The 49851-nt window shown below is 58.2% G+C and carries 52 protein-coding genes (1 of these 52 cut by a window edge); 35 read left to right on the plus strand and 17 right to left on the minus strand.

The features are described 5' to 3' along the window. The 4 genes from rpoH to ftsY form a co-directional block, all read right to left on the minus strand. Positions 1-521, minus strand: the 5' portion of a protein-coding gene (gene rpoH / locus IPZ49_RS09230; protein WP_000159624.1) for an RNA polymerase sigma factor RpoH. The gene continues 337 nt to the left of window position 1, outside the view; the window shows 521 of its 858 coding nt (coding positions 1-521); the start codon lies at positions 519-521; its stop codon lies beyond the left edge, outside the window. A 250-nt stretch (positions 522-771) separates the two neighbouring features. Next, a complete protein-coding gene (ftsX, locus tag IPZ49_RS09235; protein ID WP_022649667.1) occupies positions 772-1827 on the minus strand; it encodes a permease-like cell division protein FtsX in 1056 nt (351 codons plus the stop codon). Then, positions 1820-2485, minus strand: a complete 666-nt coding sequence (gene ftsE, locus IPZ49_RS09240; protein WP_006812284.1) for a cell division ATP-binding protein FtsE — start codon at positions 2483-2485, stop codon at positions 1820-1822. The genes ftsX and ftsE overlap by 8 nt, the downstream gene beginning before the upstream one ends. Positions 2486-2487: 2 nt before the next feature. Then, the gene (gene ftsY, locus IPZ49_RS09245) at positions 2488-3948 is read right to left on the minus strand and encodes a signal recognition particle-docking protein FtsY (RefSeq protein ID WP_063146798.1); all 1461 of its coding nucleotides are present in this window, start codon (positions 3946-3948) and stop codon (positions 2488-2490) included. A 126-nt stretch (positions 3949-4074) separates the two neighbouring features. On the opposite strand from ftsY, the gene rsmD reads away from it, so the two are divergent. Continuing rightward, positions 4075-4677 carry a 16S rRNA (guanine(966)-N(2))-methyltransferase gene (rsmD, locus tag IPZ49_RS09250; RefSeq protein WP_022649669.1) on the plus strand — a complete coding sequence of 201 codons (603 nt, stop codon included), beginning with the start codon at positions 4075-4077 and terminating at the stop codon, positions 4675-4677. Continuing rightward, on the plus strand, positions 4661-4942 hold the full coding sequence (locus tag IPZ49_RS09255) for a DUF1145 family protein (protein WP_022649670.1): 282 nt from the start codon (positions 4661-4663) through the stop codon (positions 4940-4942). The genes rsmD and IPZ49_RS09255 overlap by 17 nt, the downstream gene beginning before the upstream one ends. 87 nt (positions 4943-5029) lie before the next feature. Here the strand turns inward: IPZ49_RS09255 and IPZ49_RS09260 are convergent, their stop codons facing one another. Then, positions 5030-5389: a DUF2500 domain-containing protein gene (locus IPZ49_RS09260; protein ID WP_022649671.1), complete on the minus strand. Its 360-nt coding sequence runs from the start codon at positions 5387-5389 to the stop codon at positions 5030-5032. Between the two features lie 129 nt (positions 5390-5518). On the opposite strand from IPZ49_RS09260, the gene IPZ49_RS09265 reads away from it, so the two are divergent. Continuing rightward, complete coding sequence (locus IPZ49_RS09265; protein WP_022649672.1) at positions 5519-6145, plus strand: lysoplasmalogenase; 627 nt, start codon at positions 5519-5521, stop codon at positions 6143-6145. Between the two features lie 76 nt (positions 6146-6221). Beyond that, positions 6222-8393, plus strand: a complete 2172-nt coding sequence (gene zntA / locus IPZ49_RS09270; RefSeq protein ID WP_063146799.1) for a Zn(II)/Cd(II)/Pb(II) translocating P-type ATPase ZntA — start codon at positions 6222-6224, stop codon at positions 8391-8393. An 89-nt stretch (positions 8394-8482) separates the two neighbouring features. On the opposite strand, the gene IPZ49_RS09275 is transcribed toward zntA, so the two are convergent. From IPZ49_RS09275 to tusA, 4 genes are all read right to left on the minus strand, one after another. Next, positions 8483-9769 carry a TRAP transporter large permease gene (locus IPZ49_RS09275; protein WP_022649674.1) on the minus strand — a complete coding sequence of 429 codons (1287 nt, stop codon included), beginning with the start codon at positions 9767-9769 and terminating at the stop codon, positions 8483-8485. A 10-nt stretch (positions 9770-9779) separates the two neighbouring features. Continuing rightward, the gene (locus IPZ49_RS09280; RefSeq protein ID WP_063146800.1) at positions 9780-10289 is read right to left on the minus strand and encodes a TRAP transporter small permease; all 510 of its coding nucleotides are present in this window, start codon (positions 10287-10289) and stop codon (positions 9780-9782) included. 12 nt (positions 10290-10301) lie between these two features. Then, positions 10302-11273 carry a TRAP transporter substrate-binding protein gene (locus IPZ49_RS09285; protein WP_063146801.1) on the minus strand — a complete coding sequence of 324 codons (972 nt, stop codon included), beginning with the start codon at positions 11271-11273 and terminating at the stop codon, positions 10302-10304. A gap of 234 nt (positions 11274-11507) precedes the next feature. Beyond that, a complete protein-coding gene (gene tusA, locus IPZ49_RS09290) occupies positions 11508-11750 on the minus strand; it encodes a sulfurtransferase TusA (protein ID WP_000130627.1) in 243 nt (80 codons plus the stop codon). A 169-nt stretch (positions 11751-11919) separates the two neighbouring features. Between tusA and IPZ49_RS09295 the strand changes: the two genes are divergently transcribed. The 20 genes from IPZ49_RS09295 (at position 11920) to acpT (ending at position 28571) form a co-directional block, all read left to right on the plus strand. Further along, on the plus strand, positions 11920-12585 hold the full coding sequence (locus tag IPZ49_RS09295) for a 7-cyano-7-deazaguanine/7-aminomethyl-7-deazaguanine transporter (protein WP_022649676.1): 666 nt from the start codon (positions 11920-11922) through the stop codon (positions 12583-12585). Between the two features lie 72 nt (positions 12586-12657). Next, complete coding sequence (locus tag IPZ49_RS09300) at positions 12658-13215, plus strand: DcrB family lipoprotein (protein ID WP_022649677.1); 558 nt, start codon at positions 12658-12660, stop codon at positions 13213-13215. 135 nt (positions 13216-13350) lie between these two features. Next, on the plus strand, positions 13351-14400 hold the full coding sequence (locus IPZ49_RS09305; protein ID WP_003861270.1) for an AI-2E family transporter: 1050 nt from the start codon (positions 13351-13353) through the stop codon (positions 14398-14400). Positions 14401-14525: 125 nt separating this feature from the next. Continuing rightward, positions 14526-15248 carry a beta-ketoacyl synthase chain length factor gene (locus tag IPZ49_RS09310; RefSeq protein ID WP_023307137.1) on the plus strand — a complete coding sequence of 241 codons (723 nt, stop codon included), beginning with the start codon at positions 14526-14528 and terminating at the stop codon, positions 15246-15248. After that, positions 15245-16060, plus strand: coding sequence for a 1-acyl-sn-glycerol-3-phosphate acyltransferase (locus tag IPZ49_RS09315; protein WP_058677289.1), 816 nt, complete (start codon positions 15245-15247; stop codon positions 16058-16060). Before IPZ49_RS09310 ends, IPZ49_RS09315 begins: the two co-directional genes overlap by 4 nt. After that, positions 16041-16298: a phosphopantetheine-binding protein gene (locus IPZ49_RS09320; protein WP_003861263.1), complete on the plus strand. Its 258-nt coding sequence runs from the start codon at positions 16041-16043 to the stop codon at positions 16296-16298. The genes IPZ49_RS09315 and IPZ49_RS09320 overlap by 20 nt, the downstream gene beginning before the upstream one ends. Positions 16299-16309: 11 nt before the next feature. Further along, positions 16310-16561, plus strand: coding sequence for an acyl carrier protein (locus tag IPZ49_RS09325; protein WP_003861262.1), 252 nt, complete (start codon positions 16310-16312; stop codon positions 16559-16561). Beyond that, positions 16533-17132: a hypothetical protein gene (locus IPZ49_RS09330; protein ID WP_058645921.1), complete on the plus strand. Its 600-nt coding sequence runs from the start codon at positions 16533-16535 to the stop codon at positions 17130-17132. The genes IPZ49_RS09325 and IPZ49_RS09330 overlap by 29 nt, the downstream gene beginning before the upstream one ends. After that, positions 17125-18471, plus strand: coding sequence for an AMP-binding protein (locus IPZ49_RS09335; protein WP_063146802.1), 1347 nt, complete (start codon positions 17125-17127; stop codon positions 18469-18471). Before IPZ49_RS09330 ends, IPZ49_RS09335 begins: the two co-directional genes overlap by 8 nt. Then, positions 18458-18808: a (3R)-hydroxymyristoyl-ACP dehydratase gene (locus IPZ49_RS09340; RefSeq protein ID WP_022649683.1), complete on the plus strand. Its 351-nt coding sequence runs from the start codon at positions 18458-18460 to the stop codon at positions 18806-18808. Before IPZ49_RS09335 ends, IPZ49_RS09340 begins: the two co-directional genes overlap by 14 nt. Further along, positions 18799-20490 (plus strand): glycosyltransferase, encoded by a 1692-nt coding sequence (locus tag IPZ49_RS09345; RefSeq protein ID WP_022649684.1) that lies wholly within the window; start codon positions 18799-18801, stop codon positions 20488-20490. The genes IPZ49_RS09340 and IPZ49_RS09345 overlap by 10 nt, the downstream gene beginning before the upstream one ends. A gap of 3 nt (positions 20491-20493) precedes the next feature. Continuing rightward, positions 20494-20916 (plus strand): thioesterase family protein, encoded by a 423-nt coding sequence (locus IPZ49_RS09350; RefSeq protein ID WP_006812302.1) that lies wholly within the window; start codon positions 20494-20496, stop codon positions 20914-20916. Beyond that, the gene (locus tag IPZ49_RS09355; RefSeq protein WP_023307141.1) at positions 20913-21518 is read left to right on the plus strand and encodes an outer membrane lipoprotein carrier protein LolA; all 606 of its coding nucleotides are present in this window, start codon (positions 20913-20915) and stop codon (positions 21516-21518) included. The genes IPZ49_RS09350 and IPZ49_RS09355 overlap by 4 nt, the downstream gene beginning before the upstream one ends. Next, a complete protein-coding gene (locus IPZ49_RS09360; protein WP_063146803.1) occupies positions 21487-23808 on the plus strand; it encodes an MMPL family transporter in 2322 nt (773 codons plus the stop codon). The genes IPZ49_RS09355 and IPZ49_RS09360 overlap by 32 nt, the downstream gene beginning before the upstream one ends. Further along, entirely contained in the window at positions 23805-24383 is a 579-nt protein-coding gene (locus tag IPZ49_RS09365; RefSeq protein ID WP_063146804.1) for a DUF3261 domain-containing protein, read from the plus strand. Before IPZ49_RS09360 ends, IPZ49_RS09365 begins: the two co-directional genes overlap by 4 nt. Before the next feature lies 1 nt (position 24384). After that, positions 24385-25551 carry a beta-ketoacyl-[acyl-carrier-protein] synthase family protein gene (locus IPZ49_RS09370; RefSeq protein ID WP_063146805.1) on the plus strand — a complete coding sequence of 389 codons (1167 nt, stop codon included), beginning with the start codon at positions 24385-24387 and terminating at the stop codon, positions 25549-25551. Next, complete coding sequence (locus IPZ49_RS09375) at positions 25551-26024, plus strand: dehydratase (protein ID WP_022649690.1); 474 nt, start codon at positions 25551-25553, stop codon at positions 26022-26024. Before IPZ49_RS09370 ends, IPZ49_RS09375 begins: the two co-directional genes overlap by 1 nt. Next, positions 26018-26749: a 3-ketoacyl-ACP reductase FabG2 gene (locus IPZ49_RS09380; protein WP_032626847.1), complete on the plus strand. Its 732-nt coding sequence runs from the start codon at positions 26018-26020 to the stop codon at positions 26747-26749. The genes IPZ49_RS09375 and IPZ49_RS09380 overlap by 7 nt, the downstream gene beginning before the upstream one ends. Then, on the plus strand, positions 26746-27975 hold the full coding sequence (locus IPZ49_RS09385; RefSeq protein ID WP_063146806.1) for a beta-ketoacyl-ACP synthase: 1230 nt from the start codon (positions 26746-26748) through the stop codon (positions 27973-27975). Before IPZ49_RS09380 ends, IPZ49_RS09385 begins: the two co-directional genes overlap by 4 nt. 2 nt (positions 27976-27977) lie before the next feature. Continuing rightward, a complete protein-coding gene (acpT, locus tag IPZ49_RS09390) occupies positions 27978-28571 on the plus strand; it encodes a 4'-phosphopantetheinyl transferase AcpT (RefSeq protein ID WP_022649693.1) in 594 nt (197 codons plus the stop codon). 59 nt (positions 28572-28630) lie between these two features. On the opposite strand, the gene IPZ49_RS09395 is transcribed toward acpT, so the two are convergent. Further along, positions 28631-29137 (minus strand): phenolic acid decarboxylase, encoded by a 507-nt coding sequence (locus IPZ49_RS09395; protein ID WP_063146807.1) that lies wholly within the window; start codon positions 29135-29137, stop codon positions 28631-28633. A gap of 99 nt (positions 29138-29236) precedes the next feature. On the opposite strand from IPZ49_RS09395, the gene IPZ49_RS09400 reads away from it, so the two are divergent. From IPZ49_RS09400 to IPZ49_RS09410, 3 genes are all read left to right on the plus strand, one after another. Next, positions 29237-30118 carry a LysR family transcriptional regulator gene (locus tag IPZ49_RS09400; RefSeq protein ID WP_023298821.1) on the plus strand — a complete coding sequence of 294 codons (882 nt, stop codon included), beginning with the start codon at positions 29237-29239 and terminating at the stop codon, positions 30116-30118. Between the two features lie 32 nt (positions 30119-30150). Beyond that, positions 30151-30945, plus strand: a complete 795-nt coding sequence (locus tag IPZ49_RS09405; RefSeq protein ID WP_022649696.1) for an SDR family NAD(P)-dependent oxidoreductase — start codon at positions 30151-30153, stop codon at positions 30943-30945. A gap of 106 nt (positions 30946-31051) precedes the next feature. Further along, on the plus strand, positions 31052-31714 hold the full coding sequence (locus IPZ49_RS09410; protein WP_022649697.1) for an HAD family hydrolase: 663 nt from the start codon (positions 31052-31054) through the stop codon (positions 31712-31714). A 60-nt stretch (positions 31715-31774) separates the two neighbouring features. Here the strand turns inward: IPZ49_RS09410 and IPZ49_RS09415 are convergent, their stop codons facing one another. Continuing rightward, on the minus strand, positions 31775-32800 hold the full coding sequence (locus IPZ49_RS09415; RefSeq protein WP_023298822.1) for a TerC/Alx family metal homeostasis membrane protein: 1026 nt from the start codon (positions 32798-32800) through the stop codon (positions 31775-31777). Between the two features lie 328 nt (positions 32801-33128). Here IPZ49_RS09415 and IPZ49_RS09420 point away from each other — a divergent pair, with 328 nt between their 5' ends. Then, the gene (locus IPZ49_RS09420; RefSeq protein ID WP_063146808.1) at positions 33129-34463 is read left to right on the plus strand and encodes an MFS transporter; all 1335 of its coding nucleotides are present in this window, start codon (positions 33129-33131) and stop codon (positions 34461-34463) included. A 36-nt stretch (positions 34464-34499) separates the two neighbouring features. Here the strand turns inward: IPZ49_RS09420 and IPZ49_RS09425 are convergent, their stop codons facing one another. Beyond that, entirely contained in the window at positions 34500-35237 is a 738-nt protein-coding gene (locus IPZ49_RS09425; protein WP_032674096.1) for an IclR family transcriptional regulator, read from the minus strand. A 169-nt stretch (positions 35238-35406) separates the two neighbouring features. Between IPZ49_RS09425 and IPZ49_RS09430 the strand changes: the two genes are divergently transcribed. Further along, a complete protein-coding gene (locus IPZ49_RS09430) occupies positions 35407-36099 on the plus strand; it encodes an RraA family protein (RefSeq protein ID WP_063146809.1) in 693 nt (230 codons plus the stop codon). Further along, entirely contained in the window at positions 36099-37043 is a 945-nt protein-coding gene (locus IPZ49_RS09435) for a hydroxyacid dehydrogenase (protein WP_063146810.1), read from the plus strand. The genes IPZ49_RS09430 and IPZ49_RS09435 overlap by 1 nt, the downstream gene beginning before the upstream one ends. Before the next feature lie 30 nt (positions 37044-37073). On the opposite strand, the gene IPZ49_RS09440 is transcribed toward IPZ49_RS09435, so the two are convergent. Beyond that, complete coding sequence (locus tag IPZ49_RS09440; RefSeq protein WP_063146811.1) at positions 37074-38270, minus strand: NAD(P)/FAD-dependent oxidoreductase; 1197 nt, start codon at positions 38268-38270, stop codon at positions 37074-37076. 228 nt (positions 38271-38498) lie between these two features. On the opposite strand from IPZ49_RS09440, the gene pitA reads away from it, so the two are divergent. After that, on the plus strand, positions 38499-39998 hold the full coding sequence (gene pitA / locus IPZ49_RS09445) for an inorganic phosphate transporter PitA (RefSeq protein WP_022649706.1): 1500 nt from the start codon (positions 38499-38501) through the stop codon (positions 39996-39998). Between the two features lie 54 nt (positions 39999-40052). Here pitA and uspB read toward each other — a convergent pair whose 3' ends face one another. Further along, positions 40053-40388, minus strand: a complete 336-nt coding sequence (uspB, locus tag IPZ49_RS09450) for a universal stress protein UspB (protein ID WP_003861224.1) — start codon at positions 40386-40388, stop codon at positions 40053-40055. 283 nt (positions 40389-40671) lie between these two features. Between uspB and uspA the strand changes: the two genes are divergently transcribed. Beyond that, on the plus strand, positions 40672-41109 hold the full coding sequence (gene uspA / locus IPZ49_RS09455; protein ID WP_003861223.1) for a universal stress protein UspA: 438 nt from the start codon (positions 40672-40674) through the stop codon (positions 41107-41109). A gap of 92 nt (positions 41110-41201) precedes the next feature. Here uspA and rsmJ read toward each other — a convergent pair whose 3' ends face one another. Then, positions 41202-41954, minus strand: a complete 753-nt coding sequence (gene rsmJ, locus IPZ49_RS09460; protein WP_032677156.1) for a 16S rRNA (guanine(1516)-N(2))-methyltransferase RsmJ — start codon at positions 41952-41954, stop codon at positions 41202-41204. A 7-nt stretch (positions 41955-41961) separates the two neighbouring features. Further along, complete coding sequence (gene prlC, locus IPZ49_RS09465; protein WP_045622204.1) at positions 41962-44004, minus strand: oligopeptidase A; 2043 nt, start codon at positions 44002-44004, stop codon at positions 41962-41964. Between the two features lie 208 nt (positions 44005-44212). Between prlC and IPZ49_RS09470 the strand changes: the two genes are divergently transcribed. The 3 genes from IPZ49_RS09470 to IPZ49_RS09480 all read left to right on the plus strand — a co-directional run bounded on the left by IPZ49_RS09470 (position 44213) and on the right by IPZ49_RS09480 (position 48311). After that, positions 44213-45055: a 23S rRNA (adenine(2030)-N(6))-methyltransferase RlmJ gene (locus tag IPZ49_RS09470; protein ID WP_023298830.1), complete on the plus strand. Its 843-nt coding sequence runs from the start codon at positions 44213-44215 to the stop codon at positions 45053-45055. Positions 45056-45126: 71 nt separating this feature from the next. Further along, a complete protein-coding gene (gene gorA / locus IPZ49_RS09475) occupies positions 45127-46479 on the plus strand; it encodes a glutathione-disulfide reductase (protein WP_022649710.1) in 1353 nt (450 codons plus the stop codon). Between the two features lie 182 nt (positions 46480-46661). After that, a complete protein-coding gene (locus tag IPZ49_RS09480) occupies positions 46662-48311 on the plus strand; it encodes an alpha,alpha-trehalase (RefSeq protein WP_022649711.1) in 1650 nt (549 codons plus the stop codon). A gap of 47 nt (positions 48312-48358) precedes the next feature. Here the strand turns inward: IPZ49_RS09480 and IPZ49_RS09485 are convergent. Further along, positions 48359-49851, minus strand: a 1493-nt coding sequence (locus IPZ49_RS09485) for an STY4199 family HEPN domain-containing protein (RefSeq protein WP_193762840.1), incomplete at its 5' end; no start/stop codon positions are given.

Here is a 49851-nt window from a genome sequence, read left to right on the forward strand (position 1 = left end):
CGGGATTCCATCTCGCGGACGTCTTTGCTGGAAACGCCCAGCTCGCGCGCCACCATTTCCACTTCATCCTGATTGAACCAGCCCAGACGCTGCTTGGTTTTACGCAGGTTGAAGAACAGTTTGCGCTGCGCTTTCGTCGTAGCGACTTTCACAATACGCCAGTTACGCAGGACGTATTCGTGAATTTCCGCTTTGATCCAGTGCACGGCGAAGGAGACGAGTCGCACACCCACTTCCGGGTTGAAGCGACGTACCGCCTTCATCAGGCCAATGTTACCTTCCTGAATCAGGTCCGCCTGCGGCAGGCCGTAGCCCGCATAATTACGAGCAACGTGAACAACAAAGCGCAGGTGAGACAGGATCAGCGTTTTAGCTGCTTCCAGATCGCCCTGGTAATGCAGCTTTTCAGCAAGCTCCTTTTCTTCCTCAGCCGTTAACATCGGCCAGGTGTTCGCAGCCCGGATGTAAGATTCCAGGTTACCAACAGGGGCTAAAGCTAAAGTTTGCATTTCTTTGGTCATTCATTCCTCTCAATGTTTCTTCTGGTCCAGGTTGTCCCCGTCAGGCAACAACCATGCCAAAGCGTTTGAGCAACGAGATTAGCATTCACTCTTTTATCAGACAGTGATTTTATCCACAAGTTCCAGGTGCAACAGTGAATAAATTACGCACAAAATGTGACATGAAGTTGATTACAGGGGAAGAGACAACAGGGACGCTTTCCCTGCAAGCGAACATCTCGGTGCAGGGAAAGATTATATCACGCTTTTATTAGTCGGGAGTAAAGTGGCGTAAATGTTGAACCGTTGCCAGCCATGCCGCCACCCAGCCGATCATGGAGCAGACCAGCAGCAACAGCAGGCACTCATCGAACCCTAAGCCACTGATATCAAACTTCGTTCCGAAAACCTGCGCCACCTCGGTGACGGCAGAGGACAGCCGCATCACCAAAATTTCTGACAAAATCAATGAAAGAAATGCACCAGAAAAACCTAATAACGCGCCGCCATAGAGGAACGGGCGGAGGATGAAACCATCCGTTGCGCCAATCAGTTTCTGCACGTTGATGGTATCGCGACGGGCGAAGATGCTCAGGCGCACGCTGTTACCGATGACGAGGAACACCGCCGCCACCATCAGCACGCCGATCATCGCCGATACGCGCCCCACCAGCCCGGTCAGGGCGGCAAGACGGGCAAACCAGCTGTCGTCCATGCGCACTTCATCAATCCCATTGATGCGGGTAATGCGGTCGCGCAGGGTGTTGAGCGAATCGGTGCCCTGGAAATCGAGCTTCGGGATCACCACCGCCACGGCGGGCAGCGGGTTCTCTTCCAGCATATCCAGCGCGCCGCCGAACCCGGACCAGTTGCGGAATTCGCCCAGCGCTTCATCGCGGGAAAGATAGTTCACCTTCTCCACGCCCTGCTCGGCCTGAATCTGCCCCACTACCTGAGCCGCCGCGTTATCGTCGAGGGCTTTATCCAGATAAACGGTAATCTGCGGCGACGGATAGTACTGGGACGCCGCCTGGTTCACGTTTTTGTAAACCATGTAGCAGACGCTGGGCAGCGTCAGGGAGATGGCAATCACCATCACCGTCAGGAACGTCGCCAGCGGTTTGCTTTTTAGATCCTGCAACGCGCCCTGGAAGGCGTAGCGCACCTGTTCGTTGAAGACGTTGGTTTTACGGGAGTTCGGTTTCGGTGTCGCTTTGGCACGCTTAGGCGCATGGCGATTGCCGTCCCCGCCGCCCTGAGGCTTGCGGAAACGGTCAAACCGGTTGCTGAACTGCCGAATCTGGTTCATTGCATCACGCTTATTCACCGTGGCCTCCGTGCAAATGCCCGTCGCTCAGGGTCAGCATGCGGTACGAACGGCGTGAGATAAGCCCCATGTCGTGCGTCGCCATCAGTACCGTGACCCCCACGCGGTTAAATTCCTCAAACAGACGCAGGATCCCTTCAGAGAGGGCATCGTCCAGGTTACCGGTCGGTTCATCCGCCAGCAAGACGGCAGGTTTGTTCACCACCGCACGGGCGATGCCCACGCGCTGCTGCTCACCGCCGGAGAGCTGGATCGGGAAGTTCTTCGCTTTGTCCAGCAGCCCGACCTTATCCAGTGCCGCCGAAACGCGACGGCGGATATCATCGTAACTGGCGCCGGCAATAATCAGCGGGATCGCGACGTTATCGAAAACCGTGCGATCCATCAGCAGGTGGTGATCCTGGAAAATCATGCCAATCTGACGACGCAGGAACGGCACTTCACGGTTCTTAAGACGGCTAATTTCATGGCCGCTGAACCAGATTTTCCCGGCACTTGGCCGCTCGATCCCACAGATCAGCTTGAGCAGGGTACTTTTCCCCGCGCCGGAATGGCCGGTCAGGAATGCCATCTCGCCTGGCTGGAGGTGGAATGTTACCCCCTGCAGCGCTTGTCTCCCGCCGAGATAGGCCTTGCTGACGTGTTCAAAGCGAATCATTGTTAGTCCTCTCGGGCAAATAGTGCCTCAATAAAGTCGTCCGCTTTAAACGGACGTAAATCCTCAATACGCTCGCCCACACCGATATAACGGATAGGAATGCCGAACTGGTCGGCCACGGAGAAGATCACCCCGCCTTTCGCGGTGCCGTCCAGCTTGGTCAGCGTGATCCCGGTCAGTCCTACCGCTTCATTGAACAGCTTCGCCTGACTGATGGCGTTCTGTCCGGTGCTGGCGTCGATAGTCAGCATAATTTCATGCGGTGCATCTTCGTCCAGCTTCTTCATGACGCGAACGATTTTCTTCAGCTCTTCCATCAGGTGCGATTTGTTCTGCAAACGCCCTGCGGTATCTGCAATCAGCACGTCCACGTTACGCGACTTCGCCGCCTGGATGGCATCGAAAATCACGGACGCGGAATCCGCGCCGGTGTGCTGGGCAATGACCGGAATATTGTTGCGCTGGCCCCACACCTGGAGCTGTTCCACCGCTGCCGCACGGAAGGTATCGCCCGCCGCCAGCATCACCGATTTGCCCTGCTGCTCAAACTGGCGCGCCAGCTTGCCGATGGTGGTGGTTTTACCCACGCCGTTGACGCCAACCATCAGAATAACAAAGGGCATTTTGCCTTCAATATTAAGCGGTTCGTCAACTTTTGCGAGAATTTCACCCATCTCGTCTTTCAGCAGGCCGTACAGCGCCTCGGCGTCACGCAGCTGTTTGCGGTTCGCTCCTTCGGTCAGGTTGGCGATGATTTTCCGGGTGGTTTCCACGCCCACGTCCGCAATCAGCAGTTGCTCTTCCAGCTCCTCAAACAGATCGTCGTCGATCTTCTTGCCGCGGAACAGACTGATAAATCCGGAACCTAAGTTTTCTTTGGTTTTGAGCAGGCTGCGCTTCAGGCGCGCGAAGAAACCTTCTTTGGTCGGTTTTTCCTGCTCCTGAACGATCTCTTCTTCGGCCTGCTCTTCCACCGGCACGACGATGACCGCTTCTTCAGCCGCTTCCGCCGCCAGCGCCTGGGCCTCCAGCTCTTCGTCGGTCAGCTCTGGCTCAAGGGCCGCTTCTTCTTCCACCGCCTCAACAATTTCAACGGTTTCCGCTTCGGCCTGCCACTCTTCGGCAGAAACTTCTTCAGCTTTCACCTCTTCCGGCAGCGGCAGCGCTTCGTGTTCGATAGCGGCCTGCGGCGCTTCGGTAAGGGTTTCAACGATAACCGGCTCTGGTTTTTCGCTCTCCTGAACCTGTTCGGTAACCTCAACCACCTCTTCGGCAAAGGATTTAATCTCTTCTTTGCTGTGGGCTGGCTCTTCCGCTTCGACAACCGCAGCGGTTTCGACAGGCGTTTCAGGCTGTGACTGCTCTTCTACAACCTGCTGTTCTTCGGTTTTCTGTTCTGTTTCTTGCTCTTTTTCACCGAAACCCAACCAGGAAAAGAAGCCACGTTTTTTTTGTTTTGCCATCTGCGACTACACTCCTCGCGGCGCTATATACAGGGAAGCTAAAAAAATGATGAAATAGTCTAACACTTTACTTAATTGACATCACCGCCCGCAATCGCAGGGCATTGTTAACAGAGCTTTCCTGAGATGAAGAAACCCACCCGCGCCCCGGCCGGTCAAATTCGCATTATCGGCGGTCAGTGGCGAGGCCGGAAATTACCGGTGCCGGACAGCCCCGGTTTACGCCCTACCACGGACCGCGTTCGCGAGACGCTGTTTAACTGGCTCGCCCCGTCAATGGTAGACGCCCATTGCCTGGACTGCTTCGCCGGAAGCGGTGCATTAGGGCTGGAAGCGCTGTCGCGCTATGCTGCGAGCGCCACGCTGCTGGAGATGGAGCGCGGCGTCGCGCAGACGTTGCAGCAAAATTTGGCTACGCTGAAAGCAACCAACGCCAAAGTGGTGAATACCAACACGCTGAGCTTCCTCGCGCAACAGGGAACGCCGTTCAACGTGGTGTTTGTTGACCCGCCGTTCCGTAAAGGGCTGCTGGAAGAGACATTATCGTTGCTGGAAAAAAATGGCTGGCTGGCAGACGACGCGCTGATTTACGTTGAAAGCGAAGTGGAAAATGGTCTGCCGCCCGTTCCCGTTCACTGGGATCTGCACCGCGAGAAGGTCGCCGGCCAGGTGGCTTATCGTCTGTATCACCGTCAGGCACAAGGAGGATCCGATGCCAGTACTGATTAACGTAGGGCGCTTGCTGATGCTGGGCGTCTGGGCATTTTTGATTTTGAATCTGGTGCACCCGTTCCCGCGTCCGCTGAATATCTTCATTAACGTGGCGCTGATTTTCACCGCGTTCATGCATGCCTTGCAGATGGTGATGCTGAAAAACGGACTGCCGAAAGATAGCCCACCGATGACCGGCTGGCAGCAGCTACGGGTGTTTATTTTCGGCGTATTTGAGCTGCTGGTGTGGATGAAGAAGTTTAAGGCGCAGGTGAAGAAGTAACCGCCTCACCCTAACCCTCTCCCCCAAGGGGAGAGGGGACGCTTACACCCTCTCCCCTTCGGGGAGAGGGCCGGGGTGAGGGGAAAATTACTGCTCCGGTTCAAACCCTTCAAACCGCGACCCTTTGTAGCTCAGCGTGCCTTTCTCCCCCACCGTCAGCTGGTGGTACTGCTGCGCCTCCAGTCGGAAGGTCATCTCCAGCCCGCCGGTTTCCGGCTTAAAGCTCGCTTCATAGCGCATCGTTGTGCCCGCAGGCGTCACCTGCTGCTGGCGGGATCGGCGGTCATTAAGCGGTTTCTCGCGCTTGTTCGTCACCACCACGCGCTTTTGCATCAGCGGTGCGGCATCGTTGTCGGCCTTCTCACGGCGCTGCTGCACGAAGCGAAACGAGGCGGCAATGACGATAATCGCCAGCACGACAATAAAAAACAGCGGCATCTTGCTCATTGAAAAATCCCATCAGATTATGCGGAATTCAGGATACCTCGCCTGCCCCGGCATTGCCAAACGCCCGCTCGCGTCACTACACTGGATCAGAAACTGATCATTCAGCCTCAACAGTTACAGGGAGTTAATATGCTTTGGTCATTTATCGCTGTCTGTTTTTCCGCATGGCTTTACGTCGATGCGTCTTACCGTGGCCCAGCCTGGCAGCGCTGGTTGTTTAAACCCGTCACGCTATTGCTCCTGCTGTTGCTTGCCTGGCAGGCACCGATGTTTAACGCCATCAGCTATCTTGTCCTCGCGGGGCTGTGTGCGTCCCTGATTGGCGATGCCTTAACCCTGCTGCCGCGCCAGCGTCTGCTGTACGCCGTGGGGGCATTCTTCCTGTCGCATCTGCTCTATACCATCTACTTTGCCAGCCAGATGACGCTCTCCATCTTCTGGCCGCTGCCGCTGGTGCTGCTGGTGATTGGCGCCCTGCTGATCGCGGTGATCTGGTCGCGTCTGGAAGAGATGCGTCTGCCGGTGTGTACGTTTATCGCCATGACGCTGGTGATGGTGTGGCTGGCGGGCGAGCTGTGGTTCTTCCGTCCGACAGCGCCTGCGATGTCCGCGTTCTTCGGTGCCGCACTGTTGTTGTTGGGTAACATCGTCTGGCTGGGCAGCCACTATCGCCGCCGCTTCCGTGCGGATAATGCGATTTCTGCCGCCTGTTACTTTGCCGGACACTTCCTGATTGTGCGTTCACTGTATATCTAAATAACGCTTGACTCTGGAGTCGACTCCAGAGTGTATGCTGCGGTTAATGAGAAAATTATCATTACCGGAGACTGCCATGTCGACTCCAGAAATACCTAAAAAAGTTCCCCAATTCTCGGCACTTAAGCTCAGCCCGGTTCCGCCAAAAGAGGACTGCTGCTGCGAGGGCGCATGCGAAACGCAAACTCAAACGCTGCCTGAAAGCGGCAATCACTACAGCTGGGTCGTCAACGGCATGGACTGCGCGGCCTGCGCCCGCAAAGTGGAAAACGCGGTGAAGCAGGTGCCGGGCGTGAGCCACGTTCAGGTGCTGTTCGCTACCGAAAAGCTGCTGGTCAGCGCCGAAAACGACGTCAGCAGACAGGTTGAAGCCGCCGTCAGCAAAGCGGGTTATACCCTGCGCAGCGAAACGGCGCCCGCAGAAAAAACGTCCCCGCTAAAAGAAAACCTGCCCCTTATCACCCTCATCATCATGATGGCCCTGAGCTGGGGGCTGGAGCAGATCAACCACCCGTTCGGCAACCTGGCGTTTATCGCCACCACGCTGGTTGGCCTGTTCCCGATTGCCCGTCAGGCGCTGCGTCTGATGAGAAGCGGCAGCTGGTTTGCCATCGAAACGCTGATGAGCGTGGCGGCTATCGGGGCGCTGTTTATTGGCGCGACGGCGGAAGCGGCGATGGTGCTGCTGCTGTTCTTAATTGGCGAACGCCTTGAGGGCTGGGCGGCGAGCCGGGCGCGTAAAGGGGTGAGCGCGCTGATGGCGCTAAAGCCGGAAACCGCCACGCGGGTTATTGATGGTCAGCGTGAAACGGTCGCCATCAACACCCTGCGACCGGGTGACGTGATTGAAGTGCCCGCAGGCGGACGTCTGCCAGCCGATGGGGCCCTCGTTACCGCCACCGCAAGTTTTGACGAAAGTGCCCTGACCGGGGAATCCATCCCGGTTGCGCGCGCGGCGGGTGAAAAGGTGCCTGCGGGCGCCACCAGCGTCGACCGACTGGTGCAGTTGACGGTCATTTCCGAACCGGGCGACAGCGCCATCGACCGCATCCTCAGGCTGATTGAAGAGGCCGAGGAGCGCCGCGCGCCGGTAGAACGCTTTATCGATCGCTTCAGCCGGATTTACACCCCCGCCATCATGCTGGTGGCGCTGCTGGTCACCGTCGTCCCGCCGCTGTTCTTCGGCGCGCCGTGGGAGGGCTGGATTTACAAAGGGCTGACGCTGCTGCTGATCGGCTGTCCGTGTGCGCTGGTGATCTCCACCCCGGCGGCGATTACCTCCGGGCTGGCGGCGGCGGCACGTCGCGGGGCGCTGATTAAGGGCGGCGCGGCGCTGGAGCAACTGAGTCAGGTCCAGCACATCGCCTTCGATAAAACCGGCACGCTGACCGTCGGCAGGCCGCAGGTGACCGGCGTGTATCCGCAGGACATCAGTGAAGACGCCCTGCTGACGCTGGCCGCTGCCGTGGAGCAGGGTTCCACCCACCCTCTGGCGCAGGCGATTGTGCGTGAAGCGAAGGGCCGCGGGCTGAACATCCCTCCGGCAACGGCCCAGCGAGCGCTGGTCGGGTCAGGGATTGAAGCTGTGGTCGAAGGCAAAAAAGTGCTGATCGCCGCGGCGGACGCGCGCTCTACTCCACAAGTTGAGGCGCTGGAGCAGGCCGGGCAGACGGTCGTTACCTTGATGCAGGACGGTGTGTCGATGGGCATGCTGGCGCTGCGCGACACCCTGCGTGACGATGCGAAAGACGCCGTCGACGCGCTACACAGGCTGGGAGTACAGGGCGTGATCCTGACCGGCGATAATCCGCGCGCGGCGGCGGCGATTGCAGGCGAGCTGGGGCTGGAGTTTAAGGCCGGATTGTTGCCTGCGGATAAAGTCAGCGCGGTAACCGAGCTGAACAGCAACGCCCCGCTGGCGATGGTCGGGGACGGAATAAACGATGCCCCGGCAATGAAAGCTTCCAGCATCGGCATTGCGATGGGCAGCGGCACCGACGTGGCACTGGAGACCGCCGACGCGGCGCTGACGCACAACCGCCTGACCGGGCTGGCGCAGATGATAGAACTTGCGCGGGCAACGCGCGCCAATATTCGGCAGAACATCGCCATTGCGCTGGGTCTGAAGGGGATTTTCCTGGTCACCACGCTGCTCGGCATGACCGGACTGTGGCTGGCGGTACTGGCGGATACGGGGGCGACGGTGCTGGTTACGGCGAACGCGTTGCGGTTGTTGCGTCAAAGGTAAAAGTGAAACGGCAACCGGGTTGCCGTTTCTCGTGTTTGCCCCCTCTCCCCGCGGGAGAGGGCCGGGGTGAGGGCATCAGGCCGCACGCGTCACTGCATCCCTAACAGCCCCGGCAACCACAATGAAATCGCCGGAATGTACGTCACCATCCCCAGCACGACCAGCAACATACCGTAAAACGGCAGCATCGCCCGCACCACGTGTTCGATCTTCTGCTTACTCACCGCGCTCGCCACAAACAGCACCGACCCGACCGGCGGCGTGATCAGCCCAATCCCCAGGTTAACCATCATGATCATCCCAAAATGCACCGGGTCGATACCCAGTGCATTGGTCACCGGCAGCAGCACCGGCGTCAGGATCAGGATGATCGGCGCCATGTCCATCAGCGTGCCAATCAGCAGCAGCATGATGTTGAGGTACATGAGGATCACGTACTTGTTATCGGAGAGCGATGTGAAGAATTCGGTGATGCGCATCGGCAGTTGCATGTAGGTCATCACCGCCCCAAACGCCGCGGCAAAGCCGATTAAAATCATCACGATGGTGACGGTTTTCACCGTGCGGCACATCAGCTTCGGCAGTTCGCTCCATTTATAGTCGCGGTAGATAAACATGGTGACGAAAAACGCCCACAGGCAGGCCACGGCGGCAGATTCGGTCGCCGTGAATATCCCGGACAAGATCCCGCCGAGGATAATCACCACCGTCATCAGCCCCCACAGGGCATCGAGCATAATTTTCAGCGCCTGCCTGAACGGGATTTTGTCCCCCTTCGGGTAGCCGCGCTTGCGGGCGAAGCACAGGCAGAGCACCATCAGGCTCACGCCCAGCAGCAGGCCCGGCAGCACGCCCGCGATAAACAGCGTGGCGATGGAGACCGTTCCCCCCGCCGCCAGGGAGTAAATCACCGAGTTGTGGCTGGGCGGGATCAGAATCGCCTGCACCGACCCGCTGGCCGTCACCGCCGCCGCGTATTCGCGCGGATAACCCTTCTTCTCCATCTCCGGGATCATCACGCTGCCGATAGACGCCGTATCCGCCACCGACGAGCCGGAAATCGCGCCGAAGAACGTCGAGGCGACAATGTTCACCAGCGACAGCCCACCGCGGATAAAGCCGACGAACACGTAGGCGAAATTCACCAGCCGTCGGGCAATGCCCCCTTCCGCCATGATCGCCCCGGCAAGAATGAAGAACGGGATTGCCAGCAGGGTAAATTTATTGACCCCGCTGGTGATCTGGATCATCAGCGCCTCCAGCGGCAGGTCAATCCACAGCGCGCCCGCCACGGCGCTTAAGCCGACGGCGAAGGCCACCGGCATCCCCAGCGCCAGCAAAATGGCGAGGGTGAATAACAAAACAAAAGCATCCATTGTTCACCCCTTAACTGTGATTGCCGATCAGCACGACCGGACGGTTTTCCTGCGAGCCAAACAGCAGGCGTTCAAGCACAAACAGGATCAAAATGGCCGACCCGACAGGCAGAGGCAGATAGCTTTCGCCGGAGGTCAGGAGCGGAAACTCCGCCACCGGCTGCTCCCACAGCTCGACGCACAGCCAGTAGCTGTACCAGCACATCAGGCCGGAGATGAGCAGCATCAGCAGATCCACCACTCGCGCGCATACTCTTTGCAGCGACGCGGGCAGGCGGTCGGTGAGCATGTTGACCGCGATATGCGACCCGGCGCGATAGCTCACCGCCGCGCTGATAAAGGTAAACGTCACCATGCAGATAATGGCGATCGGCTCCGGCCAGGATTCGCCGCGATTAAGCACGTAGCGTGAGAAGATGCCGATGGGGATGACAATCGTCATCACCAGCAGCGAGAGACCCGCCACCGCCATGGCGAGCAGGTACAGACGATCCATCCACTTCAGGTAGAGTTCGGACATACGTACTCCGGATTACTGAACGTCAGCGATGGCTTTCATCAGATCCTGATGCTTGTCGCCATACTGCGCGCGCACCGGCTCAGTGGCTTTGATGAACACCGTTTTGTCGATATCGTGGAACTTCACGCCGCCAGCCTTCATTTTTGCCAGCGCCTGGTCGTTATACGCATTCCACAGCTTGCGCTGCTCGAACTGCGCTTCGCGGGCCAGCGTCAGGATCTTTTGCTGTTCGTCAGCGCTGAGCTTGTCCCATTTCACTTTGGAGTAGAGCAGCATTTCCGGAGTGATAAAGTGGCCGCTCAGCGTGTAGTTTTTGGCGATCGGCATGTAGTTGTGGGCGATAAAGGTTGGCGGGTTGTTCTCCGCGCCATCGATCACCCCGGTCTGCATGCCGCTGTAAACCTCGCTGACGCCCATCGCCACCGAGTTCGCCCCCATCGCTTTCAGCGTGGCCAGCGCCACCGGGCTACCCTGAACGCGGATCTTCTTCCCTTTCAGGTCTTCCGGTTTAACGATCGGCGCTTTGGTGATCAGGTTGCGGGTGCCGGAATCCATCCAGCCGAGGAAGACCAGGCGCGATTTCGGGTTGGCGGTCAGCTTGTCGCCAATCTGCTTGCCGATATCCCCGTCGATCACCTTGTGCATGTGGTCTTCATCGCGGAATACGTAGGGCAGCGTAAACACTTCGATATCCGGCAGGATGGCGGCAACCGGCGCCATAGAGACGCGGATCATGTCTATCGCCCCCATCTGCGCCTGCTCAATCATCTGCTTTTCATCCCCCAGCACGCCGCCGGGGAAGACCTTAATCTCCAGCTTGCCATCGGTTTGTTGTTTGAGTTTTTCACCCATCTGCTGAACCGCCACCACGTTCGGGTAGCCTTCAGGATGCACATCGGCGGCTTTGATGGTCTGGGCAGAAACGGTGCAGGCAAAAGCAGACAGGCACAGAGCAGCCAGTAACGGCTTGAGGGTCGTTTTCATTGAGTCAACTCCAGGGTAGTGAAATAAGCGTTAAAACGATGTTTTAGTTTTTGACGTTTAAAAATTAGACTACGGCTGGAAAAAGGAGGGTGAAGCGCCTCACAAAAAGCGCGAAATTTTGAAACGATGGTTCGAAATTGTGATGGGTGCTTGTCGGGTGGCGGCTGCGCCTTACCCGACCTACTACACCCGTAGGCCCGTGCAAGCGAAGCGCCGCCGGGCATCAGGCCGCACTTACCCCTTACGAATCAAATACCGGTACGGCAAGGTCTCGGTTTGCTGCGCTACCAGTTCATGTTCCATAAAGGTACAAAAACCGGGAATATCGCGGGTAGTGGCCGGGTCATCGGCGACGATCAGCAGCGTTTCGCCGCTCTGCATGTTACGGACGGTCTTACGCACCATCATTACCGGCTCCGGGCAACGGAGGCCCTGAGCATCAAGCGTGTGGTCTGGGCTGGAAAACAGGTCGGTCATGTTCTTCTCTTTCAGGTAAAAACGGCTGTAGTTTACGCCCCGCTATCGCCAATGCAAACCAGGTTAACGATTGCGTGAAAATTAGCCATTGCAAAGTGTCGTCAAAGCAGTATCATGCGGCGGCTTTATTGGGTTCCCTCACCCCAAATATTAATCAAAAAGGTACAATATGAACTCCTTTACACAATCGCAGCGCGTCAAGGCGTTGTTCTGGCTTTCGCTATTTCATCTGCTGGTGATCATCTCCAGTAACTATCTGGTACAGCTCCCCATCTCCATTTTTGGTTTCCATACCACCTGGGGCGCGTTCAGTTTCCCGTTTATTTTCCTTGCGACGGATTTAACCGTGCGTATTTTTGGCGCACCGCTGGCGCGGCGGATTATTTTTGCGGTGATGATCCCGGCACTGTTTGTCTCCTACGCCATCTCCTCGCTGTTTTACATGGGAAGCTGGCAGGGCTTCGAAGCCCTGACGCATTTCAACCTGTTCGTCGCGCGTATTGCCGCCGCCAGCTTTATGGCCTATGCCCTGGGGCAGATCCTCGATGTCCACGTGTTTAACCGCCTGCGTCAGAACCATCGCTGGTGGATGGCACCAACGGCTTCCACGCTGTTCGGTAACGTGAGCGATACGCTGGCCTTCTTCTTCATTGCCTTCTGGCGCAGCCCGGACGCCTTCATGGCAGAACACTGGATGGAAATCGCTCTGGTGGACTACGCCTTTAAGGTGCTAATCAGCCTGGTCTTCTTCCTGCCGATGTACGGCGTGCTGTTGAATATGCTGCTGAAAAGACTGGCAGATAAATCTGAAATCTCCGCATTGCAGGCAGGTTAAGGGTTCGCTTTATCAGTTGTGATAAGATGAACGAATGAGCCGCTATGGCCGTTTATCGAAAGGAAGAAGTCAATGCGCAATCTGGTTAAATATGTCGGGATTGGCCTGCTGGTTGTTGGCCTTGCAGCTTGTGATAACAGCGACACCAAAACGCCTGCTCAGGGCGCGTCAGCAGAAAGCAACGCCACCGGTCAGCCGGTGAGCCTGATGGATGGCAAACTCAGTTTCTCTCTGCCCGCGGACATGACCGATCAGAGCGGTAAGCTGGGCACCCAGGCGAACAACATGCACGTCTACTCCGATGCCACCGGGCAAAAAGCAGTCATTGTGATTGTCGGTGACGATACCAGCGAAGATCTGGGTGTGCTGTCCAAACGTCTGGAAGATCAGCAGCGCAGCCGCGACCCGCAGCTTCAGGTGGTGACCAATAAGTCTATCGAGCTGAAAGGCCACACGCTGCAACAGCTGGACAGCATCATCTCCGCCAAAGGCCAGACCGCTTACTCCTCCGTGGTTCTCGGCAAGGTAGATAATAAACTGCTGACCATGCAGATCACTCTGCCTGCAGATAATCAGCAAAAAGCGCAGGCAACCGCTGAAAACATCATTAACACCCTCGTGATCCAGTAATCGTTCACCAGGATGACGTGGCCTCCGTCGCTTGCGCCGGGGGCCATTTTTTTTCCATGACTTTAAGACTAACGCTCCAGACGAAGCGAATCCGGCGCACTACAATTAGCAAGCCCCCCGGAAAAAGGAATTCTTATGACTGCCAGCCCGCCCGACAAAGCCGGACTTCATATTTTATTAAAACTCGCCTGCCTGGTGGTTATCCTTGCGGGTATCCATGCGGCGGCGGATATCATTGTTCAGCTTCTGCTGGCGCTGTTTTTCGCCATCGTCCTCAACCCGCTGGTGACGTGGTTTTTACGCCGGGGCATCAGCCGCCCGGTCGCGATTACCATTGTGGTGATGGTAATGCTGGTTGTCCTGACGGCGCTGTTCGGCGTGCTCGCCGCCTCGCTGAGCGAATTTTCCACCATGCTGCCGCAGTACAATAAAGAGCTGACGCGCAAGCTGGTCGATCTCCAGCGCATGTTGCCGTTCGTTAATCTGCATATCTCACCGGAACGGATGCTGCGCCGGATGGATTCCGAGAAGGTGATGACCTACGCCACCACGTTGATGACCGGGCTTTCCGGGGCAATGGCCAGCATTCTGCTGCTGGTGATGACGGTGGTGTTTATGCTGTTCGAAGTGCGCCACGTGCCGTATAAGCTGCGTTTTGCCCTGAACAATCCGCAGATCCACATTGCCGGCTTGCATCGCGCGCTGAAGGGTGTGTCCAAATATCTGGCGCTGAAAACGCTGTTAAGCCTGTGGACCGGCGTGATCGTCTGGCTGGGGCTGGTGCTGCTGGACGTGCAGTTCGCGCTGATGTGGGGCGTGCTGGCGTTTTTACTGAACTACGTGCCCAATATCGGCGCGGTGCTTTCTGCCGTTCCGCCGATGATCCAGGCGTTCCTGTTTAACGGTTTTTATGAGTGCATGCTGGTAGGGGCGCTGTTCCTCGTCGTGCATATGGTGCTGGGCAATATTCTCGAACCGCGCATGATGGGTCACCGTCTGGGCATGTCGACGATGGTGGTGTTTTTATCGTTACTGATCTGGGGATGGCTGCTGGGACCGGTGGGCATGCTGCTCTCCGTGCCGCTCACCAGCGTCTGTAAAATCTGGATGGAAACCACGAAAGGAGGCAGTAAACTCGCCATTCTGCTGGGTCCGGGTCGGCCAAAAAGCCGTTTGCCGGGATAACCGGGTGGAAAGGGTTAAAAGTGACGTTTATTCGCCAGCGCGACGACAACATTGTACGATGTGCGCAGCAAATCGCGCTGGCGAAGAAAAAGTCACAGAAACAGGTTTATCGCGGACGCGCGTAGATGAAATTTACACTTACCCTTATCGACTGGCAGGCAAGAGCGCCAGGACTCAGCGATGCCGACGAATGGCAGGCATGGTCACGCCGGTCTGACGCCATCGATCCTGATGCACCGCTGGCGAAACTGACCGATCTGCCGATGATGACCGCCCGCCGCCTGAATTCAGGCAGCAAGCTGGCCGTCGATCTTGGCCTGATGATGCTGCGCAAACACCGCATCGACGCCGTCGTCTACAGCAGCCGTCACGGGGAGCTGGAACGCAATTTTCGTATTCTCCAGGCCCTGGCGGCAGATCAGCCCGTTTCCCCCACCGATTTTGCCATGTCGGTACACAACTCGGCGGTCGGCAATCTCACTATCGCCGCGCGTCAGCCTGTTGTCTCTTCGTCGGTTTCCGCCGGTATGGATACCTTCCAGCAGAGCTTATGCGAGGTGCTGAGTCTGCTACATGCGGGCTACTCACGCGTGTTGCTGGTAGATTTCGACGGTCTGCTGCCGGAGTTTTATCACGCCGGGCTGCCGCCGCAGATGCCCGTCTGGCCCTACGCGCTGGCGCTGGTAATTGAGGCCGGAAATACGCTCAGCTGTGAAACGCACGCCAACCGCAGGCCTGAAGAGCCCGCGCTGCCGCAAAGCCTGCAGTTCCTGCGCCATTACCTGCGGGACGAGCGCCAGTTTACCCTGCCGGGCGAGCGCCTGCTGTGGCAATGGACGCGCCAATGAGAGGGTTACGTTCCCGCCTCGATCGGGTATGGCGCATGCTGATGACCGGATTGTGCTTCGCCCTGTTCGGCCTCGGCGGGCTGACGCTGTCGCTGGTGTGGTTTAACCTGCTGCTGATTTTCCAGCGTGACCGCACCCAACGTCGCCGCCTGGCACGCCGCACTATTTCTGCCAGTTTCCGCCTGTTCCTCGCGGTGGTACGCGGTGTAGGGGTACTGGATTACCGTTTCAACAACCTGGACGTTTTGCGCGCCGAGCGGGGCTGTCTGGTGATTGCGAACCATCCCTCGCTGCTGGACTACGTTCTGCTGGCGTCGGTGATGAACGAAACCGACTGTCTGGTGAAAAGCGCGTTGCTGCGTAACCCGTTCGTCAGCGGCGTGATCCGCGCGGCGGACTATCTGATTAACAGCGAAGCCGACACGCTGCTTGCCGCAAGCCAGCAGCGTCTGGCCCAGGGCGACACCCTGCTTATCTTCCCCGAAGGCACCCGCACCCGGGTGGGGGAAGCCATTACCCTGCAGCGTGGGGCGGCGAATATCGCCGTTCGCTGCAACAGCGCCGTGCGCGTGGTGGTGATCCACTGTAGCGAACGGATGCTGGATAAACAGAGCAACTGGTATAACGTGCCCCCCAACAAACCTGTTTTCACCGTGGATGTTCGCGAACGCATCAACATTCATGATTTTTATGATGCGAGTCAGCACGAACCCGCGCTGGCAGCAAGGCAGTTAAACCGGCATATGCAGCATCAGTTAACAACCGGTCTTCAATCTTTGTCAGGAACGAAAGATGCAAGCGCTCTATCTTGAAATTAAGAATCTCATTATCTCTACGCTGAATCTGGAAGAACTTACCCCAGAGGATATTGATACAGACGCCGCGCTCTTTGGCGACGGCCTCGGTCTGGACTCAATCGACGCCCTTGAGCTGGGGCTGGCGGTAAAAAATCAGTACGGCGTAGTGCTTTCTGCCGAAAGTGACGAGATGCGTCAGCACTTCTATTCCGTTGCCACGCTCGCGGCTTTTATTCATCAACAACGCGCCTGAGAATGACCGCTATGACAGAACAACAAACGATTTATCAGGAAGTCTCTGCGCTTCTTATTACGCTGTTTGAAATCGCCCCGGAGGATATTACCCCTGAGGCACGGCTTTACGAGGATCTGGATCTCGACAGCATTGATGCCGTCGATATGGTAGTGCACCTGCAAAAGAAAACGGGCCATAAAATCAAGCCCGAAACCTTCAAAGCGGTGCGCACGGTGCAGGACGTCGTGGACGTTGTGGAACAGCTTCAGCGCGACGCGTAACGTGCGTTCGATTCCAGTTCTTCCCGCCCTGACGGGGCTGATGCTGCTGGCATGGCCGTTTTTGATCGGCTTCGGGCTGGCGAATAATAGCCTGCACGGGATACTGCCCGTGATGGCGCTGGTGCTGCTGTTACGCGTCTGCCAGGCCCGTCGGCAGGGCGGTCCCCTGCGTTATCTTTTCGTGAGCGTGGCGCTGGCTGGCATAGCGCTTTGCGCGGCGAGCTACGTCCTGCACGCGCACCAGTGGGTGCTGTTTTATCCGGTGGTGGTGAATCTGGTGATGCTGGCGGTGTTTGGCGGTTCGCTGTGGACGGCAATGCCTGTCGTTGAACGGCTGGCGCGCCTGCGTGAACCGGATCTCTCCCCCGTCGGGGTACGTTACACGCGCCGGGTTACCCAGGTCTGGTGCGGCTTTTTTATTATTAACGGGGCGATCGCGCTGTTTACCGTATTACACGCTGATATCCGTCTGTGGACGCTGTGGAACGGGATGATTGCCTATCTCCTGATGGGCACGCTGATGGCCGGCGAGTGGCTGGTGCGACAACGGGTGATGAAAAACGATGCTTAACCCTCTCCCGCTTAGCCAGTGGCTCAGTGCCCCCCGCCCTGACGACACCCCTGTCGCCTGGCAGGACAACCATCTCTGGACGCTTGGCGATCTGCGCCACGACGTCACTCAGTTGGTCGACACGCTGCGTGATGAAGAAGGCGAGCGCTGGGCGCTGTGCATCGAAAACGGCTATCTGTTTATTGTCGCGCTGCTGGCGACGCTGCATGCGGGTAAAACGCCGGTCCTCCCTGGGCACAGCCGGGCGGCGCAGCTTAACGAACAGCGGGCGCTGTTCAGCGGCGTCCTGAGCGACACCACGCTCGATTTTCAGGGGCGACAGATGCGGGTGGCTTCCGCTCAGCGGGCAGGCCATCCCTTTTCACCGCTGCCTGCCATCGATGAGATGCGCACGATCGAGCTTTACACCTCCGGCTCGACCGGCACGCCGCAGCGGGTGAGTAAGCCGGTGGTCAGCCTGGATCGTGAGGCTCGTCTGCTGGCGGAACATTTTGGCGTTCGTCTGGCAGGCTGTCACGTCGTCGCTTCCGTGGTGCTGCACCACCTGTATGGCCTGACGTTTCGTGTCGTCTTACCCATGGCGCTCGGCCTGCCGCTGCACGCCAGCCTGCTCAACTATGCCGAGCAGCTCTCTGCCCTTCCCGACGATAAACGCTATCTTTTCATCAGCAGTCCGGCGTTTCTCAAGCGGCTGGACGCGTCACTGACGCCGCCCCCCGTCAACCTGCTCGTCTCCGCTGGCGGCGCGCTGCCCTGGCAGGAGGTCGCTGCGGTTCAGGCCTGGCTCAACGTCTGGCCGGATGAAATATACGGCAGCACAGAAACGGGGGTTATGGCCTGGCGCTACCGTCAGGAGGAAAGCATCCGCTGGCAGCCTTTCCCCGGCGTGACGTTTCACGGCGATCGCGTGACGTCGCCGCTGATCCCCGAGGCGGAGGGGGTCCTGCTGGATGATATCCTGCACTTCACGGCTGACGGGCAGTTCAGCCTCGTCGGGCGCCGCGGTCGGGTGGTCAAAATTGAAGATAAGCGCATTTCGCTCGATGACATTGAGCGCCGCCTGCTGGCGCTGGACGGCATCCGCGAAGCCGCCGCGCTGACGGTGACGCGCGGCGGGCGTCAGGGTATTGGCGTATTGCTGGTGCTGAATAAAGCGGTGCGTCAGCAACACGAACAGAGCAAAAAAGCGCAGGAGCTCGCCTGGCGTCGCGCCCTTCGCCCCTGGCTTGAACCGGTTGCCGTGCCGCGCTACTGGCGGATCGTTGATGAAATTCCGGTCAACAGCATGAACAAGCGCGTAACTGCGCAGCTACAGGAGTTGTTTCATGAAAATCCCTGAAATCGAACGCCGCGAGCCTGGCCCCGGGTATCTGGAGATAACCCTTTATCTTGATCCTGACCTGCTCTGGTTTAAGGGACATTTCGCCGTACAGCCGCTGCTGCCGGGCGTAGCCCAGCTCGACCGGGTGATGCATTACGCCGCCGCGCTGGCGCCGGGCTACCGTTTTCACAGTATTCAGAACGTAAAGTTCGCCGCCCCGCTGTTGCCGGAGAACACGGTCACGCTGCTCCTTGCCTGGCAGCCCGAACGTCAGATGCTGACCTTTAGCTACCAGCGCCATGCGGGTAACGAGCGTCACACCGCCAGCAGCGGGAAGATTCGCTTATGTCAGTAACCTTCCGTCCCTGCGTCCTGATCCCGTGCTACAACCACGGGGCGATGATGGCTTCGGTGCTGGCGCGCCTGGCGCCTTTCGATCTGCCCTGTCTGGTGGTGGACGACGGCAGTGATGAAACCACGCGCCGCACGCTTGAAGCGCTGGCGGCGGATCGTCCGCAGGTCACGCTGCTGCGCCTCGCCGAAAACAGCGGCAAAGGCGCGGCGGTGATGCAGGGGCTGAAAGCCTGTGCCGATCGCGGCTTCACCCACGCCGTTCAGGTGGACGCTGACGGCCAGCACGCTATTGAAGACATCCCCAAACTGCTGGCGCTGGCCGAACGCCATCCCGATGCGCTCATTTCCGGTCAGCCCGTTTATGATGACTCGATCCCCCGTTCGCGCCTGTACGGGCGCTGGATAACGCACGTCTGGGTCTGGATTGAAACCCTCTCCCTGCAACTGAAAGACAGCATGTGCGGGTTTCGCGTTTACCCGATAGCGCCGGTAATGCGCCTGGCGGCGGGCACGCCGCTCGGCAGGCGGATGGATTTTGATACTGAAGTGATGGTGCGCCTCTACTGGCAGGGCAACACGAGCTATTTTCTGCCCACCCGCGTGACCTATCCGCCGGACGGGGTATCCCATTTCGATGCCCTGAAAGACAACGTGCGCATCTCGTTGATGCATACCCGTCTGTTTCTCGGCATGCTGCCGCGCATTCCTTCCCTGCTGATGCGTCGCCGCTCGCAGCACTGGGCGCAGCAGCAGGAGGTGAAAGGATTATGGGGCATGCGCCTGATGCTGCGCGTCTGGCAGTTGCTGGGGCGAAAGGCGTTTACCATCCTGCTGTGGCCGGTTACGGCCGTCTACTGGCTGACCGCCCGCGCTGCGCGTCAGGCGTCGCAGCAGTGGCTGACGCGGGTTAAAACGGTGATGGCACAGCGGCAAATGCCGCAACCCGTACGGCTTAACAGTTTTTCCCACTTCCTGCGCTTCGGTCATGCCATGCTGAACAAAGTGGCCAGCTGGCGCGGCGAAATGAAGCTTCATCGCGATCTGGTCTTTGCGCCAGGCGCGCAGGAGGCGCTGGGTCTTGACGATCCTCAGGGCAAACTGCTGCTCGCGTCGCATCTTGGCGATGTGGAAGCCTGCCGGGCGCTGGCCCAGCGCGAAGGGGCGAAAACCATCAACGCGCTGGTCTTTAGCGACAATGCTCAGCGTTTTAAACAGGTGATGGAGGAGATGGCGCCGCAGGCGGGCATTCACCTGATGCCGGTCACCGACATTGGCCCGGAGACCGCCATCCTCATTAAAGAGAAGCTGGATCGCGGCGAATGGGTGGCGATCGTGGGCGATCGGATCGCCGTCACCCCGCAGCGCGGCGGCAGCTGGCGGGTGATATGGAGCGAATTTATGGGCCAACCCGCACCGTTCCCGCAGGGGCCGTTTATTCTGGCGTCCCTATTGCGCTGCCCGGTGGTGCTGATTTTTGCCCTCTGCCAGCAGGGAAAACTGACCCTGCACTGCGAGCCGTTTGCCGACCCGCTGCTGCTGCCGCGCGGCGAACGCCAGCAGGCGCTACAGCAGACCGTCGATCGCTATGCGCAGCGGCTGGAGCATTACGCGCTCTTGTCGCCGCTCGACTGGTTTAATTTTTTCGATTTCTGGCAGCTGCCAGAGGTCAACGAGAAGGAGTAAAGGGTGCTGACCGATCCCCGCTTTACGGCTGAAGTTGAAATCACCGTTCCGTTCCACGACGTCGATATGATGGGCGTGGTGTGGCACGGCAACTATTTCCGCTATTTTGAGATTGCCCGCGAAGCGCTGCTCAACCAGTTTGATTACGGCTATCGCCAGATGAAAGCGTCCGGCTACGTCTGGCCGGTGGTGGATACGCGGGTGAAATACCGCGACGCGGTGACCTTCGAGCAGCGCATTCGCGTCCGCGCCCACATTGAAGAGGTTGAAAACCGTCTGCGCATCGCCTATCAAATCTTCGACGCGCAAACCGGGAAACGCACCACCACCGGCTACACCATTCAGGTGGCCGTGGAGGAAGCAAGCCGGGAGATGTGCTTTGTCAGCCCGGCCATTCTGTTCGAACGCATGGGGATCGCGCCATGAAGTGGATAACGCTACTCGCGCTGCTGGTAAGCCCGCTGGTGAACGCGGTCACGCTGGATGAACTGCAACAGCGGTTTGCGGAGCAACCGGTGGTGCGCGCGCACTTCGAACAGACCCGCACGATCAAGGACATGCCTCAGCCCCTGCGCTCGCAGGGGGAGATGCTGATCGCCCGTGACAATGGCCTGCTGTGGGATCAAAAAGCGCCGTTCCCGATGACGCTGCTGCTGGATGACAAAAGGATGGTGCAAATCGTCAACGGTCAGCCGCCGCAGACCATTACCGCCGACACTAACCCGCAGATGTTCCAGTTCAACCATCTGCTGCGGGCGCTGTTCCAGGCCGACCGCAAGGTGCTGGAAGAGAACTTCCGCATCGATTTCAAAGACCTGGGCGAAGGCCGCTGGTCGCTGGTGCTGACGCCCGTTACCACGCCGCTGGACAAGATTTTCGCCACCCTTGATTTGAAGGGCGCGATCTATCTGGAATCCATTCGCCTGAACGATAAGCAGGGCGACACGACGGATATCGCCCTCTCCCGCCACCAACTTACGCCCGCCCGCCTGACCGATGCAGAACGCCAGCGCTTTGCCGCACCGTAACGCTCTGCGCCCGGCGCTGCTGTGGGCCGCGGTATGCCTGATCCTGCTGGGCGTGCTGCTGTCGCTGCTGCCCGGCGCGCGGCTGAACAGCAGCGTGCTCGCCATGCTGCCGAAACAGACGCTCGGCGCGATCCCTCCCGCCCTCAACGACGGATTTATGCAGCGCCTCGACCGCCAGCTCATCTGGCTGGTCAGCCCCGGTAAACAGCCGGACCCGCGCGTGGCGCAGCAGTGGTTAACCCTGCTGCAACGCAGCCAGGCGCTGAGTGTCGTAAAAGGTCCGCTGGATGCCGCCGGGCAACAGGCCTGGGGAGATTTCTTCTGGCAGCACCGCAATGGCCTGGTCGATCCGGCCACCCGCGCCCGCCTGCAAAACGGCGGTGAAGCGCAGGCTCAGTGGATCCTGTCCCAGCTCTACTCCGCCTTTTCCGGCGTGAGCGGCAAGGAGCTGCAAAACGATCCGCTGATGCTGATGCGCGGCGCGCAGCTCGCGCTGGCGAAGAACAGCCAGAAGATGCAGCTGATGGACGGCTGGCTGGTGACAAAAGATGCGGCCGGGAACTACTGGTATCTGCTGCACGGCGAGCTGGCAGGCTCTTCGTTTGACATGCAGCAAACCCACCAGCTGGTGACCACCCTCAACGCGATGCAGCAGACGCTGAAAAGCCAATATCCACAGGCGCAGCTGCTGTCGCGCGGGACGGTGTTCTACAGCGATTACGCCAGCCAGCAGGCTAAAAAAGATATTTCCACGCTCGGCGTCGCCACGGTGCTTGGGGTGATCCTGCTGATTGTGTCGGTGTTTCGCTCCGTGCGTCCGCTGCTGCTGAGTCTGCTCTCCATTGCCATCGGCGCGCTGGCGGGGACGGTCGTGACGCTCCTGCTGTTCGGTGAGCTGCACCTGATGACGCTGGTGATGAGCATGAGCATCATCGGCATCTCGGCGGACTATACGATTTACTACCTCACGGAGCGGATGGTGCACGGCGCGGAACACTCGCCCTGGCAAAGCCTGGCAAAAGTGCGTAACGCGCTGCTACTGGCGCTGCTGACCACCGTCGTGGCGTATCTCTTCATGATGTTGGCCCCCTTCCCCGGCATTCGTCAGATGGCGGTGTTCGCCGCCGCAGGGCTGAGCGCCTCGTGCCTGACGGTGATTTTCTGGCACCCGTGGTTGTGCCGTGGCATGCCGGTTCGCCCGATCCCCCTGAGAGGGATGATGCAGCGCTGGCTGAACGCCTGGCGCGACAGCAAAGCCCTCTCCTTCGGGCTGCCGGTAGCACTGGCGCTGCTCTCCGCCATCGGGATCGCCAGCCTGCGGGTGGATGACGATATCGCCCGGCTTCAGGCGCTGCCGCAGGACATTCTGGCGCAGGAAAAAACTATCACCGCCCTGACCGGGCAAAATGTCGATCAGAAGTGGTTCGTAGTGTATGGCGCGTCGGCTCAGGAAACGCTGGAGCGGCTGGAGGCGTTTACCCCGGCGCTGGCGCAGGCGCAAAAAGCCGGAGAATTAACCCGCTGGCGCACCCTGCCGCTGAACTCGCTGGCGCGGCAGAACAGCGATCTGCAACTTCTGCGTAACACCGCGCCGACGGTGACGAAAATGCTGCAAAGCACGGGGCTGAATGCCGTCGCCCCGAATCTGAACGCCATGCCTGTCAGCGTGGAGGCGTGGCTCGCCAGCCCGGCCAGCGAGGGCTGGCGTTTGCTGTGGCTGACGCTGCCGGACGGCAAAAGCGGTGTGCTGGTCCCGGTCGATGGCGTCAGAAACAGCGCTGCGCTCGGTGAGCTGGCCGCCCGCCATCCCGGAGTCGTCTGGGTTGACCGTAAGGCCAGCTTCGACAGCCTGTTTGCACTCTACCGCGCGCTGCTGACGGGGCTGCTGGGCGTGGCGCTGGCGGTGATTGCCTGCGGCGCGGTGGTGCGCCTCGGCTGGCGAAAAGGGCTGGTGGCGCTGGTGCCGTCCGTGCTGTCGCTGGGCGGCGGGCTGGCGGCGCTGGCCGTGACGGGCCATCCGGTGAACCTGTTTTCCCTGCTGGCGCTGGTGCTGGTCCTCGGCATTGGCATCAACTACACGCTGTTTTTCAGCAACCCGCGCGGCACGCCGCTGACCTCCATGCTGGCGATTACCCTCGCCATGATGACCACCCTGCTGACGCTGGGAATGCTGGTGTTCAGCACCACTCAGGCCATCAGCAGCTTTGGCATTGTGCTGGTGAGCGGTATCTTCACCGCGTTCCTGCTCGCCCCGCTGGCGATGCCGACTAACAAAGAGAACTTACCATGACCCGTTTCATTCGCCTGGCGGCAGTGATGATGACCCTGTTGCTGGCGGGGTGTAGCCATACGACGAACCGCGATGACGCGCGCCCTCAGGCCTGGCTCCAGCCCGGCACCCGCGTCACGCTGCCACCGCCGGGCATCACGCCTGCCATCCGCGCGCAGCAGTTGCTTACCGGCAGTTTTAAAGGCCAGACCCAGTCGCTGCTGGTGATGCTGAACGCCGATGGCGATAAAGTGACGCTTGCCGGCCTCTCCTCCGTCGGGATCCGCCTGTTCCTCGCCACCTACGACGACACCGGGATCCACACCGAGCAGACGGTTGTGATGCCGCAGTTGCCGCCAGCCAGCCAGGTGCTGGCCGACGTGATGCTCAGCCACTGGCCCCTCAGCGCCTGGCAGCCGCAGTTGCCGAAAGGCTGGACGCTGAACGATACTGACACCAGACGCGAACTGCGCAACCCCGATGGCAAGCTGGTCACGGAAATTGCCTACCTGAACCGTAACGGCAGGCGCGAACCGATTAGCATTGTGCAGCACGCTTTTCACTACCACATCACCATTCAATATCTGGGTGACTGAGATGATTTACCTTTCTGCCGTTGGCATGGTCAACGCGCTCGGCAACTCGGCTGATGAAATAGCGGCAAACCTGAACGCTGGCGTGGCCCCCGGGATGCGCCAGCGTGCGGGCTGGCTACAGGGCTTACCCGAGGCCGTGCTGGGCGGGGTGGAGGGTGATCTTCCCCCTGTTCCCGGGTCTTTTTCTGCGCATCGAAGTCGCAACAACCAGCTGCTGCTGGCGGCGCTGGCGCAAATCCGGCCCGCCGTCGATGCGGCCATTGCGCGCGTGGGGCGCGACCGCGTGGCGGTGGTGCTGGGCACCAGCACCTCCGGACTGGACGAGGGTGATGAGTACGTGCGCCGCGCGCAGAACGGCGAGCGCAGCCCGCAGTGGCAATATCCGCAGCAGGAGCTGGGCGATCCGTCGCGCTTTCTCGCCAGCTGGCTTGCGCTGGACGGCCCGGCGTATACCATCTCGACCGCCTGCTCCTCCAGCGCACGGGCGATCATCAGCGGCCGTCGCCTGATCGACGCCGGTCTGGTGGACGTCGCCATCGTCGGCGGGGCCGACAGCCTGAGCCGAATGCCGGTCAACGGCTTCAACAGCCTGGAATCCTTCTCCCCGACCCTGTGCGAACCGTTTGGCCGCAACCGTCGGGGGATCACCATTGGCGAAGCGGCAGCACTGATGGTACTGACCCGCGAGCCGGGCGAGATTGTGCTCCTGGGCGCGGGGGAATCCAGCGATGCGTACCATATTTCCGCCCCACATCCGCAGGGCGAAGGGGCGATCCGCGCCATCACCCAGGCGCTGAACGAGGCGGGCATGACGGCGGCGGACGTCGGTTATATCAACCTGCACGGCACCGCCACGCCGCTGAACGATCGCATTGAGGCGCAGGTGATCCACGATCTCTTTGGCGACCGCGTGCCGTGCAGCTCCACGAAACATCTTACCGGCCACACGCTGGGTGCCGCCGGGATCACCGAGGCCGCCCTGAGCTGGCTGATCCTGACCCGAGACCTGCCGCTGCCGCCGCAGGATTTTTCCCGCTACGCGCCGGACGACACCCTGCCCGCCTTCGGCCTACTGCACCAGAGCGCACCGCTGAAAAAAGCGGTGATCCTGTCAAACTCCTTCGCGTTTGGCGGCAACAACGCCAGCCTTCTGCTGGGGAGAGTATGATGCGCTACTTACCACCCGGGGATTATCTTCCTCACGACACGCCGATGCTGCTGCTTGAGAGCGTGGAAAGCGTCACCGATGACCGCGCCATTTGCAACGTGACGGTGAACGAACGGGGCGTTCTGGCGCCGTTTCTGGACGCAGGCGGCAACCTGCCCGGCTGGTTTGCGCTGGAGCTGATGGCTCAGACCGTGGGCGTCTGGTCTGAATGGCACCGGATGCAAAAAGGGCTGCCGCACTGTGCGCTGGGTATGGTGCTGGGCGCGCGCGAGCTGGTGTGCGACGCAGGGCATTTTGCCGCAGGCAGCACGCTGATCATCACCATCGAACGTCTGATGCAGGATGAGCGCTTTGGCAGCTTCGAGTGCACCATTCATGCGGATAATATTTCCCTCGCCACGGGCCGCGTAAACACCTTCCAGCCGAGCGAGGAAGAATTAACCACACTTTTTAACCAGGGAACACCATCATGAGATCCGTACTGGTCACCGGCGCCAGCAAAGGCATTGGCCGCGCTATCGCCCTTCAGCTTGCGGCGGACGGTTTCACCGTCGGCGTGCATTACCATCGTGATGAAGCGGGCGCGCAGGAGACGCTGGAGGCGATTGTCCAGGCAGGCGGCGCGGGCCGTTTACTCACCTTTGACGTGGGCAACCGCGAGCAGTGCCGTACGGTGCTGGAACAGGCGATCGCTGACCACGGCGCGTGGTATGGCGTGGTCAGTAACGCCGGTATTACCCGCGACGGCGCATTTCCGGCGCTCAGCGACGATGACTGGGACAGCGTGATCCACACTAATCTCGACAGTTTTTATAACGTCATTCATCCCTGCATTATGCCGATGATCGGCACCCGCAAGGGCGGGCGGATCATCACCCTGTCGTCGGTGTCAGGCATTATGGGCAACCGTGGGCAGGTGAACTACAGCGCGGCGAAAGCCGGGATCATCGGCGCCACCAAAGCGCTCGCCACCGAGCTGGCAAAACGCAAAATCACCGTCAACTGCATCGCGCCGGGGCTGATTGATACCGGTATGATCGAGATGGATGAAGCCGCGCTGAACGCGGCGATGTCGATGATCCCGATGCAGCGTATGGGCCAGGCCGAGGAAGTGGCCGGGCTGGCGAGCTACCTGATGTCGGATAAAGCAGGCTATGTGACGCGACAGGTGATATCGATCAACGGAGGCATGCTATGACCCGCCGGGTAGTGATTACGGGCATGGGCGGCATCACCGCATTCGGCGAGGACTGGCCGACCATCTCGCGCCGTCTGCGCGAGTATGAAAATGCGGTACGTACCATGACGGAGTGGCAGGCGTATCACGGCCTGCAAACCCTGCTCGCCGCGCCGATTGAAGATTTCACTCTGCCCGCTCACTATACCCGTAAGCGCATTCGCGCCATGGGCCGCGTGTCGCTGCTCTCAACCCGCGCCACCGAGCTGGCGCTGGAGCAGGCGGGCCTGATCGACGACGCGGTACTGACCAACGGTCAGACCGGCATCGCCTACGGCTCGTCGACGGGCAGCACCGGACCGGTCAGCGAGTTTGCCTCCATGCTCACCGAAAAGCACACCCACAACATCACCGGCACCACCTACGTGCAGATGATGCCGCACACCACGGCGGTGAATACCGGACTGTTCTTTGGCCTGCGCGGACGGGTGATCCCCACCTCAAGCGCCTGTACTTCTGGCAGCCAGGCGATTGGCTACGCCTGGGAAGCGATTCGTCACGGCTACCAGACCGTGATGGTGGCAGGCGGCGCGGAAGAGCTGTGCCCGTCGGAAGCGGCGGTTTTCGATACCCTGTTTGCCACCAGCCAGCGTAACGACGCGCCTAAAACCACGCCGTCGCCGTTTGACGTTCAGCGCGATGGCCTGGTGATTGGCGAAGGGGCGGGCACGCTGGTGCTGGAAGCGCTGGATCACGCCAGAGCACGCGGGGCGACAATCTATGGTGAGATCGTGGGCTTTGCCACCAACTGCGATGCGGCGCACATCACCCAGCCCCAGCGTGAAACCATGCAGGTGTGTATGGAGCAGTCGCTGGCGATGGCGGGCCTTAGCCCTCAGGACATTGGCTACATTTCTGCCCACGGCACGGCAACCGATCGCGGGGATATCGCCGAGAGTCAGGCGACCGCCGCTATTTTCGGCGACAGCGTGCCCATCTCATCCTTAAAGAGCTATTTCGGCCATACCCTGGGTGCCTGCGGCGCGCTGGAAGCCTTGCTGAGTCTGCATATGATGCGGGAGGGCTGGTTCACGCCGACGCTCAATTTAAGACAACCGGATGAGCAATGCGGCGCTTTAGATTATATTATGGGGGAAACCCGCCCGATTGATTGCGAATTTATTCAGAGCAATAACTTTGCCTTTGGCGGCATTAATACCTCGATAATCATTAAACGCTGGGCGTAACTATGTACCAGTTTGTACTGGGAAAGATCTCCACCCTTAGCGCGGACCCGCTGGCGTCAACGCTCGCAGACATGGCACCTCAGGGTGCGCGATACGCTTCCTGGCTTGCAGGCCGGACGCTGCTCGCCAGAACTTTATCCCCCTCACCACTTCCCGAGATAATCTACGGCGAGCAGGGAAAACCGGCCTTCGCTAACGGCCATCCGCTGTGGTTTAACCTGAGCCACAGCGGGGACGACATTGCCATGCTGATAAGCGATGAAGGCGAGGTTGGCTGCGATATCGAAGTGATCCGCCCGCGGGAGAACTGGCAGGCGCTGGCGAATGCCGTTTTCAGCCTCACCGAGCATGACGAGCTGGAGCGTGAAGCGCCGGAAGAGCAGCTTTCCGCATTCTGGCGCATCTGGACGCGCAAAGAGGCGATCGTCAAACAGCGTGGCGGCAGCGCGTGGCAGATTGTCAGCATTGACAGCACCGCCCAGTCGCTCCCGGTCAGCCAGCTGCGCTTCGGCTCGCTGAGCCTGGCGGTCTGTACTCCTACGCCTTTCACCTTAACGGCGGAATCGGTGACTTACTCCGGTATTTCTGCAGCATAAAAAACGGCCATTCGGGTTAAAACCGAAATGGCCGTTGTACATTTAATGCGTTGCTAAGCTTATTTTAAATTATCAGGAAAGTTTTTTGGCAACTCGCTGGCAGCATACGCAATAACGCTATCGTCATTCGCACCGCAGTCGCGTACAAAAGTAATCGTCGCAAATTCATCAATCACTTCGGTTGGATACGCTGGCCCGGCATCACGGTAGCTGTTCATCAGCGGAATGTGATCATTCTGGAAGCAGACGGTTTTTTCCGGATTATTCATGACCCAGCGTGGGAAGAAGATGGTGCCGTGGAACAGGCGATCGCCCAGGTTCACAATCAGGCTCACGTCGGTACCGGTTGGCTCCGTCCAGGAAATTTTATAGATGCTTTCCCCGACGCGGACAATGTAGGCCTGCTGATCTTTCACCCAACGATTGCCCACCAGACCGCTGTGAATACGGTAGTCGAGCGTGTTCTCGTTTTTAACGTAAATTTCGTAGTTCCAGCCATTGTCGTAGGTATATACCAGATGTTTGCCGACGAAGCCGCTTAAATCATGTTTATCGAAGGTGCTCATAAGATGTCTCCTTTGTTTTGATGAGACGATCGTACCCCTTCAAAAAATGAATGAATAACGCTATGTTTGAATCAAATTCATCCAAAATTTAGATTAATCATGCACAAGACGACGCTCGAACAGTGGGCCTTGCTGGAAAGAGTCATCGAGGCTGGCAGCTTCGCTAAGGCGGCGGAAGAGACCCATCGCAGCCAGTCCTCGGTCAGCTATAACCTGTCGCTTTTGCAGGAGCGGCTGGGCGTAGCGCTCCTGATGACAGAGGGACGCCGTGCCGTGCTGACCCCGGCGGGTGAGCTGTTGCTGAATCAGGTTAAACCGCTGCTGAAAGCCTTCGCCTACGTTGAAACGCGCGCTGCAACCCTGCGCAGCGGGATGCGAACCCGTATCGACCTGATGGTAGACAGTATTTTTCCACGCAGTCGGCTGTTCGCGATTTTGCGCCAGTTTCAGCAGCTGTACCCGCAAACGCAGGTGCGGCTTACCGAGGTGCTGGAAAACAGCCGCGCAGATGCGCTCAATGATGAGGCCGACGTGATGGTCTTAACCCGCCGCCAGGACATTACCGGCCTGGGGGAATGGCTGATGAATATCGATTTTGTTGCCGTAGCGCATCACGCGCACCCGCTGTTTGCGCTGGATACACCGCTTAACGACGAGATGCTACGACCGTGGCCGCGCATTCAGATCGCAGACAGCCAGCCCACCGTTCGCCCCACCGGGGAGTCGTGGACATTCTCCACCATCGATGCCGCGATCGAAGCAGTGATGTATCAGGTTGGATATGGCTGGTTACCGGAAGAACGCATTCAGACCCCGCTCCAGCAGGGCATCCTCAAAATCCTGCCCCTCAGCCACGGCGTTCGACGCGCCACGCCGCTGCACCTCATCGTTAAACGCTCCCTCAGCCCGCTGGACGAGCAGGTTGAGACGCTGTTGCGCCTTTTTAAACAGGAGCCGTCATCGTCAACTGCTACGCTTTAAGTTTTGAACCATAAAACGACAAGGAGTGAACGATGAAAATCGATTTAACGGGGAAAGTAGCGCTGGTGACCGCGTCCACCGGCGGTATTGGGTTTGCCATCGCCCGCGGACTGGCGGAGAGCGGTGCGGAAGTGATCGTCAACGGGCGCAGCGTCGACTCGGTGAACAAAGGCATTCAGGCGCTCCAGCAGGTGGTGCCAGGCGTACAGGTCCGTGCCGCCATCGCCGACCTGAGCTCGCAGGAGGGCGTTGACGAACTGCTCAGGGTCGCCACGCACGTCGATATTCTGGTGAATAACGCCGGGATCTATGGCCAGCAGGATTTTTATTCCACCGACGACGAGACCTGGGAACGCTACTGGCAAACCAACGTGATGTCCGGCGTGCGCCTCTCCCGTGCCCTGCTGCCCGGTATGGTACAAAAAGGCTGGGGTCGGGTAGTGTTTATCTCGTCAGAATCGGCCTGCAATATTCCTGCGGATATGATCCACTATGGCGTGACAAAAACCGCCCAGCTCTCGCTGGCGCGCGGTCTGGCGAAGTTCGTGGCAGGCAGCGGCGTCACGGTGAACAGCGTGCTGCCGGGCCCGACAATGTCGGACGGTTTTGCCGCAATGATGAAAGACGAGATGGAGAGAACCGGCAAATCGCTGGAGCAGCTGGCGAAAGCGTTCGTGATGGAGAATCGCCCCAGCTCGGTTATTCAGCGCGCCGCAACGGTAGAAGAAGTGGCGAATATGGTGGTGTATGTCTGTTCCATGCAGGCCTCCGCGACTTCCGGCGCGGCGCTGCGCGTTGACGGTGGCGTGGTGGATGACATAGTTTGACCCGTCAGCCCACAGGTTCGAGAAAAAATGAGATCGGATAGAAGGACTGTGAAGGTAAAGCAGGTAAACTAGTGAACAGAATGTGTATTTCAGCTAAGACGTATTTATGACCAATATGATTGCCGACGAAGCCGTGGCGAAGTCCAGCGTGCTCTCTGTCTTTGACTTTGATGGTACGTTGACGCACCACGACAGTTTTATTCCGTTCCTGCGCTTTGCCTTTGGCAAGCGCTACTTTGCGGGTCGCCTGGTGCGCATGGCCCTGCCCACGCTGCACTGCGTGCGTCGCAAGCTGACGCGTGATGAGCTGAAAGAGGTGTTGATCAAAACCTTCCTGACGGGGGTGGATGAGCACTGGTTACGTCAGCAGGCAGAGGCCTTCTGTGAAAAATACTGGAACAAGCTGATGCGCCCGGAAGGGGTCATGGCTGTCGCCAACGAAGTTAATTCCGGTGCGGAAGTGACGATTTGCTCCGCCTCCCCGGCGCTGGTATTGCAGCCGTGGGCCGATAAGCTCGGCATTAAGCTGATTGGCACGCAACTGGAAGTGAAAGACGGCAAGCTGACCGGGCGGATCACCGGTAACAACTGCCGCTGCGCGCAGAAAGTGGCGAGGCTGGAAAAGGTGTATGGCGATCTGAACGCATATCACCTGCGCGCCTGGGGCGACACACGTGGCGACCACGAGCTGCTGGCGGCGGCGCAGGATCCGCACTGGCGCCATTTCCATCATCCGCGCAAGCGCCGAAACTCACCAATTAAGGGTTAGGTGCGGCCCGGTGCCCTCACCCCGGCCCTCTCCCACAGGGAGAGGGAGAAAAGCGATACATCAGGCCTCACGTTTCCCCGGGAACATCACGCTCGCAATAATCCCCAGCGCCAGTACCCCCAGCACCACAAACAGGCTTGCCGTGGCACCGATGTTATAGCCGTGATGCCAGAAGTGATCGGTCGCATTCAGCCCCAGCTTGAACGCCACGAAGAACAGCAGTAACACTACCGCTTTCTCAAGATGCACCAGATACTGCTTCAGCGCTTCCAGCACGAAGTAGAGGGTACGCAGGCCGAGGATCGCGAACATCATGGCGCTGTAGATAATCAGCGGCTCGCGGCTGACGGCAATGATCGCGGGAACGGAGTCGAAGGCGAACATCACGTCGGACAGCTCTACCACCGCCACGCAGAGCAGCAGCGGCGTCGCGTAGCGCTTCGCCTTCTTCACGCGACCTACCATCACATCCTTGTTTTCAGGCTTCTCCAGCTCGGCGTCCACCTCTTTTTGGGTCAGGATAAACGCGTGGCTGCTGATTTTTGGCCAGACCGGATAGAAGCGTTTTACCAGGCGGTACGCCAGATGGTTGGAGTAATCCTCGACTTCATCACTCTCTTCATTGCGTTTCAGCATCATCACCGCCGTCCAGCCGACGACCAGCGCAAAAATCACCTCAACGTATGGCCCCAGGCTCAGCAGGCTGGTGCCGATGGCAACAAAAATACCGCGGAACACAATCGCCCCCAGCACGCCCCAGTAGAGCACGCGGTGACGATACTTATCCGGCACGCCGAACCAGGCGAAGATCGCCATCATCACAAACAGGTTGTCGACGGAGAGCACCTCTTCCAGTGCATAGCCGGTGAGGAACAGACTGGCCATCTCCGCGCCGTGGTGCACGTATAAGAAGCCAGCAAACGCCATCGCCATCATGACCCAGAAGATGGACCACATGGCCGCGCTTTTCAGCGAGATCGGTTTATCGTGACGGTGCATGAAGAGGTCGATAAACATCGCCCCAACGGCCATCACCACAAAGACAACAACGGTTTCCGTCGGGAAACCGAGATGAGCAGCAGACATAGACAACCCTTTTAAGAAGACAAAACACAACACCATGCAGGCTGGCGTAAACCAGAAGTGAGAATGGGGGAGCGTGTTATTCGCCTATACCCCACAAAACCGCAGCTCTTTGGCTGCGCAAGGTGTGTACTTTACCTCACAACGAGGGGTGGCGCATCTGTCGTTTAGGCTCACGAGGTAAAGCCCGTTAACTGTGAGTCACGTCTTATTTACATCATTTAAACCTTCCATTAACTGGATAAAAAGAAGGCGCCGACGCTATAGTGGTTTTGTTTAATAAAACCGAGTTGTACCTGATAAAACCAAGAACAGACCCTGCGAGGAACACATGACAGAACATATTCGTAATGGCACTGCCGCCACTGAGGACATAGAAAGAGAGACTATGCGCAAGGTGATCTGGCGTATCCTCCCGTTTCTGATAGTCAGTTATCTGGTCTCCATTATCGATCGCGGCAATATCGGCATGGCTTCGCTACAGATGAATGAGGATCTCGGCCTCAGCAAAGCGGCGTTTGGCTTCGCCAGTAGCCTCTATTTCGTGGCGTATTTTCTGTTTGAAGTTCCAAGCAATCTGGCAATGCAGAAAGTTGGCGCACGTCTGTGGATCCCCCGCATTATGATCAGCTGGGGGGGGGTATCCATGTGTATGGCACTGGTACAAAACACGACGTCGCTTTATATCGTGCGTTTTCTGCTGGGTGCCGCGGAGGCGGGCTTCTTCCCCGGCGTCGTACTCTTTCTGACCTGGTGGATCCCTTCCCGCTACCGTGCGCGAATTATCGCGTCCTTTATGGTCGCGATCCCGCTGGCCAATTTTATTGGCTCGCCGCTGTCCGGGTTGATTCTGTCGCTGGATGGATGGCTGGGTCTGCGCGGCTGGCATCTGCTGTTTATCATTGAAGGTTTACCCGCCGTCCTGCTGGGTATTGCCGCCTGGTTTGTTCTTCGCGATCGTCCGCACCAGGCTAACTGGCTTAACGCGGAACAGAAAAAATGGCTGGAAACGACGCTTGAAACCGAGCGTCAACAGCAAAAAAATATCGGACACCAGACGACATGGCAGCTGCTCAGGCATCGTCAAATCTGGCTGCTGGCGCTGATTTACGCAGGCGCGTCATCAGCGGGCACCACCATCAGCGTCTGGTCACCGCAGCTGCTGAAATCGTTCCACCTGGATAATCTGGAGACGGGTCTGTTCAACGCCATTCCTTACGGTCTGGCATCCGTACTGATGATTGTGTGGGGACGCAGTTCGGACCGAACCAACGAACGCCGCTGGCATACCGCTCTGACCCTTTTCATTATTGCCGCAGGCGTATTTGCCGCCTTTGTCAGCGTCTCTCTTTCCGCCACCATTGTTATCCTGAGCATCATGCTGATAGGGGCGTATTCAATGAAGGGGCCTTTCTGGGCGCTGGCGTCAGGCTGGATGAGCAGCACGTCGGCGGCTGCGGGCCTGGCTGCAATTGGCGCCATCGCTAACCTTATCGGCGGTGCGGTGATGGTCAACGCTTACGGTATTATCAACGAACGGACGGGTAGCCACACGCTGGCCATGCTTCCTCTGGCGGCGTTATGCGTCACGGGGGGTATCGCGGTATTGGTGATGGGACGCCACGCCCGCAATGCTCAGTTGCATGAAAAGCAGGTCACCCATTAGACATAACAAAAGCGGGACGCACGTCCCGCTTTATGCTTAGAGACTCTCTTCCGCAGTATCCTGCGTTTCCCCATAAAACTGCTGGCAAAAAGGCTTACTGGCCCCCATTTTCTGTGACAGGCGGCTGGCGGTGGCATGCATTAGCTGGCTGATCCCCTGTTCACGGCGATCTTCAGTCAGTCTGGAGATGGGCCCGGTCAACGCCAGCGCCGCAATCAGCTTGTCATTGACGCCGAAGACGGGCATTGCGAACGCCGCAGTATGCGGGTCACGGGCGCCTGCGGTATAGAGCGGAACAGCGGGCTCCCCCTCTGGCAGCGCGTCATTAAGGCCCCAGTGGCGAAGCACTTTACTGATGGCAGAATCGTCCAGCGGAAACTGAGTACCCGGCAGATTGCTGTGACGCAACCCGTGCGATGCTTCTGCCCGGAACAGGCACAGACGTTGCCCGCCTTCTAACACATACCAGCTGGCGCTCTCCTGAGAGGCCTGTGATAAAGCCTGAAGCTCAGGCTGCACCACCCGGGAAAGATGGAAAGATTGTTCATAAAGTTTGCCAAGGTAAAGCAGACGTGGGCCAAGCGCATAATTGCCGTCATCATGCCTGACGACATAGTTCATTCGCTCAAGCGAATTCATTAACCGGTAAACCGTGGTTTTGTGATAACCCGATAGCTGCGCCAGCGCGGTCAGCGTCAGGCTCTCATCGCCGGGACGGAAGCAATCCAGTAAAGCCAGCGCCTTTTCGACCGCTACAACGCCTTCGTTACCCATCATCATCTCCTTTTCTGCTCGGCAGTGAGTGTACCTCAATTTTTGTGAGTCACTTCGTGTTTACATCACAAACGCCATCGCAGATCTGGCTAATGGGAAAGTAACACCGCTATAGTTGTTTTGCATTGTACACCTGCATTGTACACAGTAAAATAATATGGAGGCATATATGTCCGTTTCTGAAAAATCATTGATTAATCGTCAGGTCGAACGCGTATCGGCTGAACAGGTTCACCAGGCTGCCGAGTATCAGGCCGCCATTCTGGCGGATGTTGCCGGTCGCCGCGGTACACTCCATGGTCGTATCAAACCGCTCGCGCCTCACATGGCCGTTGCGGGCCCGGCAGTCACCGTGGAGGTGCGCCCGGGAGATAATCTGGCCATCCATGCCGCAATGGCCGTAGCACAGCCTGGCGATGTGTTGGTTGTTGACGGGAAAGGCGACCTGACCTGTGCGCTGCTCGGTGAGATTATGGCGACGCAGGCCCAGGCAAGCGGTATTGCGGGCATCATCATTGACGGGGCGGTACGTGATGCCGATACCCTGAGTAAAGGGCACTACCCCGTCTTCGCCGCCGGTCTTAACCCCTGTGGCCCGACAAAATCCATTCCTGGCCGGGTTAATCACCCCATCTCTATCGCTGGTGCAACGGTACGAGCCGGGGATCTGGTGGTCGCGGATATCGACGGCGTGGTGGTGATCCCGCGTGATGAAGTGCAGGCCGTTATCGCCATGGCCAAAGGGAAACTCGAAACAGAGACCCGACGTATTGCTGCTATTCGTGAGGGCGATTTACGTCCACACTGGCTTAACGACGCGCTGCGTAAGGCAGGCATGTTATCTGACGGGGAGACGCTGTAATGGAAGACAAACGCGTTGTACTGGTCACGGGATGCGACCTGGCGGACCAGGCTGTCAACATGCTGCGAGACTTTGACGTGGTGTATGCCGGTCACCAGCCCACAGAAGATCAGCTGGTTACGCTGTGCGAACGGCACAATCCTGTGGCCATCCTGGTGCGTTACGGCAAAATAACCGCAAGGATCATGGATGCAGCCCCTGCATTACAGGTTATATCGAAACACGGAAGCGGCATTGACGTGATAGACCAGCCAGCGGCAGCGGCGCGTAATATCGCCGTTCGTTCCGCCCCCGGCGCCAATGCGGCAGCGGTTGCAGAACATACCTGGGCATTGATCCTTGCCTGTGCCAAATCCGTGGTCACCCTTGATAAACGCCTGCGCGACGGGCACTGGGATAAAGCCACGCACAAATCTATCGAGCTGGAAGGCATGACGCTGGGGCTTATCGGTCTGGGGGCGATTGGCTCGCGGGTTGCGCTGGTGGGGCAGGCATTCGGCATGCAGATTGTGGCGTATGATCCTTACGCTAAAACGATGCCATCTGGTTGTGAACGGGCAAACACCTTACCCGACCTTTTATCCCGTGCCGATGTTATCTCATTGCATTGTCCGCTCACTGACGACAACAGAGGAATGATCAACGCAGACACGCTCGCGCACTGTAAACGTAACGCGATTCTGGTGAACACAGCGCGCGGCGGGTTAATTAACGATGAAGCCCTGTTACACGCGCTGAAGGATGGAACCTTGCACAGCGCAGCACTCGACAGCTTTACCAGCGAGCCACTGACCGCCCCGAACCTGTGGCAGACCGTCGATAACGTCATCATTTCGCCGCATATTGGCGGCGTCAGCGCAGCGTCATACATCAAGATGGGAACCGTGGCCGCCAGCAATATTCTGGACGTTGTACACCTGACTGACGTCGCCGTCAGCCCCTAAAATGCAATGATGAATGACCGCGCCCGCTTGTCATTTACCCTCAGCGAGTGCCTGCGCGCATGCCCAGGCACTGGCCCACGCCCACTGGAAGTTATACCCGCCGAGCCAGCCGGTCACGTCCATCACTTCACCAATGAAATAAAGACCCGGCACGTTGCGGGCTTCCATCGTGCGGGATGAGAGTTCGTGTGTATCCACGCCGCCCAGCGTCACTTCCGCCGTGCGGTAGCCTTCGGTGCCGTTTGGCTGCACGCGCCAGTTCGTCAGCGTCTCCACCAGCGTGTCCTGCTCGCGGCTGTTGAGCTGCTTAAGCGCAACATCCGGAATTTGCCCTAACACCTGCAAGCACTCCACGAGACGCTTCGGCAGCTGCATCGCCAGGGTATTTTTCAGGCTTTGATTCGGGTGCGCGGCGCGTTGCTCATTGAGGAAGGCGTCCAGATCGCAGTCCGGCACCAGGTTTACGGAGACAAACTCCCCCGGCTGCCAGTAGCTGGAGATCTGCAATACCGCTGGCCCCGAGAGACCGCGATGGGTAAAGAGCAGGTTTTCGCGGAACACCGTGCCGTCTTCGGCCGTAATGACCGACGGCACAGACACGCCGGAGAGCGTCTGAAGCTGTTCCAGCAGCGGCTTATGCAGCGTGAACGGCACCAGCCCGGCGCGCGTGGGTAATACTTTCAGGCCAAACTGCTCGGCTATTTTGTAGCCGAACGGTGAGGCACCCAGCCCCGGCATCGAGAGGCCGCCGCTGGCGATCACCAGGTTATCGGCGCTGACGGTTTCGCCGTTGAGTTGCAGCATGTACCCTTGCTCGTTACGGGCGACGTCCAGCACTTCGGTGCGCAGGCGCATGACTACGCCGCCTTTCTCGCACTCGGCCACCAGCATATCCACGATTTGCTGGGCGGAGTCGTCGCAGAACAGCTGTCCCAGCGTCTTCTCATGCCACGCGATACCGTGTTTACCCACCAGTTCGATGAAATCCCACTGCGTGTAGCGCGCCAGCGCAGATTTACAAAAATGACGGTTCTGGCTCAAATAGGCCGCAGGCTCGACATAAAGATTAGTGAAATTGCAGCGCCCGCCACCGGACATCAGGATCTTGCGGCCAGGCTTTTTTCCGTTATCCAGCAGCAGCACACGACGACCCGCTTGTCCGGCCATTGCCGCACAAAACATACCCGCCGCACCGGCGCCAATTACTACGGCATCAAACCTTTCCACGTCAAAATCCTCTTCGTTAACTGCCGCGGATTGTAAAGTTTCCTCAGTGGTCGCACCAGCGTAAAAAGATATTACAAAGCCATTTCATTGATATTTAAAGATTATCTATTCAGGCACATTTCTCAAATCAGGTGGTATGTCAAAAAAAGTCTATATTTCACTTTGCCCGTTGCGCATTTGTCCTGGATAATGCGCCGCGTTCATGTCCTCAAAATGGCGTAACGTCCTATGCTACATTTGTTTGCCGGCCTGGATTTACATACCGGGCTTTTATTATTGCTTGCTCTGGTTTTTGTGCTGTTTTACGAAGCGATCAATGGCTTCCACGACACTGCAAACGCAGTTGCAACGGTTATCTACACTCGCGCAATGCGATCGCAGCTTGCGGTCGTTATGGCGGCGGTATTTAACTTTTTTGGTGTCCTCCTGGGCGGACTGAGCGTTGCCTATGCCATTGTGCATATGCTGCCAACGGATCTGCTGCTTAACGTGAGTTCCGGTCATGGCCTGGCCATGGTGTTCTCAATGCTGCTTGCTGCGATTATCTGGAACCTCGGTACCTGGTATTTCGGCCTGCCGGCATCCAGCTCTCACACCCTTATCGGCGCGATTATCGGTATCGGTTTAACTAACGCCCTGATGACCGGTACATCGGTTGTTGATGCGCTGAACCTTCCTAAAGTACTGGGTATTTTCGGCTCTCTGATCATCTCCCCTATCGTCGGTCTGGTGGTAGCAGGTGGATTGATTTTCATCCTGCGTCGCTACTGGAGCAACACGAAGAAACGTGCACGTATCCACCTGACGCCAGCAGAGCGTGAGAAGAAAGACGGCAAGAAAAAGCCGCCGTTCTGGACGCGTATCGCGCTGATCATTTCCGCTATCGGCGTCGCCTTCTCTCATGGCGCGAACGATGGTCAGAAAGGTATCGGTCTGGTGATGCTGGTTCTGATTGGCGTCGCACCGGCAGGCTTCGTGGTTAACATGAACGCCTCTGGCTATGAGATCACCCGTACCCGTGATGCGGTAAACAACGTTGAGACTTACTTCCAGCAGCATCCTGATTTGCTGAAGAAAGCGACCGGCGTAGACCAGTTGATCCCTTCTCCTGACTCTGGCGCACTGACTGCACCGGGCGAGTTCCATTGCCACCCGGCAAACGCGATTAACGCGCTGGAACGTGCGAAAGGCATGCTGGCCGATATCGAAAGCTACGACAAACTGGCTGTAGAACAGCGTGGTCAGCTGCGTCGTATCATGCTCTGTATCTCCGACGTGACCGATAAAGTCGCGAAGCTGCCAGAGGTCAATGCTGACGATAAGCGTCTGCTGAAGAAACTGAAAGGCGATATGCTCAACACCATTGAGTACGCGCCAATCTGGATCATCATGGCGGTCGCGTTGGCGCTGGGTATCGGTACGATGATTGGCTGGCGTCGTGTGGCGACCACCATCGGTGAGAAGATCGGTAAGAAAGGCATGACCTATGCTCAGGGCATGTCCGCGCAGATGACGGCGGCAGTGTCTATCGGTCTGGCGAGCTACACCGGTATGCCAGTCTCCACCACCCACGTACTCTCTTCGTCCGTGGCAGGTACCATGATTGTTGACGGCGGCGGTTTGCAGCGTAAAACCGTGACCAACATTCTGATGGCCTGGGTGTTCACCCTCCCGGCGTCCATCCTGCTGTCTGGCGGTCTGTACTGGATTTCGCTGAAGCTAATTTAATCGGCTGAAGGCGACAAAAAAGCGGGTCAGGAAACTGGCCCGCTTTTTTTATGCTCAGTGCCATATCATCAGCGCAATCATACTCACCACAACCAGACCACACAGGGCGCTGGTCAAAATGAACTGACGACGCAGGCGCTCGCAGCGACGGATAAACTCTTCATCGTGGTGATCGCGGTAGCGCTGGTAGTAGATATACCCCACCAGACGCATCTGCTTGCTGGGCTGTCCGTGCGAGGTGAAGAACCCTCCACCGTCCACATATTGATAAAGCAACGGATCGCAACCACGAAGTACCACTAACAGCGCACGTAACGATGAGAAGTAGCGCGCCATATTCACTATGCAAACCACGCATAACGCCCAAAACAATGCGACGGTGCTAATCATACATCCTCCCCGGCGTCCACCCACGAAGCAAGGCTCCTGAGCTACCGCACCCCAATGCCCTGACAGACAGTTCAGTGAAAGAGTGACTAAAAGTCGATCCGGTTCGCGTTTTAATATCCGAACGGCTCATTAAATAGTGTAGGAGATCCGTTAATTTTTTTGCCACAAGGTTAATCGTTATCAACACCAAAGCTTGAAAAATATGTTTAACTGGGCCGTAATGAAAGCATCAGACGACGGCTTTCCCATTTAGTCATCGATAACTTAAGGAAGGAGTAACACTATGGCTTACAAACACATTCTTATCGCGGTAGACCTCTCCCCGGAGAGTAAAGTGCTGGTTGATAAAGCAGTATCCATGGCACGTCCCTACAACGCGAAAGTTTCGCTGATTCATGTTGATGTGAATTACTCCGACCTCTACACCGGTCTGATCGACGTGAATCTCGGCGATATGCAGAAACGCATCTCCGAAGAGACTCACCACGCGCTGAGCGAGCTTTCTACCAACGCGGGCTATCCAATCACTGAAACCTTAAGCGGTAGCGGCGATCTGGGCCAGGTGCTGGTTGATGCGATTAAGAAATACGATATGGACCTGGTGGTATGCGGTCACCATCAGGACTTCTGGAGCAAACTGATGTCTTCCGCACGTCAGCTGATTAACACCGTACACGTGGATATGCTGATTGTTCCACTGCGTGACGAAGAAGACGAGTAAGTGCAAAAAAGCCCGGTGGCGCTAACGCATACCGGGCCTACAAGCGGCACTGAATGTAGGCCGGGCAAGGCGAAGCCGCCACCCGGCTTTTTTTATTCCGGCGTACCTGAGTAGATATCAAAGCGATGCCCTTTGGTGGTCACCGCGTTAGTGGTCGCAACGTCCGCCAGCGGCGGCGCATAGTCAGGACGTTTCACCACCACCCGCTTCGTCGCCAGTTGACGAGCCGGCTCCAGCAGGCCATCGGCATCTAAATCTGGCCCCACCAGCGACTGAAACACTCGCATCTCTTTCTTCACCAGCGCGCTTTTCTGCTTATGCGGGAACATCGGGTCGAGATAGACCACCTGCGGGCGCGGGGTGATATCGGTCAGCGCCGTCAGGCTGGAGGCATGAATAAGTTGCAAACGTTCCTGTAACCACGAGCCGATTTCCGGGTCCGCATAGCCTCGCGTCAGCCCGTCGTCGAGCAGCGCGGCGACAACCGGATTACGCTCCAGCATCCGAACACGGCAGCCCACCGAGGCCAGCACAAACGCATCGCGCCCCAGCCCCGCCGTGGCGTCCACCACGTCCGGAAGATAGCTCCCTTTAATGCCAACCGCCTTGGCCACCGCTTCGCCGCGACCGCCGCCGAACTTACGCCGATGCGCCATCGCGCCGCCGACAAAATCGACAAAAATCCCGCCAAGCTTTGGCTCATCGCGCTTGCGCAGCTCCAGATGTTCCGGCGTCATCACCAGCGCCATCAGGTTCTTTTCATCATGTTCCAGCTCCCAGCGGGCCGCCAGAACAGATAAGGCGCCGTCACCGGCGCCTGTTTCATCTACTAAGCAGATCTTCACGTAGCAATCAGCCTTTGATTCCGTAATGCTCCAGCATCGCATCCAGCTGCGGCTCGCGGCCACGGAAGCGTTTGAACAGCTCCATAGGCTCTTCTGAACCGCCGCGGGTCAGGATGTTGTCGAGGAACGACTGACCGGTTTCGCGGTTGAAAATCCCCTCTTCTTCGAAGCGCGAGAAGGCATCCGCCGCCAGCACGTCGGCCCACAGGTAGCTGTAGTAGCCTGCGGCGTACCCGCCTGCGAAGATATGGCTGAACGCGTGCGGGAAGCGTCCCCAGGTCGGGCCTGGAATGACGGCAACCTGCTTTTTAATCTCAGCCAGGGTTTCGAGGATTTTCGCCCCCTGCTCCGGGCTGAACTCGGCGTGCAGGCGGAAGTCAAACAGGCCGAACTCCAGCTGACGCAGGATAAACATCGCCGCCTGGTAGTTTTTCGCCGCCAGCATTTTATCCAGCAGTTCTTTCGGCAGCGGTTCGCCCGTTTCGTAATGACCAGAGATAAACGCCAGCGCGTCCGGCTCCCAGCACCAGTTCTCCATAAACTGGCTTGGCAGCTCGACCGCATCCCATGGCACACCGCTGATACCAGCGACGCCAGCGGTTTCGATGCGGGTCAGCATGTGGTGCAGGCCGTGACCGAACTCGTGGAACAGGGTGATCACTTCATCGTGGGTAAACAGAGCAGGTTTGCCGCTCACCGGACGGTTGAAGTTACAGGTCAGGTAGGCAACAGGTTTTTGCAGGGAACCATCCGCTTTACGCATCTGGCCCACGCAGTCGTCCATCCACGCCCCGCCGCGCTTGTTCTCACGCGCGTAGAGATCGAGATAGAAGCTGCCGCGCAGCTCGTTGTTCTCGTCATACAGCTCGAAGAAGCGCACGTCCGGATGCCAGACCTCGATGTCGGTACGCTCTTTCGCGGTAATGCCGTAGATGCGCTTCACTACCTCGAACAGACCGTTGACGGCTTTGTTTTCCGGGAAGTACGGACGCAGTTGTTCGTCGCTGATGCTGTAGAGGTGCTGTTTCTGTTTTTCGCTGTAGTATGCGATATCCCACGGCTGAAGCTCGTCCACGCCGAACTCCGCTTTCGCAAAGGCGCGCAGCTGAGCTAACTCTTTTTCACCCTGAGGACGGGCGCGTTTCGCCAGATCGGTCAGGAAGTCGAGCACCTGCTGTGGGTTCTCGGCCATTTTGGTGGCGAGGGATTTATCCGCGTAGCTGTCGAAGCCCAGCAGCTGTGCCAGCTCGTGGCGCAGGGCGAGGATCTCCGCCATCACCGGGCTGTTATCCCACTTACCGGCATTCGGCCCCTGATCGGAGGCGCGGGTGCTGTAGGCGCGGTACATCTCTTCGCGCAGGGCCTGGTTGTCGCAGTAGGTCATCACCGGCAGATAGCTTGGGATATCCAGCGTTAACAGGAAGCCTTCCTGCTCTTTCGCTTCGGCCTGGGCTTTTGCCGCCGCCAGCGCACTTTCCGGCATACCGGCCAGTTCGGATTCATCGGTAATCAGCTTCGTCCAGCCCATGGTGGCGTCGAGGACGTTGTTGCTGTACTGGTTGCCCAGCTCGGACAGGCGCGCAGCGATTTCGCCGTAGCGAACCTGTTTTTCTTTTGGCAGGCCAATCCCGGACAGTTCGAAATCACGCAGCGCGTTATCGACCGATTTTTTCTGCGCCGTGTTCAGTTCGGCATAATGGTCGCCGTCGCGCAGGTCGCGGTAGGCTTTGTAGAGCCCCTCGTGCTGGCCGACCCAGGTGCTGTACTCGGAGAGCAGCGGCAGGGTCTGTTCGTAGGCTTCACGCAGCTCCGGGCTGTTTTTCACCGAGTTCAGGTGGCTCACCGGGGAGAAAATGCGCCCCAGCACGTCGTCCACTTCGGCCAGCGGCTGACACAGATTTTCCCAGGTGTACGGCGCGCCCTGCGCGACCACGTTCTCTACCGCCGCGCGGCAGTTTTCCAGCGACTGGGTAACGGCTGGAACCACATGCTCAGGGAGGATTTTAGAAAACGGTGGCAACGAAAAAGGCGTCAGTAATGGATTGGTCATAAACGCTGTCCTGTTGAAATAGATGAATGAAGCGCGCATCCGGCGCTGTGCATATTGTTTTCTGTAATGGGGTTAAGTGTAGAGGATTTCAATGCCGGAGGTTGTCGAAAAACGCCCTGTGGCGCTGCGCTTACCGGGCCTACGGGTAATCTGTGCCGTTCTGCTGTAAACTGTGGAAAATCGTCAATTCAGCGGAAAATCATTACCCATGCTCAGTTATCGCCACAGCTTCCACGCTGGCAACCACGCCGACGTCCTTAAACACACCGTTCAGAGCCTGATCATTGAAGCGCTTAAAGAGAAAGACAAGCCGTTTCTCTACCTGGACACCCACGCGGGGGCGGGCCGTTATCAGCTGAGCGGCGAACATGCCGAGCGTACCGGTGAATATCTGGAAGGCATCGCCCGTATCTGGCAGCAGGACGATCTGCCTGCCGAACTGGAGCCGTACATCGGCGTGGTGAATCATTTCAACCGCAACGGCCAGCTGCGCTATTACCCTGGCTCTCCGCTGATTGCCCGCCAGCTGCTGCGCGAGCAGGACAGCCTCCAGTTGACCGAGCTGCACCCAAGCGACTTCCCGCTGCTGCGCGCTGAGTTTCAGAAAGATAACCGCGCCCGCGTGGACAAAGCCGATGGCTACCAGCAGCTAAAAGCCAAACTACCGCCGGTTTCGCGTCGCGGCCTGGTGCTGATCGACCCGCCGTACGAAATCAAAACCGACTATCAGGCGGTGGTGGCCGGTATCAACGAAGGTTACAAACGCTTTGCGACCGGAACCTATGCCCTGTGGTATCCGGTAGTGCTACGCGCGCAAATTAAGCGCATGATCAAGGATCTGGAGGCGACCGGCATCCGCAAAATCCTGCAGATTGAGCTGGCGGTGCGGCCCGACAGCGACCAGCGCGGCATGACCGCGTCCGGCATGATTGTGATTAACCCGCCGTGGAAGCTCGAAGCGCAGATGAACAACGTGCTGCCGTGGCTGCACAAAACGCTGGTGCCAGCCGGTACGGGCCACACCACCGTAAGCTGGATCGTGCCGGAGTAATCGCAGCCATCGGTGGAACCTATTGATTTCAGGTATACAATCGCGGCAATTCACGATTAAGGACAAAAGCTATGACTAAGCATTATGACTACATCGCAATCGGCGGCGGCAGCGGCGGCATCGCCTCCATCAACCGTGCGGCCATGTACGGCCAGAAGTGTGCGCTGATTGAAGCCAAAGAACTCGGCGGCACCTGCGTAAACGTGGGTTGTGTACCGAAGAAAGTGATGTGGCATGCCGCGCAAATCCGTGAAGCTATCCATATGTATGGCCCGGACTACGGCTTTGACACCACCATCAACCACTTCGACTGGGATAAGCTGATCGCCAGCCGTACCGCCTATATCGACCGTATTCACACCTCGTACGATAACGTGCTGGGCAAGAATAACGTCGACGTGATCCGCGGCTTCGCCCGTTTCGTGGATGCGAAGACGATCGAAGTGAACGGCGAGACGATCACCGCCGATCACATCCTGATCGCCACCGGTGGCCGTCCGAGCCATCCGAACATTCCGGGCGCGGAATACGGCATCGACTCCGACGGGTTCTTCGAGCTGCCTGCTCTGCCAGAGCGCGTTGCCATTGTAGGCGCGGGTTACATCGCGGTTGAGCTTGCTGGCGTGATTAACGGCCTTGGGGCGGAAGCTCACCTGTTTGTGCGTAAACACGCGCCGCTGCGTAGCTTTGATCCGCTAATCGTCGACACGCTGGTCGAGGTGATGAACGCCGAAGGCCCAACCCTGCACACCAACGCCGTGCCAAAAGCGGTGGTTAAAAATGCGGACGGTAGCCTGACCCTGGAGCTGGAAGATGGCCGCAGCCAGACCGTTGATTGCCTGATCTGGGCGATTGGTCGTGAACCGGCCACCGACAACTTCAACCTGGCCGCAACCGGGGTGAAAACCAATGAAAAAGGCTACATCGTCGTTGATAAGTTCCAGAACACCAGCGTACCGGGTATTTATGCCGTTGGTGATAACACAGGTGCCGTAGAACTGACGCCGGTTGCCGTGGCCGCGGGGCGTCGTCTTTCCGAGCGTCTGTTTAACAACAAGCCGGACGAACATCTGGATTACAGCAACATCCCGACCGTGGTCTTCAGCCACCCGCCAATCGGCACCGTCGGCTTAACCGAGCCGCAGGCGCGTGAGCAGTACGGCGACGATCAGGTGAAAGTGTATAAATCGGCGTTTACCGCGATGTATACCGCGGTCACCTCGCACCGTCAGCCGTGCCGCATGAAGCTGGTCTGTGTGGGCCCGGACGAGAAGATCGTCGGCATCCACGGCATAGGCTTTGGCATGGACGAGATCCTGCAGGGCTTTGCGGTGGCGCTGAAGATGGGCGCAACGAAAAAAGACTTCGATAACACCGTGGCGATCCACCCCACTGCGGCAGAAGAGTTTGTAACAATGCGTTGATATTGATGCCCCTCTTCAAAGGGGCATTTTTTTAACATTCATAAATCGTTGCAAAACGAATGCTCCGAAAATCGTGATCTACCGCACATATCCCTCCACATCCACCGAAGCGAATGTCTACGCTTATAAGACGCCCGGAAAAACCTGTCTTTTAGAACACACAACCGGAGGTCCTTATCACCATGTTCAACCAGAAACTACAGGCTACCGAGAACATCGAGTTCGAGATTGCAGAAGAGCTGCGCTACGAGACCGATCCCTGCGAGTTGAAACTGGATGAAATGATTGAGGCGGAGCCGGAACCCGAAATGATCGAGGGGCTACCTGCCTCCGATGCCCTGACGCCTGCCGATCGTTATCTTGAACTGTTCGAACATGTGCAGTCGACACGGCTGTTTGCGGACAGCAAAACTTTCCCAGACTGCGCGCCGAAAATGGACCCGCTGGATATCCTGATCCGCTACCGCAAGGTGCGTCGTCACCGTGATTTCGACCTGGCGCGCTTTGTGGAGAATCACTTCTGGCTGCCGGAGGATTACAGCAAAGAGTACGTCTCCGATCCCGGCTTCTCCCTGAAAGAACACATTGATAACCTGTGGCCGGTGCTGACGCGCGAGCCGCAGGATCACATCCCGTGGTCGTCGCTGCTGGCTCTGCCGCAGGCCTATATTGTGCCCGGCGGGCGATTCAGCGAGACCTACTACTGGGATTCTTATTTCTCCATGCTGGGGCTGGCAGAAAGCGGTCGTAACGATCTGCTGAAATGCATGGCCGATAACTTCGCCTGGCTGATTGAGCGCTACGGACATATCCCGAACGGCAACCGCACCTACTACCTCAGCCGCTCCCAGCCGCCGGTTTTTGCCCTGATGGTGGAGCTGTTTGAAGAGGACGGCGTGCGCGGGGCGAAGCGCTATCTTGAGCATCTCAAGATGGAGTACGCCTTCTGGATGGACGGGGCGGAATCGCTGCTGCTCAACCAGGCCTATCGCAGTGCGGTGCGCATGCCGGATGGCTCATTGCTCAACCGCTACTGGGACGATCGTGATACGCCACGGGATGAATCCTGGATTGAGGACGTTGAAACCGCCCGTCATTCCGGTCGCCCGCCGAACGAGGTGTATCGCGACCTGCGCGCCGGGGCAGCCTCAGGATGGGATTACTCGTCCCGCTGGCTGCGCGATCCTGCGCGGCTGGCCAGTATCCGCACGACGCAATTTATCCCCATCGATTTGAACGCATTCCTGTTCAAACTGGAGAGCGCTATCGCCAATATCTCAGCGTCGAAAGGGGATAAAGAGACGGCTGAACTATTCCGCCAGAAAGCCAGCGACCGGCGCGCGGCGGTGAACCGCTATCTGTGGGACGAAGAGAACGGCTGTTATCGTGATTACGACTGGCGCCGTGAAGCCCTGGCGCTGTTCTCTGCGGCCAGCATTGTGCCGCTGTATGTGGGCATGGCGACGCATGAGCAGGCTGAACGGCTGTCCGATGCCGTTAAAGCCCGTCTGCTCACGCCGGGCGGTATTCTCGCCACCGAATATGAAACAGGTGAGCAATGGGATAAGCCGAACGGCTGGGCACCGCTACAATGGATGGCGATCCAGGGGTTCAAGCAGTACGGCAACGACTCGCTGGGGGATGAGATCGCTTGGAGCTGGCTGCACACGGTAAACCATTACTACAAAACCCATCATAAGCTGATTGAGAAGTACCATATCGCCAGCAGCACGCCACGCGAAGGTGGCGGGGGGGAGTATCCGTTGCAGGATGGCTTCGGCTGGACGAATGGGGTGGTGCGGCGGTTGATTGGGTTATATGGTGAACCTTGAGCCTTGCCCCTCACCCTAACCCTCTCCCCTGAGGGGAGAGGGAAAAGTTAACGAATCACCTCATAAATGGCAGTCTGGATGGACTGCCATTTTTTTGTACTGGCATCGGGCTGCGTCTTCGCGCGGCGCGTTGCCATATCGGCGTCGTGCTGCTGACGTTTCACTACCGCCGGGACGGTACAGAATGCTTTCAGGTACTGCTTACGCATAGACGTCAGCGATTCGCCGTTCGCCATCGCATGGCTAAGCGTATTAATAAAGCGTCGGCAGGGCTTTTGCTCTGTCATTTGCAGGCGGTAGCGCAACATCACTTCCAGCACGTCATCGTAGCCTGCCGACAATGCCTCCTCCGTCCATGACATTTTCCAGTCCATGCCACCCTGCAAGAACAGGAGCGCCACGCGGGTATCATTGCGGCTAATCGCTGAACGGAAGTTGTTTTCATCCCAGGTGACACCCATCCGCGTCAGCGTTTCTCGCGAGGAAGGCGTTTCGCGCATCTCCTGCACCGGTGCGGGAGATGCCGTGCTGGCCACAGCCGGCTGCGGTTTACTGCTGGTCACCAGCCAGAATCCCCCCACGACAATCGCGATAACCATCACGACAACCGCTCCCCACAGCACGCCGGAAATCAGCTGTTCGCGCTGCTCTGGCGTACGCGCGGCGCGCTGAGTCGGTTTCTCTATGCTGTCACGCACTTCAAACAGATCGCCGCCTGTTGTGCGGTCTATTTTTTGCGCCTTTTCCCAGAATGCATGCAGCTCGCTTTCATCCACCGCCATCAGCGCCGCCGGGTTAACGCGTGTCCGCCCTTCCTCAAACGCGCGCTGAACGGAGCGGGTGATCTGCGTGTAATAGCTGTCGAGCAGCTGGATTTGCGCCCCGCTCAACGGCTGCTGCACGGTGATGCTGTTGCGGATTTGACGGATATCTTCGAGGAAGGTTTGCAGGGTTTTGCGGGGTTCTACCAGCAGCGTCAGCATGTCCGGGGCGTTAAACAGCGACGCGTAGTAGCGGCTAAATTCTTTCTTATCCACCAGCAGCTGGGCCAGCTCACTAAATAACATGCCGCTCAGAACATCATTAATTTCACCGTTTTTCAGCCAGCGACGCACACGTTCAGCATTAAACAAGGTCTTAAGATGATTATTCAGCCGCACCGGATCGGGCCATGCCTGCTGTATCAATCCTTTTATCATCAGCTCAATGGCACGCACCTGTTTCTGCGCCTGGAGCTGGCTCGCCTTGTCTGGCACCCTCCCGGTATCGTAGGTCAGAAGGGGCTGTTGCAGACGCAGATATTCAAGGGATGTGACGAAGCGCATCGCCGCAATCAGCTGGTTTTCGCTGACATCCTGCCCGCTTTCATACTGGGGAACGCGCTGCTGAAGCAAGCGTAATTGCAGCGTAAAGGCTGTCATTTCCGCATCATTCAGGTTCAGCTTTCTGGCTACGGCGCCCCACCCGCCCAGCCCCAGGCGGGCGCTATCCAGTTGTTCCAGAAACCAGCGTGGATCTTTTCCTTCAGAAACATGTACAT

Source organism: Enterobacter cloacae complex sp. S2 (assembly GCF_015159675.1).
GTDB classification, from domain to species: domain Bacteria; phylum Pseudomonadota; class Gammaproteobacteria; order Enterobacterales; family Enterobacteriaceae; genus Enterobacter; species Enterobacter intestinihominis.

Bases quoted from the DNA above. Each gene is read 5' to 3' on its own strand.
- ftsE (WP_006812284.1), bottom strand. From the start codon at position 2,485: ATGATTCGCTTTGAACACGTCAGCAAGGCCTATCTCGGCGGGAGACAA.
- ftsY (WP_063146798.1), bottom strand. From the start codon at position 3,948: ATGGCAAAACAAAAAAAACGTGGCTTCTTTTCCTGGTTGGGTTTCGGT.
- rsmD (WP_022649669.1), top strand. From the start codon at position 4,075: ATGAAGAAACCCACCCGCGCCCCGGCCGGTCAAATTCGCATTATCGGC.
- IPZ49_RS09255 (WP_022649670.1), top strand. From the start codon at position 4,661: ATGCCAGTACTGATTAACGTAGGGCGCTTGCTGATGCTGGGCGTCTGG.
- IPZ49_RS09260 (WP_022649671.1), bottom strand. From the start codon at position 5,389: ATGAGCAAGATGCCGCTGTTTTTTATTGTCGTGCTGGCGATTATCGTC.
- IPZ49_RS09265 (WP_022649672.1), top strand. From the start codon at position 5,519: ATGCTTTGGTCATTTATCGCTGTCTGTTTTTCCGCATGGCTTTACGTC.
- zntA (WP_063146799.1), top strand. From the start codon at position 6,222: ATGTCGACTCCAGAAATACCTAAAAAAGTTCCCCAATTCTCGGCACTT.
- IPZ49_RS09275 (WP_022649674.1), bottom strand. From the start codon at position 9,769: ATGGATGCTTTTGTTTTGTTATTCACCCTCGCCATTTTGCTGGCGCTG.
- IPZ49_RS09280 (WP_063146800.1), bottom strand. From the start codon at position 10,289: ATGTCCGAACTCTACCTGAAGTGGATGGATCGTCTGTACCTGCTCGCC.
- IPZ49_RS09285 (WP_063146801.1), bottom strand. From the start codon at position 11,273: ATGAAAACGACCCTCAAGCCGTTACTGGCTGCTCTGTGCCTGTCTGCT.
- tusA (WP_000130627.1), bottom strand. From the start codon at position 11,750: ATGACCGACCTGTTTTCCAGCCCAGACCACACGCTTGATGCTCAGGGC.
- IPZ49_RS09295 (WP_022649676.1), top strand. From the start codon at position 11,920: ATGAACTCCTTTACACAATCGCAGCGCGTCAAGGCGTTGTTCTGGCTT.
- IPZ49_RS09300 (WP_022649677.1), top strand. From the start codon at position 12,658: ATGCGCAATCTGGTTAAATATGTCGGGATTGGCCTGCTGGTTGTTGGC.
- IPZ49_RS09305 (WP_003861270.1), top strand. From the start codon at position 13,351: ATGACTGCCAGCCCGCCCGACAAAGCCGGACTTCATATTTTATTAAAA.
- IPZ49_RS09310 (WP_023307137.1), top strand. From the start codon at position 14,526: ATGAAATTTACACTTACCCTTATCGACTGGCAGGCAAGAGCGCCAGGA.
- IPZ49_RS09315 (WP_058677289.1), top strand. From the start codon at position 15,245: ATGAGAGGGTTACGTTCCCGCCTCGATCGGGTATGGCGCATGCTGATG.
- IPZ49_RS09320 (WP_003861263.1), top strand. From the start codon at position 16,041: ATGCAAGCGCTCTATCTTGAAATTAAGAATCTCATTATCTCTACGCTG.
- IPZ49_RS09325 (WP_003861262.1), top strand. From the start codon at position 16,310: ATGACAGAACAACAAACGATTTATCAGGAAGTCTCTGCGCTTCTTATT.
- IPZ49_RS09335 (WP_063146802.1), top strand. From the start codon at position 17,125: ATGCTTAACCCTCTCCCGCTTAGCCAGTGGCTCAGTGCCCCCCGCCCT.
- IPZ49_RS09340 (WP_022649683.1), top strand. From the start codon at position 18,458: ATGAAAATCCCTGAAATCGAACGCCGCGAGCCTGGCCCCGGGTATCTG.
- IPZ49_RS09345 (WP_022649684.1), top strand. From the start codon at position 18,799: ATGTCAGTAACCTTCCGTCCCTGCGTCCTGATCCCGTGCTACAACCAC.
- IPZ49_RS09355 (WP_023307141.1), top strand. From the start codon at position 20,913: ATGAAGTGGATAACGCTACTCGCGCTGCTGGTAAGCCCGCTGGTGAAC.
- IPZ49_RS09360 (WP_063146803.1), top strand. From the start codon at position 21,487: ATGCAGAACGCCAGCGCTTTGCCGCACCGTAACGCTCTGCGCCCGGCG.
- IPZ49_RS09365 (WP_063146804.1), top strand. From the start codon at position 23,805: ATGACCCGTTTCATTCGCCTGGCGGCAGTGATGATGACCCTGTTGCTG.
- IPZ49_RS09370 (WP_063146805.1), top strand. From the start codon at position 24,385: ATGATTTACCTTTCTGCCGTTGGCATGGTCAACGCGCTCGGCAACTCG.
- IPZ49_RS09375 (WP_022649690.1), top strand. From the start codon at position 25,551: ATGCGCTACTTACCACCCGGGGATTATCTTCCTCACGACACGCCGATG.
- IPZ49_RS09385 (WP_063146806.1), top strand. From the start codon at position 26,746: ATGACCCGCCGGGTAGTGATTACGGGCATGGGCGGCATCACCGCATTC.
- acpT (WP_022649693.1), top strand. From the start codon at position 27,978: ATGTACCAGTTTGTACTGGGAAAGATCTCCACCCTTAGCGCGGACCCG.
- IPZ49_RS09395 (WP_063146807.1), bottom strand. From the start codon at position 29,137: ATGAGCACCTTCGATAAACATGATTTAAGCGGCTTCGTCGGCAAACAT.
- IPZ49_RS09400 (WP_023298821.1), top strand. From the start codon at position 29,237: ATGCACAAGACGACGCTCGAACAGTGGGCCTTGCTGGAAAGAGTCATC.
- IPZ49_RS09405 (WP_022649696.1), top strand. From the start codon at position 30,151: ATGAAAATCGATTTAACGGGGAAAGTAGCGCTGGTGACCGCGTCCACC.
- IPZ49_RS09410 (WP_022649697.1), top strand. From the start codon at position 31,052: ATGACCAATATGATTGCCGACGAAGCCGTGGCGAAGTCCAGCGTGCTC.
- IPZ49_RS09415 (WP_023298822.1), bottom strand. From the start codon at position 32,800: ATGTCTGCTGCTCATCTCGGTTTCCCGACGGAAACCGTTGTTGTCTTT.
- IPZ49_RS09420 (WP_063146808.1), top strand. From the start codon at position 33,129: ATGACAGAACATATTCGTAATGGCACTGCCGCCACTGAGGACATAGAA.
- IPZ49_RS09425 (WP_032674096.1), bottom strand. From the start codon at position 35,237: ATGGGTAACGAAGGCGTTGTAGCGGTCGAAAAGGCGCTGGCTTTACTG.
- IPZ49_RS09430 (WP_063146809.1), top strand. From the start codon at position 35,407: ATGTCCGTTTCTGAAAAATCATTGATTAATCGTCAGGTCGAACGCGTA.
- IPZ49_RS09435 (WP_063146810.1), top strand. From the start codon at position 36,099: ATGGAAGACAAACGCGTTGTACTGGTCACGGGATGCGACCTGGCGGAC.
- pitA (WP_022649706.1), top strand. From the start codon at position 38,499: ATGCTACATTTGTTTGCCGGCCTGGATTTACATACCGGGCTTTTATTA.
- uspB (WP_003861224.1), bottom strand. From the start codon at position 40,388: ATGATTAGCACCGTCGCATTGTTTTGGGCGTTATGCGTGGTTTGCATA.
- uspA (WP_003861223.1), top strand. From the start codon at position 40,672: ATGGCTTACAAACACATTCTTATCGCGGTAGACCTCTCCCCGGAGAGT.
- prlC (WP_045622204.1), bottom strand. From the start codon at position 44,004: ATGACCAATCCATTACTGACGCCTTTTTCGTTGCCACCGTTTTCTAAA.
- IPZ49_RS09470 (WP_023298830.1), top strand. From the start codon at position 44,213: ATGCTCAGTTATCGCCACAGCTTCCACGCTGGCAACCACGCCGACGTC.
- gorA (WP_022649710.1), top strand. From the start codon at position 45,127: ATGACTAAGCATTATGACTACATCGCAATCGGCGGCGGCAGCGGCGGC.
- IPZ49_RS09480 (WP_022649711.1), top strand. From the start codon at position 46,662: ATGTTCAACCAGAAACTACAGGCTACCGAGAACATCGAGTTCGAGATT.